Below are 57,416 nucleotides of genomic sequence, written 5' to 3'. Positions count from 1 at the left end.
CGGGGCGCCGCGCTCGCGCTTCGCGCGAGCCCTGGTGGTGCTCCAGGTCGCGCTGTCCATGGTGCTCGTGTCCGGCGCGGGACTGCTGCTGCGCAGCGTGAGGAACGTGGAAGGAGTGCAGCTGGGATTTGAGCGGGAGCAGGTGCTGCTCGCGAGCCTCTACCCGTCGCTGCTCGGCTATGAGCGAACGCGCGAGCTCGCTTTGTACACCCAGCTCGCGGAGAGGCTGGGAGCCCTGCCCGGCGTGAGGGCGGCCTCCGTGTCGAGAGCCCCCTACTTCGGCGGCTACTTCGAGCGACAACTCGAGGAGGGCGGGGAGAGAGGGAGCCCCGCCCGGGTGTCCATCAACGCGGTGACGCCTCGGTTCTTCGATACCATGGGGGTGGCACTGGTCGCGGGCCGCGACGTCGCCCCCTCCGACTCTGCCGGCGCGGCACGCGTCGCGGTGATCAGCGAGAGCCTTGCCCGTTATCTCTCCCCCGGGATGGGCGCGCTGGGGCACGTGGTCCGGCTCACTGGCGGCGGCGAGCCGTTGACGGTGGTGGGCATCGCCAAGGACATCCGCCCCTCCATCCGGGACGACGCAAGCCGCACTCGCTGGGCGGTCTATGTGCCACTCGCCCAGGCGTCCGAGGAGTTGCTGGGGCAGGCAACCATCGAGGTCCGGACCCAGGGCGCCCCGCTGTCGGTCGTTCTCGCGCTCCGCAAGGAGCTCGAAGCGCTGGCTCCCGGCGTCCCGCTGACCTACGTCAGGACCCAGGACGACGTCGTTCGCGCGGACTCCTCGACGGAGCGTTCACTCGCCCTGCTAGCGAGCACCTTGGGGGCATGCGCCTTGGTGCTTGCGGTAGTGGGGCTCAGCGGCGTGTTGCTCTACTCGGTCCGGCAGCGCACGCGCGAGCTGGCTGTGCGGAGAGCGCTGGGCGCGTCCGCGTGGTCGGTGGCGAGTCTGGTGCTGCGTGACGCGGTCCAACTGGCGGGCATCGGCCTGGTGCTCGGCATTCCCGCGGCGCTCGTCGCGGCGCACCTTGGCCGCAGCTTCCTCTTTGGCGTCGCTCCGGATGACGTCGTGACGCTGAGCGCGGCAACGGCGCTGCTCTTCGTCATCTGCGTCGTCGCGAGCCTCCTCCCGGTCCTCCGCGCCGCGCGCCTCCCCGTGTCGGAGGCACTGCGAGGCGACTGACCGCAGGAGGGCGAACCCCTGTACCGCACCGGATTGTTGAGACACCAGGTTGGTCGTAATCAGGCCGCCTGCTTCGACTGCATCAGCTCTCGCCGGGCCTGACTCGGTGAGAGGAAGTGGTGGCGTTCCAACAGCCAGTGCTCGTTGTCCCGGTGGGCCCAGTCCAGCAGGGCCCTCCGGAGTTCCTCCACGGTGGAGAGGGTGCGCACCCAGAGCAACTGCTCCTTGAGGGTGCGGATGAAGCGCTCGGCACAGCCGTTGCCCTCGGGGCTGCGGACGAAGGAGGGAATCCTGGGGCGGAGGAGATGAACCCTGAGCACGCGTCGGGAATCAAGTCGAGGTGACACCGAGAACTTCTCGTGTTCCAGGCTATGCGCATGAGCCGCTGCTACCGCGAGGGGGGCCTCGCGTGTCTGGCTCCGACCTGGGGAGCGTGCGAGAGTGCCCATCCCCTTTATGCTCCTGATGAACAAACGCTCCGTAGCCATTGCTGGAATGCTGCTGGTGCTGGCCGCTTGCAAGACGACGGGCCCTGCACCCGCCCGCGATATCCCCACGGCAATGAACCAAGCCGCGACGACCCTGCTGCAGTCACGACTGCTGCACGCAACGTCGATCGCAGTGGTCTATCGCGGCGAGGAGTTCATCCTGCATCGGGGTGAGCTGGAGACCGGCAAGGCCAATCCGCCCGATGATTCGACCCTCTATGAGATAGGGTCGGTCAGCAAGACCTTCGTCGGCCTGCTGTTGGCAAATGCCGTCGTCGAAGGCAAGGCGACCCTCGACGACCCGATACAAAAGTATCTGCCGTCCGCCTATCCGAACCTTCAGTCAGACGGCGGACCGATCCGTCTGCGCCATCTGGTCACACACACCAGCGGCATGCCGGGGATGCTGCCACTGCAAGTGAATGAGGTGTTGAGGGACTTCACTGCGCATGCCACCCCGGCAAAGCTCAATGCCGCCTATGCGGACTACGGGCAGCCGCAGTTCTGGCAGGACCTGCACACCGTCAGCATCAAGGGCCCGCTCGGCAAGGACTATGCTTACTCGAGCGCCGGCTCCGAATTGGTCGCGCATACCCTCGAGAAGATCCACGGGGCTCCCTACGAGTCGTTGCTCGCGGAATTCCTGGCGCGGGAAGCCGGTATGCACGACACGTGGCTGCGCCTGCGTGCCCAGGACGCCAACCGCTTGGCTCCTGGTTACCACAGCGACAACCCGGTTGGCACCACGCCGATGCCACTCCTGCCCTGGGGCGCGGCGGGAGCCTTGAAGGCGACGATGCCGGAGATGGTGAAGTACTTGCGCTTGCAGTTGAGCAACCATCCCGCGGTGACAGAGTCACACAAGCCGCTGGTGCGCTTCGCGGAGGACTTCAGCATTGGCTATTTCTGGAACATCGGACAGAGCAGCCAGTTGGGCACCCACTACGTGCATCACGGCGGCGTGCCTCGCGCGCAATGCTATCTCTACCTCGTGCCGAAGTATCAGTTGGGGGTGTTCATCATCACCAACCAAAGCGGCGATGCGACCGCCAACGCCATGGAACGCGCGCTGGCGCCCCTCTTTGACAGGGTCGAATCCATGGAGGGTCGCTAGCACGGCGAACAACAGGGAGTGAGTACGCGTCGAGCCCCGCAGACTTCTCTCAGCTCGACAAGTCGTCGGAGAGCATGTGGAGCAGGGAGGCCGCGCGGTCGAAGGCAGAGTGCAGCCGGTTGGTCCATCCCCCCAGGGGTGGGTTCCTGGCGGCCGGTAGCTCCTCGACGCCCATGGAGGGCTCGCTACTGTCCCCACGGTGAGCGGCAGCTCCTGCAGGCCGCCTGGGGAAGGCCCATGTCCGTAGCCGACCAACGGCCGGCGTCCTGAGCTGGGGTGGATTCGTCGGTTCACTCCAGCATGCGACGACCCAATCCGAGGGTGAAGTCTCCGAGCCCTCCGTCGAGACCCTTCGGCAAGGACTGACGCCTTGCATGTCGACCTATGATGCCGCATGTGGCGTTGGCAATATCCCCTGTCGCAATGCCTGCCGCGACAACTGCGGCTATTGCGAATATGACGTATGCCAGAGCGCCTGCGTCTCGGACTCCCTGCAATGCACCCATCGCGTGAATTCGTGCATGGGGTGGTGACGCGGGGCCCGCGGAGGCAGGGCGGCCAGGAGGAGCCCGCCCTGCCTCCAGTACGGCACGGAAAGCGAGGCACTCCCGCGTCACCGCTCGAATCACATCAACGGCGAGAGCGCGGCGACCGGGGAGACGACCCGTCGCGTGTACTCCGTCGGCGTGAGCACCTTCACCGTCCCGGAGTACGTGTACAACCGGCCCCGGAAGTCCAGATACGACAGCTGGAGCGGATAGGCCCCCGCCAGCAGGGACATCGACAGGGTGCTCGTGGTGCTGACGTTGACGCTCGACAGCGTCCAGAGGAAGAAGGGCGCGGAGAAGCTGACGTCCGCGCCGCGCGCGCCCCACCCCGACGTGAGGAACAGCGGCTCCGTGGTCCGGATGACCGTCCGTCCCCATAGCTCCGCGACGGGCGTCGGCTCCGGGTAGAGGATGTGCAGCCCCAGCCGGTCCAGCTCGGACAGCCCCGAGTGACCATAGTTGCCGTCGATGCCGCACGTGAGGAACTGGTAGTTCATCACCGAGTAGCGGTCATACACCGTCAGGTGCCCGCTGCCGTTGCCGCCGCCGAAGTCCGGGGCGCTGCACGCCACCGCGGCGTCCGCGTCGTCGCGCCGGTGCTCGTGGGTCAGGCCCATCGCATGGCCGAACTCGTGGAGGGTGTGGTTCTTCCAGGGGACTCCCTGGGCGTCGGCGTCATCCCCCAGCTTCATGTTGTAGCGGCAGCCCCGATTCTCCTCGAGCGAGTTCGGGCCGTTCGACCAGCTCGTCCCGGAGTTGTTCTCCCCCGTGTACTGCCCGTTTTCGTCGAGGAACATCGGGCACCCCACCCCGGGCACCCTGCCGAGGAAGGGCACGCCGGTGCCCCTCAGGAGCACCCGGATGTCGCCGTCGTGCCACTCCGTCCCGTTGGGGAGGACGATGGGCGCGGGGCACGTCCCCAGGTACGTGAAGCGGATGTTGGCCGCGCGCTCGTAGTCCTGGATGTAGCCGAGCACCTGCTGCACGCGGTCGGGACGCGAGGTGAGCGCGTCCCCCACGAAGCAGACGGTGGGTGTGCCATCGCGGATGCCCTCGTTCCAGGTGGCCGCCCGAGCGGAGAGCGCCGCCAGCGCGGAGGCCAGCAGCACCAGCCCTTGTCGTGTCTTCATGTGTGACCTCCGACCCGACGCTGTCAGAACAGCATCGTGTAGTTGATGAGCCGGCAGTCGCTCGACAGGCAGCCGATGGCCGTCCCCGCCGTGGAGGACGGATTGTAGTCGATGGTCATCGAGCGCCCACCCACCAGCGCAGAGGTGAGCAGCGACAGCATCCGGTTGGCGTGCGCCGCGTCGGCCGTGGACAGCGCGAAGTACCAGATGCCTCCGGCCACCGAGGCCGTGCACCGGACATGGATGCGGTTGGACAGCACCGCCACGTGCGACGGCGTACACGTCGCGGTGTCCGCGAGCGCGCTTCCGCTGGAGAGGCACAGCGCCAGGGCAAGGGAGGGCAACAGGCGGGAGAGCTTCATCGAGGGCTCCTGGAGAAAGACGCGGCATGCGTCGACGCACGGGCCAGCACGGCCCATGCCAGTCCCCTGTCCCGCGGAGGCCCGTGTCACATGGGAGGGAGCGCCGGGCCCGACAGCAACGCTTGCATTCCCTCCGTGCAAGCATTGCCGTCCCTCTTTGCAAAGATTGCCCTCGCGGCGAGGCCCTGCACCTTCGCGAGGCCCGTCCAGCGACCATGCCCCTGCGTCAGGGTGCGCCGCGCCCCATCGCCGCTCACTTCCGCGGCCGCTCAGTACGGACGAGAAGCCCTCCTTGCCCAGCAGTGAGAGCTGGGAAACGCGGCATGAAGCCGAGAGGTGGGCAGGCCAACCTGGCGCGGCCGGCCCTAAACCGACCGAGGCCACCTGCCCGCGGAAGCCGCGGAGGCTGGCCGGACCAGCCGCGATGGGCCACGGGGGCCACCTGGACAGGGCCTCGCACATCGTCGAGCAGCAACGCTTCCGTCAGTCCCGCGCCGCCAGCACCCGGCCCTGCAGTCAGCGCCGCAGCACCACCAGGTCCATCGCGTAGGCGCGCACGGAGCCCGGAGGCAGCCCGCGCAGAGCCAGCGGCGCAGGAAGGCGTTGGCCTCGGCCACGTCAGTGCCGTCCCCTACCAGCCGGAAGCCGCGCTCCTCGCCCATGGGGCGCGCTCAAACGTCTGCGCTCACGCCCGGGCTCGCCGAAGCCCCGCCGCCGGCACTCCGCGTCCCGGTGATCCGCTCGCCCCTCCTCGGAACGCCACAGTCGCCTGCGCGCGCGGCGCATCGCTCGGACGCGCCCTCATGGCGGCACTGAGACTGGCAGTATCCCTGCCGGGGGAAGCAGCGCCGGTGGACGTCGAAGGGCGGCCCGCACTCCCGCCATTCGAGGGCGAGGACTGCTTCAGCTGCGGCAGAGGAGTGGGTTGAGGGAATGGCGATATGCGCGCATGGCCTCATGTCCGCATGCCGGCCAGAATCCCCGCTGGATGTCCGCCTCTTGAGCCGGGCCCTCAAGGCCGCCGGCCTCGCCGAGGCGCGCCGCGACAGCAGATGGGTCTATTAATGGAAGCGTGACCCGGGACTTCAGCTCAAGGGGTCAGCGCGAAGTGGATGCTGGTCAGACCCTGGTTGATCTCGGCGCACAGGGGCCGGCCCGCCTCGACCCGAAGTGGCATCTCGAACCCCTGGACCGCCTGCATCCAATGACTTGAGAGGTTCTCGGGTGCGTTGGAGAGGAGGATGCCCCCACCGAGATCCAGCTCGAACCAGAAGAGCACGCCGTGGACGACGCCACTGCGCGAGGGCGTGACGGAGACGCGCACCGTCTGGGGCTCCAGCGCATCGTGCCGGAAGTCGAACGAAAGGGCCTCGACCGGTGGGCTCAGCAGGGCATGGTCCCAGGTCGAGATGCGGACCGGGAAGTACTCCTGGGTAGAGAAGCGGTTGAACAGGCTGACGTCGAACCCGGCGGCCTCCTTCGCGAAGTTGATGCGGTGGATGACGCTGCTCTCCAGTAAGGAGAAGAAGACCTTGGCCCTGGCGGGGATGATCCGCGCGTCCTCCTTGAGGAGCTCCGCCCGCGCGTGGCGGATGATGGGCAGGAGGCCTTCGCCCACCAGGCCGCAGTCGACCGTCTCCGTGACGAGCAGGTCGGCCCGGGCCGGCAGGTCCTGACCGAGCGTGAGCAGGGACGACCGCTTCGGCACGATGGAGATTCGGTCGGCGAGGCCATTGGCCTCGATGATCCGCCGGGCGATATGGGTCACGGGCTCGACCACCTCGCAGGAGACCACGGCACGGGCGCCTGCCCTCACGGCCATCATCGCCAACAACCCCGAGCCCGCCCCCACGTCCAGGACGAGATCGCCGGATCGCGTCAATGCCTGCAACGCCGAGGAGAACGCCTGGTTGCGCGCCACGTCGTTGAGCATGGCGAAGTGCCAGCGGGGAATCATCTTCCGGTAGATGCGATTGAGCGAATTGCCAGAGAGCCCCTCTGGGACGTGGCGCGCCAGGTTCGCCTCGAACGATTCAATGGACTCATGAAGCGGCCAGGCGTTCGCGAGGCGAACAGCATCATCAAGAATGTCGGTCATCGTGACTGGCTCCATCCGTGGACTGGGAGTGAGTTGGGGAACCGCGGGTCGGCATGGGGACGCGGAGGGAGGGGCTCCGCCCGCTGCCCTCGCGCGGAGGCCAGCTGTCCTGGAGGACCTTGCGAACCTTGCGCTGAATGGCCGTCCGTTGAAGCGAGTCCAGGAGCTGGAGGTCCGACCGTGGACCCTCGATCAGCTCGATGATCCGGGGAAGGACCGCGGTGAGCCTTGGATGCGGACCGGCGAACTTCGCGCCCGGGAAGCGCGCCATCAGCCTCTCCATCAGCTCCGACGGCGTGTCCCCGAACTCGATCATGCACGTCCCCCGCTCCGTCAACGCGACGAGGAGATGACTGTCCGGAGACTCGACGGTCGCGTGATAGATGTGCAGGCCGCTCCCACCGGACTTGAACTTGGCCGGGGTCATTCCCAGCTCCTTGTCTGTCTTCTCATAGATGCGACTCGTGGAGCTGAAGCCCGAATCGTAGATGGCATCGATGATGGACGTGCCGCGCTCAAGCAGCGCCTCCAACCGCTTGAACTGGCACGACGCCGAATACTCCTTGGGCGTAACCCCCACGTATCGCTTGAACAGTCGATGGAAATAGAAGCGGCTGAGCCCCACCCTGCGGGCGATGAACTCGAGCGACACAGGCCCCTCCGTCTGCTCCAGGAGCTGGCAGGCCTGCTGGATCAGCAACTGATGCTGTCGCAGGAGCGACTCCGCGTCTGGCTTGCACCGGCGGCAGGCGCGGTAGCCCGCCGCCACCGCCTCCTCGCGCGTCGAGAAGAACCGGATCTGCCTCCGGACCGGACGACGGGCCGTGCAGGTCGGACGGCAGAAGATGCGGCTCGAAGACATGACATAGACAAACGCGTCCTCCGCACGAACATCCCGCGCAACCACTGCTATCCAACGCTCATTTTCCGTGGAGAATGGAAGAGGGACGGGAGAAGACACGAACGGCTCCAGGGAGCGAATCGTTCACAAGCCTCGTTCAACGGCTCGCGGACGCTCTATCCGGTTATTGCCGTCATCCCTTGATTCGCCCCGATCGGATCAACGCTGAACGGTCGCCCCCCGGGCACGCAGCTCAGCGCAAGAACCGGATAGAGCGTGCACGGACGGCCTGGATACAAGCGGGTTCATGGGGAACCCCGAATGAGACACACGCCCAGCAAGACGACGCCCGCAGCCGTTGATCTCGGAGACTACTCCCACTTCAAGAATTGCCTCATCCAGTATGGAGAGAGCGAATTGTTCGTGGATACGGAGGAGTGGCGGGTCCATGGAAACCCCTACCGACGAACCCTCCGCCCTCATGTCTTCAAGCACCTGGACTTCGCCAAGCCCCTCAGCCAGGACGAAATCCTCACCTACAGCAGCCTGGCCGCGCAGCGGACGCTCTTGACGCTCTATGAGCAGGACTTCGTCCTGCTCCCCGAGCGTGACTTCGAGGCGAAGCGAGCGGACTTCGAGGAGTTCTATTCGCCTCGCTCGCTGGCGCTGGGTGCGGTGGTGCGCCCCTGGCTCGAGCGTTACTCGTTCGACTTCCTCCAGAAGGAGGTTTCGATCAGCGGTCGCTGGACGGCCGCGACACTGGAGTCGTACTTCCAGGACTACGCCAAATCACTCCATCGCTCCGACGAAAACAAGGCGATGTCGGCCATCCTGGGCTCATCGAACCGGGAGCATGCGGCGCGCACGTTCCTGACCCAGCTCGCCGGAGACTTCCTGCTGGAGGCCTCCGCCATGGGCCGGAACGTCCTGGGCCACTTCGGCCGGCTCCAGTCCGCGCTCTTCAAGATCGTCATCGATGAGTACGGGTACGGGGTCCATGAGACGAAGCACAGCACGCTCTTCGAGAAGATGATGAGCGCTCACGGCCTGGATCCGCGGCCGCATGCCTACTGGCAGTTCTATCTGACCTCGTCGTTGCTGCTGAACAACTACTACAACTGGATCTCCCGGGATCACACCAAGGTCTTCCGCTATCTCGGGGCCATCTACCAGGCAGAGACGGCCTTCATCTCCTCCTGCGCGCAGATGGCGGACATGCTCCGCGCCGTCTTCGGACCGGACGCGGAGGCCCAGTACTTCCTGGAGCACGTCCACATCGACAACCATCACAGTCAGATGGTGCTGGATGAGTTGGTGAAGCCCGCGGTCGCGGCCTACGGCGAGGGCATCATCCCCGAGATCGTCCGAGGCTTCGAGGAGGCCCGGCTGCTGGGGCGGATCGGCGAGCAGGACTTCTGCGACCAGGTGGCCTGGGCGGACGACGGCCCGAAGTACAAGGCGTTGCACCCGGCCGTCTACGCGAAGATCCAGAGCGGTGAGCTCAAGCCCAAGCGGCAGCAGTTCATCGAGCCCCGTGGCGAGCTCTCCGTGACCCACGTCCACGACGGGGATGAGCTTTGTCACATCGACTCGGGGGTGATGCACTTCGTCACCGGTGATGAGCGTCACACGGTGTTGAACGCGGGCGAGGGCACGGTCATCCAACACAATCGCTTGCATGGCGCGATCATCGATTCGGAGCGATGCGTCTACACCATCTACTCCATCGAGGACTACCGCAAGTGCCTGTCCTAAGGTTCGACCCCCGGCGGGTGAATCTCCTGGAAGTGGGCGGGCGGCGCTTCTTCCTCTTGCGCTCCTCCGATGAGCTTCTCCTCGTCGCGTCCGCCTGCCCGCACCGTGGAGGTCCGTTGCATCTGGGGACCTGGGACTCCCAGGCCGGGGCCATCCAATGTCCCTGGCACTCACGACGCATCACGCTCAAGCACCTGCGCAAAGGAGCCATTCCGCTGGTCTCCCTGAGAGATGAAGTCGTGGCCGTATTCCCAGACGAGCCGGGTGCGCTCGTGCGCTTGCGGTGGCGGGGCATCCTCGCCAATGAACCCGCTCCAACCGGGGCCTGTCCGTCCCCATGCGATCCCCACAGGAAGCCGAGCCATGCCCCAACCGTTCAAGGTTGACACGACATCTCCCCGCACCGTCCTGCTCGTCTCCAGCGGATACCACCTGTACCGTGAGTACCTGCTCCGCATGATTTCAAACCATGCGAGGGTCTGGCTGTTCATCGACCGGGAGTCGCAATGGGAGCGGCCCTATGTCATTGGCAGCACGAAGGTCGACACCCTGGACGTCGAAGCCATGCTCACGGCGGCGCGTGACCTGCGCGCCGAGGTCGCGTTCGACGGCGTCATCTGCTGGGATGAAATCCGCATCGTCCATGCCGCCCGGCTGGCGGAGACCCTGGGACTTCCCTCGGGGCCCTCCCAGGCCATCTCGAACTGCCGGGACAAGCACCGCACCCGCGGCGCCCTCGCCGCCGCCGGAGTACCCCAGGCCCGCTCCATCGCCGTGTCGACGGCCGCCGAGGCCGACGCCGCCGCCCAGGCCATCGGATACCCGGTCATCGTCAAGCCACGCGCCCTGGGCGCGAGCTTCGGTGTGAGCCTCGTGGACGGCCCGCGTGAGCTGGCGACCGCCTACGCCCATGCCCGCGATGCGCGAGAAGACGGGGTCCCCTCCTTCGACGCCGGGGTGCTCATCGAGGAGTACATGGACGGCCCGGAGATCAGCGTCGATGCCGCCTTCGCCGACGGCGAAATGCAGCCCCTGTATCTGGCACGCAAGGTGACGGGCTTCTACCCCCACTTCGAGGAGACGGGCCACGTCGTCGACGCGGCGGACCCCCTCCTCGAGGACCCCGCGCTGCGCCAGGTGCTCGCCGGGGCGCACCAGGCCGTCGGGCTCCAGACGGGCATCACCCACACCGAGCTGCGCCTCACCCGCTCCGGGCCGAAGATCGTGGAGATCAACGCGCGCCTGGGCGGCGACATGATTCCGTACGTCGGCTGGCTCGCGTCGGGAATTGATCCGGGCCGGGTCGCGGTCGAGGTCGCGTGCGGCCAGCTCCCCGTGGTCGAGCACGCACGGCGAGACGTCGCGGCGATCCGGTTCCTCTACCCGGAGCGCGATGTGGTCGTCGCGGACGTGCGCGTCGACGAGACACGGCTTCCGCCGGCGGTCGACCTGGCGCGCGTCCTCGCGTCTCCCGGCCAGCGGCTGGTCCTGCCTCCGAACGATCACGTGTCATGCCGCTATGGCTACGTGGTCGTGCGGGGTGAGAGCGCCGAGGCGTGCAACGCGGCGGCGAAGGAAGCGGAGCGAGCCTTCACGCTCTCGGGCTCCGCCGACGAGGCCAGGAGCCTGGGCGTGAGCTGACACCCGGAGCCTCGACGCAGTCCGTTTCCCCGCCCCGAGACCTGCACCGCGCGGCAGCGGCCCTTCCCCTGTCGCACTCCTGAGCCCTCGTCATGACCTCCCCTCCCCCTTCAGCCGACCTGCCCTCTCGCCGAGGTGACTTCCGCCTGCTGTGGGCGGGGCAATCCCTGAGCCTCATGGGAGACCAGTTCGCGGTCGTCGCCCTGCCGCTCGTGGCGCTTGAGATGGTGGGCACCCCGGCGGCGCAGGCGGCGCTCCTGCCCTTCGCCCTGTCCGCTCCGTTCCTCGTGCTCGGCCTTCCCGCCGGCGCCATCGTGGACCGCCTGCCGCGGCGCTTGACGATGCTGGTGTGTGACGCGGTGCAGGCGGTGGCCTTCGCCATCATCGCGGCACTCGCCCTGTTGCATGCGTTGTCGTTCCCCGTGCTCATGGCGCTGGTCGCCATCAGTGGCTGCGCCGTGGTGTTCTTCCAGGTCGCCTACACCTCGTATCTGCCGGAGCTCCTGACGCGGAAGGAGGAGCTCCACGTCGGCAACTCGAGGCTGTTCTTCTCCGAGTCGATTTCACGGACCATCGGCCCGATGGCCGCCGGGCCGGTGATCGCCGCGTTCGGCGCGTTCGTGGCCCTCTGGGCGAACGCCCTCACCTTCATGGCCTCGCTGGTGACGTTGCTGGCCATCCGCCCGACCACCGTCCGCTCCGTCCCCAAGCCGCGCGAGCGGGGCTGGCTGGTCCGCGACATCCGCGAGGGGACGACCTTCGTCTTCCTCCACAGCCGCGTGGAGCCGGTCATCTCGTGCGGCGTGGTCTACGTGTTGTTCCTGGGCATGATCGAAGCCAGCCTGATTCTCTACTGCAAGAGCGTGCTGGGATTGAGCGCGACCGGCATCGGCCTCGTCGTGGGCGCGGTCGGTATCGGATTCCCTCTCGGGAATCTCCTGTCGGCCCGGCTCACCGCGCGCTTCGGCGTGGCACGCAGCCTGGTGGTGAGCGCGTCGGTGGCGGTGCTCGGCCTCGTGCTGACCGCCGCCGCCTGCTCCCTCGGGTCGCTCGTGGGCCTGGTCGCCAGTGGGGTGATTCATGGCGTGGGCGAAGGGGTATTCGGTCCCACCTCCCTGACCCTGCGGCAGCTCGAGACCCCCGACGCGATGCTCAGCCGGGTCAACTCGGTCCAGCGCTTCTTCCTCTGGGGTGCCGGGTCGATTGGCAGCCTCCTGGCGGCCGGGTGCATTCATCTGTGGGGGCTGCCCGTCGCGCTGTGGGCGGGAGGGCTCGGCACCGTCTTGTGTCTGCCCATGTTGCTGCGCCGAGGCATCCTGCAAGCCATCCGGCAACCGCACGTGGCGAGCCTCCCCGTGGCGCAGGTCGAGTCCCCCCAACCTGATACCGGAGCATGACATGGCAGACTACGCACCTGGCATCCAGGAGTTCATCGACCGCTGCAACGCGGCCATGCCTCCCGACTTCTACAAGCTCCCGAACGAGCAGCAGCGTGCCCTCTACCAGGGGCTGACCATTGAGTTCCCCTACGACGTGCCTCCTGGCGTGACCACGCAGGACGTGCGCATCCCGCACGGCGGGCGCCACGTGTCGGCGCGCGTCTACCGGCCCGAGAGACAGGTCGATGATGGGCTGCTCATCTACATCCGCGGTGGCGGGTTCGTGGTCGGCTCCCTCGAGACCCACCACACGGTCCTCGCCGAGCTCTGCATGCAGACGGGCCTCGTCACGGTCGCCCCTGATTTCAGCCTGGCGCCCGAGCACCCGTTCCCCGCGGCGCTCGAGGACTGCCACGACGTCGTGTGCGGTCTCATCAGTGCTCCTGGCCTGCTCGGGATCGACCCCGCGAAGGTCGTCATCTGCGGAGACAGCTCGGGGGGGAACATGGCGGTCGTGGTCGCGATGATGGCTCGCGACCGGGGCGGTCCGTCGCTGCGCGGACAGGCGTTGATCAGCCCGGTGCTCGACTTCACCCGCTGGCGCTCCGGAGGAGCGGACGCGCCACTCCTGACGAGCGGAGAGATGGAGTACTACACCGCCTGCTACGCGCCGCTCCCCGGACAGGTCGCCCATCCATACGTGTCACCGCTGGTGAGCGGACGCTTCGATCGCCTGCCTCCGGCCTACATCATGGGCGCGGAGATGGACTCGCTGCTCGTGGACTCGCAGGCCTACGCGCAGCGCCTGAGGGAGAACGGCACCCAGGTCGAGCTCGTCGTCGAGCCGGGCCTCGTCCACTCCGCGGTGCGCGCGCGCGGCTTGAGCCCCCAGGTGGCGGACGCGTGGCGGCGGTACTGCGCCGCCGCGGCCCGGCTCGCTCGCACGGGGAAGGTCTGAACCATGAGTGCGTATGCCCCGGCGGGTCCCGCGGTGATCGTAGACCCGTACTCGTCAGGCGCGCTCTACGCGCCTGCGTTCCGCGAGGCTGGGGTGCCCTCGGTCGCCCTGGTGACCGCGCCCGCCCCGCCCGACGTCTATGCGGCGTCCTACCGCCCGGAGGACTTCAGCGAGGTCATCGTCGCGTCCGACGGACTGAGCACGGCCATCGCGCGCCTGCGCGCCCTGCGTCCCCGCTGCGTGTTGGCCGGGTGCGAGTCGGGAGTCGAGCTCGCGGACCTGGTCGCGCCCCAGGTGGTTCCCGAAGTCGCCAACGCGCCCGAGACCGCCAGCGCGCGCCGACACAAGGGCGACATGGCCCGGGCCGTGGCGCAAGCGGGGCTTCCCATCATCGAGCAGATCTGCACCGACGACCCCGACGAGGTCGAGGCGTGGATTGAACGCTCCGGCCTGCGGGGCCGGGACCTGGTCATCAAGCCCCCCAAGAGCGCCAGCACCGACGGGGTGACCCGCGTCGCCCGGGGCGAAGGCTGGCACGACGTCTTCACGTCGATGCTGGGCCAGCGAAATCGCCTCGGGTTGCTCAACGACCGCCTCGTCGTCCAGGAGTACTGCGAGGGCACCGAGTACGTGGTCGACACGGCCAGCCACGCGGGCGTCCATTCGGTGAGCGACATCTGCCGCTACCACAAGGTCGACAACGGCGGTCACATGGCCGTCTACGAGTCCATGTCGTGGATGTCGCCGCTGTTCCCGGCCTACGCGGACTTGGTGGGTTACGCGTTCGGAGTGCTCGACGCGGTGGGCATGCGCTTCGGCGCGGCCCACATCGAGCTCATGCTCACCCAGCGGGGCCCCCGGCTCATCGAGATTGGCGCCCGTCCCCATGGCGGGGGACACCCCCACTTCTGTCGGGTGGCGACGGGGGAGAGCCAGCTTGACCGCGTGGTGCGCCGATTCGTGAGTGACGAGCCGATGCCCGCCAGCTACCAGCTGCGCCAGCACGTGCGCGTGCTGTTCCTGATGGCCCGCCGCGCGGGACGGGTACGGAACGCCTCGGTCCTCGATGAGGTGAAGAACCTCCCGAGCCATCACTTCTCCCGGATCGCCATCCGCGACGGCGATCGGCTGGCTATCACCAAGGACCTGTTCGGCAGCCTCGATCTCGGGTTCGTCGTGTTGGCCCACCCGGAGCTGGCCCGCGTCGATGCGGACGCGCAACGGATGCGTGAGCTGGAGCAGCAGGTCGTGCTGGTCCCCGAAGCATCACCCCGGCGGAGCTGATTGACGATGCGCGCACGCAGCCGCGTCAGGCGCGCCGCGCGCGGGGCGGTGCTGCTCGCCATCGCCTCCGCCCTGCTCGCCCCCCATCTGGCGATGGCCGACACGGTCTCCACCTCCCAACCGCCAGCGCGGCCGAGTCTCCAGGCCATCCGCACCCACGACAGCCCCCGACTGGATGGCGTGCTCGACGACCCGGTGTGGAGCGTGGCCGCCGCGACCGATGCCTTCACCCAGAAGTTCCCCAACGAAGGGCAGAGCCCCAGCGAGCACACCCTCCTGCGGCTCGTCTACGACGATGACGCGCTCTACGTTGCATTCGAATGCGAGCAGCTCAAGACGCCGCGAATCTCGCGGCTGGTGCGAAGAGACCGCAAGGTCGGTGATGATCGCGTCGAAGTCACCATCAGCGACGGCACCCGCACCTTCGAGTTCTGGGTGAGCGCGGCCGGAGTGATGGGAGACGGCATCCGCTTCAACGACACCGACTACTCGGCCGACTGGGACGGCGTCTGGGACGCGCGGGTCCATCAGCACGCGACGGGCTGGTCGGCCGAGCTGCGAATCCCCCTGCTCATCTTCCAGCTGGACCCGGAGAGGGTCGGGGACTGGGGACTGCAGGCGCGCCGCTACCTGTCCTCGGTCCAGGAGACCCAGGAATGGGCCTACATCCCACGCACCGTGGCCGGTGAGACGTCGCGGTACGGCCGGCTCAGCAGGATGGAGGGGCTGCATCGCGGCAATCCGTTCGAGCTGCGTCCCTTCGCCCTGCTCCGCGCGGCACGGGGCGTGGACGGGAGGACCGGCTACGGCGCCACCGGCGGGCTCGACGCCCGCGTGCACCTGACCCCGAATGTCGGGCTCGACCTCACGGTGAACCCCGACTTCGCCCAGGTCGAGGCGGATGAGCAGGTCCTGAACCTCACCACCATCGAGACGTTCTTCCCGGAGAAGCGGCCCTTCTTCCTGGACGGCATGGACATGTTCCAGGTGCCGCGGATGACCTACTTCCCGACGTCCCGGCGGACCTTCTACACGCGCCGCATCGGCGCCGTGCCGACGAAGCCAGGCGTCCTCACCCAGGCCCCCGAGTCCGAACGCGTCACGTCGATTCCAGTGCCCACCACCATCTACGGAGCGGCGAAGCTGCGCGGGACGCTCGGCACGCATCTGAACTGGGGCCTGCTTTCGGCGCTCACGGGACAGAACGATGTCCAGGTCGAGCGAGCGGACCTCTCCCTGCGCGACGCGCTGGCCGCGCCTCGCAGCGCGTTCACGGTGGGCCGGATGCGCGCGGTCCTGAGCGAGCGGGCCCAGCTGGGCCTGCTGGCCACCGCGACCCAGCGGCTCGAGCCGACCGGGGAATATCCACTGCTGGCGTCCGCGGACAGCACAACGTCACGGCAGCTGTGCCCCGGGGGTGAGCGGGTCGCCGCGAGCGCGCGCTGCTTCCACGACAGCTACGTGTTGTCGGCGGATGGCTCCTGGCGCTCTCTTTCGGGGGACTACGTGGTGAGCGGGCAGGCCCTGATGAGCGCCATCCAGAACGGCCCACCGCGCACCCTGCCGGACGGCACGGTCATCGCGTCGGGAGATGTCGACGCGGGAGCCTTGATGTTCGCGGCCAAGGAGGGTGGCAACTGGCTGGGCTCCGTCGAGGCGGAGGCGTCAGGGCGACGGCTCGACTTCAACGACCTGGGCTTCATGGTGCGGCAGAACCACCTGCGCCTGCTGCCCACCGTCGAGTACCGGGCGGTCGATCCGTTCGCCGCGGTCGCCGAGGTGAGAGTGCGACTCTCGACCTCCTTCCGGAACACCGTCGACGGCTTGAATGTCTTTCGCGGCTACTACGCCTTCACCGAATGGCAATTCAAGAACGCGTGGAAGGCCAACACCATGGTGTATTACTTCGGCAACCGCTACGAGGACCGCGAGGTCGGGGATGGCACCGCCATCGAGCGCACGGGCAGCGTCGGTTGGGACCTGACCCTCACGAGCGCTCCGGGGCGGCGGCTGTCGGGCTCCCTCACGAGCGTGAGCATGTTCCGGGATGACGGCTACAGCCTCACCTACAGCGCGCAGCTGGGCTTCCATCTGCTGCCGCAACTCGAGCTGCAGGTGTTGCCCCAGGTCACCCTCGCGGCCGGCGAGGCGCGCTACCTGGGGGCCACGCCTCGACCGGGCGAGTACCTGTTCGGCCGACTCGACGCGCGCAGCATCGGCGCCACGCTGCGCGCCAACTACACCCTGACGACCCGGCTCACGCTCCAGCTCTATGCGCAGACACTGCTGGTCGCCAGGCACTATCGCGACTTCGGTTCATTCACGCCAGACCATGCGCGGGCGAACATCCGGCTGGACGACCTGACAGCGGCGGAGGCCCCCACGAAGAACCCCGACAGCCAGCTCGCGACCCTGGATGTCAATGCCGTCCTCCGCTGGGAGTTCCGGCCCGGCTCCACGATGTTCCTTGTCTATACACGCTCGCAGGCACCCGCGCGCGTGCTCGCGTCCGGCGAACGGGCCGAGCTCGACCTCGGCGCGCTTCGCGACATCCGGGCCGCGGATGCACTATGGATGAAGGCTTCCTACTGGTGGAACTGACCGGGCGAAGCCCCTGACTCGAGGAGAGGCAATCCATGGCGACGACAACGACAAACCCTGGCATCACCTTCACCCATCCCCCGGGCGACTACGTCACGGTCCGCGGCAAGCGTTTGTGGGTCGAGCGACACGGCAGCGGTACACCCGTGGTCATGCTGGCGGGCCTGGGGCCCGCCGGCTCGCACGTCATCTTCCACCCCCACTTCGACCCGCTCGCGGCCGACCACTGCGTCATCTACATCGACCTCTTCGGGCGAGGCCGGTCCGACGTCCCCAAGGACCTGCGCGACATCACCTTCGCGGAGGACGTCGCCGACGTCGCGGCCGTGCTGCAACAGCTCGACCTCGGCCCGGTGCACCTCTATGGATTCTCCTACGGGGGGCTGCTCTCCCAAGCGCTGGCGCTCGAACACACCGCGCGGGTCCGGAGCGTGGTGCTCGCCAACAGCCTGTTCAGCCCGGAGATGTGGCGCCTCAACCACATCAATCTCAACCGGGAGATCGCCAATCAGTGCCCGGAGGTCTGGGAGGAGATCCAGCGCCTGCACAAGGAAGGCGTGCGGTCGACCGACCCGCGGATGGCGTCGCTCTTCGCCAGCGCGGCGCGCCTGGTGCGGTTCTTCAATCCAGACAATGCCCCGCGGGTCGCGACCGAGCCGGGCGCCCGCAACGTCGCGCTCTACCCGGTGTTCTGCGGCGAGGACATCGACTTCGAAATCGGCGGACAGCTTCCAGCCATCCCCGACTTCAGGCGGCGCTTGAGCGAGCTCGCGGTGCCGCTGCTCGTGCTGGCGGGCCGCTTCGACCGGGCGCTGTATCCCGCGCTGCAGCGCGAGTCACTCGCCCATGCCAGGAGCGCCGAGCTCCATGTGCTGGAGCGCAGCGGCTCGTTCTCGCACGTCGAGGAGCCCGATGAGGTGCTCCGGCTCGTGCGCGCCTTCTGGGCCCGCATCACCTGAGCGTTCCAGTTCCTGTCTTTCAGTGGAGGAGTTGCGTACATGAATGAGGCATCGCAGGCGTCGGGTTCAGCCTCCCACGAGGCCCCCATCGCCCCGGTTGGCAGAACCGAACGGGTGGTCCTGGTGGATGCGCTGCGTGGCTTCGCGCTCTGCGGCGTCTTCATCTCCAACAGCTTCGCCTGGTTCAGCGGACGCAACTTCCTGCCCCGCGAGCAGGCGCGCGCCCTGGCGGCGCCTCCGCTCGAGGCCGCCACGCAGATGGCGTATGACTATCTGATCAGCCAGAAGTTCTTCACCCTCTTCGCCTTCCTCTTCGGGCTGGGCTTCTCCATCCAGTTGACGCGCGCCGAGGCCCGGGGCCAGCCCATCACCCCGCTCTACACGCGACGGCTGCTGGCGCTGCTGGCCATCGGCCTGGTCCATATCTTCGGTGTCTGGGTCGGCGACGCGCTGTCTGTCTATGCGACTGCGGGCTTCGCACTGCTGCTCTTCCGGCAGAGGTCGGACCGGACGGTGTTCACCTGGGCGCTGGTGCTGCTCGTGGTGGTGCCGATGGCGGTGGCCGCCCTGCGGCACTACATCCCCATCCTGATGGATGGCGCGGAGGCGGCGGCCGAGGCGGCGAAGGCCCAGGCGGCACAGACCGCGCAGCTGCGGGCCCGTTTCCTGGAGGGACTCTCCAGCAACTCCTTCTGGACCTCGCAGAAGGAGAATGCGCGCTTCTTCCTCCTGGCGATGCTTCCGCGGGTCAACCGCCTCTTGTGGATGGTGGAGAGCCTGGGCCGCTTCCTCCTGGGGCTCCTCGCGGGGCGGCACCTGCTGCTCCAGGATGTGGAGAAGAACCGCCCCTGGCATCGAAAGCTGCTCGGCTGGGGGCTGCTCCTCGGAGTGCTGGGCCACGGCGCGGAGCCCGCGTTGCAGGCGCTGAACACCGCCGGCCTCGTGGACGCCAGCCGGGGCCTCTGGACGGTCGTGATGCCGGCCGTCCAGGAGGTGGGCTACCTGGGACTGGCCGCGGTGTACGTGTCCGCCTTCGCCCTGCTCTTCGTGCGCGGCCGGGGACAGGGAGGGATGCAGTTCCTGGCCCCCGTGGGTCGCATGGCGCTCACCAACTACCTGATGCAGTCGGTGGTGAGCATCTGCTTCTACGACGGGTGGGGGCTGGGCCTCATTGGCAAACTGCCGCCGTCGCGCTGCGTGACGCTCACGCTGGCCGCCTTCGCGCTCCAGGTCCTCTTCAGCCACCTGTGGCTGGCGCGCTTCCGCTTCGGTCCCGCCGAGTGGCTGTGGCGCTCGCTCACCTACGGCCGCCTGCAACCCATGCGTCCGCCCCCCACGTCCGTCGTGGTGCCATCGGCGCCTTGAATCGTGCGCGACAGGCGCCAGGCCTCCGCTTGAAGGAGCCGCTCGACCCACGCCGTCTCGCGCAATCCAAGGCTGAGCACTCGTGATGAAGGGAGCGCCAGACCGGCCCTCCCGACCGCCAGCCCATCGAGGACAACCGCGTGCCCAGGTGACCAGCGCCGCGGTGCTCTCGGCCAGGGCTCACGGGAAGGCCCGGATACGAGAGTTCATTGCCTCCGACCCTGGGGGCTCGAGGTCCCGTCCGACCCATCGTCCCACGTAGCGCCCCACCTCGTCTCCTCCTGGAGGCGGGTGGGCGCCCTCCTCGAACCGAAGCGCATTTCCTGCCGCTCCTCCATGCAGCCCTGTTTTAAGATGCCCCCATTTCGAGGTGAGCTGAATAGAGACCATGGTCGAACAAACACCGGACCCGATGCTGCCACAGACCTTTGCAGTTGAAGCCAGGCATTTTCGTGCGTTGGCTCATCGACGGATCGTGCTCGCCTTGGTCTGCTTGCCGCTTCTTCTCGGGATCGGCGCCCTGACGGTGTCGATATCTCTGTCACTGGCGCTGCTCACCGTGACGAGCATGTTTTTCGCCTATGCATGCATCACCATTGTCACCCGGCAGCGGCGAGCGGCAATGGAAGCCTCCAAGCAAGACCTCGTCCTTGAAGGGGATCGCGTAACCTTTGCCTCCGAGGGGCCACGTCGCGTCCTCCGCGCCATCGACCGCCCTGGCTATCTTCGCCTCCTCAGCACCGAGAACCTCGTGGCTGCATTCTGGTTTGACGCACGGAGGGATCCGACCGCCTTCTTCGACGTTCCTCTTCCGAAATCGGAACGCGTCGTCCTGACCGAGGCATTGAAAGCCGCTGGCATTCCAATCCGACAGGAAGGCTCCATTGCACGGGTGCTGTCGCTGGCCGGAGTGTTGGCACTCAGTCTTGGCGCGCTCACAGTCGCGCGAGTCGCCTTCACATCAGCAGCCACAGTCCTCGCCGCCGCCCTGTCATTGGGAGGGCTCTTGGCTGCAACATTGGTGACCACGCTCATCGCGGCCATCTGGTGGGCCACGCGCGACACCTGACGACGTCACTTCGAAGCGCGGACCCAATGCGTGCGAAGTTCCTTCTCACCTCAGCGAAATGCGAATCACGATCGTCGGTCTAGCAGCCCGCCGGGAGCGTCGCGACCACGCGAGCCTCGCGGCGAACCAGCAACAAGACCAGGATGAGGCCCGCTCCAGCCATCGCCGCCCCGGCCAGGGCCACGGCTGGATAGCCGAGGTTGAGGCCGATGACCGCCCCACCGAGGGCCGCACCGAGGGCGTTGCCCAGGTTGAAGGCACCGATATTCATGGCCGAAGCCAGATTCGGCGCGTCGCTGGCGGCGGTCATCACCCGCATCTGTAGCGGCGGCACCAGGGCGAAGCTCGCCACGCCCCAGAGGAAAATCACCACGGCGGAGGGTGCCTGCCACGGCATGACCCCAGCGAATGCGACCAGCAGTGTGGCGAGGCCTGCCAGGGTGGCGATCAAGGTACGGTCCACCGACCTGTCGGCGAAGCGGCCCCCCAGCCAGTTGCCGAGCGTCAGCCCCAGTCCGTAGGTCACCAACATGGCGGTGACGAAGCCGGTCGAGGCCAACGTCTGCTCCTTCAGAATCGGAGCGATATAGGTGAAGACGGTGAACATGGCGCTCGAGCCGATCACGGTCAGGGCGAGGGCGGCCAGGACAGGGCCGCGCCCCAGCACCGCCAGTTCGGCCTTCATGGCGCCGCTGTCGACAGAGGGCTCGACCCGGCCGTGCGGCAGGGTCCAGCGAAGCGCGACCATCGCCAGGGCGCCCAGACCCGCGATGCCCCAGAAGGAGGCGCGCCAGCCCAGGCTCTCGCCCGCCCAGGAGGCCAGGGGAACGCCGGTGATGTTGGCGACAGTCAGGCCCATGAACATGGCCGCGACAGCGCCCGCCCGCCTGTTCGGCGCGACCACGCCGGCTGCGACGATGGCGCCCACGCCGAAGAAGGCGCCGTGGTTGAACGACGTCACCACCCGGGCCGCCATCAAGGTCCAGTAGTCCGGCGCGAGCGCCGACAGCAGATTGCCCAGGGTGAAAATACCCATCAGGCCAACCAGCAGGGTCCGGCGCGGCACGCGGCCGGTCATCAAGGTCATCACTGGCGCGCCGACCAGCACCCCAAAGGCGTAGGCGCTGACCAGCAGACCCGCCGCCGGGATGGAGACACCGAGGTCGCCGGCGATGACTGGCAGCATGCCCATCGGTGCGAACTCCGTTACGCCGATGCCGAAGGCGCCGACCGCCAGGGCGAGAAGTGGAGGGTTGGGCTTCATCAGCAGGAACCTTTCTCTGCCCCCGCAGCGACTGTTCGCGACGGGTGCGTTGTTCTGAGCGCGCAAAGATGGCTGGGCCGTTGCCGACGCGTTAGAGCCCTTCAAAGCCAAGGACTCTTGAGATGAACGCAAAGATGCAGCCAGGCGGCGCGGATCGGGCTCGTGAGATGGCCGTCTTCTCGGCCGTGGCGGCGACCGGCAGCTTCTCGGCGGCCGGGCGTGAACTGCACCTGAGCCCATCAGCCGTCAGCCGGACCATCGACCGCATCGAGGCGCGTCTGGGGGTACGACTGATGCTGCGCACGACCCGGGCCCTGAGCATGACGCCCGAGGGGCAAGCCTATCTAGGCGCGGCGCGACGCATCCTGACGGAGCTGGACGACGCGGAGCAGGCCATCGCGGACAGGGGCGCGCCGCGCGGGCGGTTGAGGGTGAGCGCCTCCCTCTCGCATGGGCGCCTGTGCGTGGTCCCGCTGCTGGGCGACTTCGCGGCGCGGTACCCGCACATCCTGGTGGACATCAACCTGACGGACAGGGTGGTCGACATCCCAGCGGGAGAGGCGGACGTCGGCATTCGCTTCGGCCCGCTTGCGGACAGCGGCTTGACCGCGCGCAAGCTCGGCGAAAATCGGCGCGTGATCGTGGCATCACCCGACTATCTGCTCCGGCGCGGGACACCGAGAGTCCCAGAGGACCTGCACCACCACAACTGCCTCAACTTCAATTTTCACCGGGCCGAAGCGGTCTGGCCCTTCGTGCGCGACGGACACGAATACAGTCTGTCCGTGAAGGGCTGCATCGAAGCCAATAACGGAGAGACGCTGGGCCAGTTGGCTGCGTCCGGAGTGGGGGTGACGCGGGTCGGCGCCTTCAGCGTCGCGGAGGAGCTCCGCACGAACCGCCTGGTTCCCCTGCTGGAGCACTACAACCCGGGCGACGTCGAGAACGTCCACGCCGTCTTTGTCGGCGGCGCCAACTTGCCTGCGCGGGTCCGGGTGTTCGTCGACTATCTGGCCGTCGCCTTGCGGTGACGCGAATGCGGCGCAGGATGATGCAGGCCCAGCACCGTGCAAGCCCCCCCGCTCGCGTCCAGGCCACCGAAGTGACGGGGCGGTGCAACGACGCATGCAGCCTCCTCGTCCTGCTCGATGCGAGTCAGCGGGGTTGTCTCGGTGGAAGTGGTGCTGGAGGAGCGCAAGTCCGTCGTGGAGGTCGCGCGAGACATGGACCTCACCGAGATGGCCTTCCGCAGGGGGCAGGCCAAGACCGACAAGGGCATTCGCCAAGCCATGAGCAGGACGGCGAGGGCGTCCGGGCAGCGCTGGGCTCTGACGACGATGTCCGCGAAGCAGCTGCCGCAGGCCTTGACTTTAAATCTACATAGGTAGATTTATGGAGCCATGTCACGAACCCGCGCATTGTCGAATCACGCCCGCTCCGTTCTTGCCGCTCTGCTCAAGGCCGGCGCGGGCTGGTCGCACGGGTATGAGCTGTGTCGTCTCGCAGAGGTGAAGTCAGGCACGCTCTATCCGCTGCTGATCCGCCTCGAAGCCCAGGGTTATCTCGAAGCCGAGTGGCAACAGCCGGCGGAGGGCGGGCGACCGCCAAGGCACGCCTATCGCCTGACCAAGGCCGGAGTCCAGCTCGCGCACGCCAATCCGCCGGACCGCAAGGTGGCGGCTCGCCCCGGCCTTCGCGAGGCAACGACATGAGCGTCCGGTTCCAACGACGCGTGGCGAACCTGCTGTGCCGCGCGCTGGAGTCCATCCTGCCACCGCGGCTGCGCGACTGGGGGCTGGCCATCCGCTATGAGGTCGCGGAAATCCCGGAGGACACCAGGGCCCTGTTGTTCGCGCTTGAGAGCCTCTGCGGACTGGCACCGCGTGCCATCGGCATCCTCCTGATGCAGCCCTTCATCTCGCTGTTTGGAGCCGCCGTCCACGCGTCGCGAGCAGGAGCGAACAGCGGCTTCGGCGCGTTGCACAGCCCGCGTACCGTCGGTGCGCTCTGCGCGGTCGGCGCGGTCGCGATGGGGCTCGTCTACATGACGCTTGCCGGCGCGCCTGTTGGCTACCTCGGCATCAATGCTGGCGCACTCGTCATCGGTCTTGTCCTGCGGGCCCTCGTCAGCCGCATCCCGGGGGCGGTCGGGCGCGTGTCCGGAGCTCTGATATTCAGCCTCTCCCTCCTGCTGCTCGCCACCGCGCTCTTGGGCCTCCGCATCGAAGGGACAGCTCGCTGGATCGGGTTCGGCGGCGTGTTCGTGCAACCGAGCTTTGTCCTCCTGCCCCTCATGCTCGTCGGATTCTCCCGGACGCGCACCCCGCTCGCGACGATCGGGATGGTTGTTGCCGCTTTGGCCATGACGCTACAGCCCGATCGTGCGATGGCGGCCATGATGACAACGGCGCTGGCTGCCGTTACGGCGACCCGCGCGGACCGGCCGACGTCCATGGCCTTCACTGCCAGCCTCTTGGCGTTCGTGGTGACATTGCTGCGCCCCGATGCGGTTCCAGCCGCTCCCTTCGTCGACCAGCTCCTCTTTTCGTCCTTCGCGGTCCATGCCCTTGCCGGGCTGGCCGTCGTGGCCGGTCTGGCCATGCTGCTCGTCCCCGCGATTATCGGGTGGTCTTGTGACAAGGACAGCCGCGCAACCTACTTCGCCTTCGGGTCCGCCTGGCTCGCGGCGACGATTGCCGCCGCGTTCGGCAATTACCCGACACCGGTCGTAGGCTACGGGGGCAGCGCGATCCTCGGCTATGTCCTGAGCCTTTCGGCCCTGCCGAGGCCGGTGCGTTCGCGGGTCGGCTCAGAAACCGTCCCGCCCGATGATCCGCAGGCGTCGCGCGACATCCATTCGAAAATCGCTCTCGCCTAGCCGACCTTCGCAAGGCCGTCCTCATCGGCAGGAATGGCCCCCCTGAACGGATACCCAGCCATGACAATGCCTCGCCCTGGGCGGCGGGTTCGATACCTGCTGCCCGTCGTACTGCTTGCAATCGTGCTCTGGTTCATCTGGACGGAGATCTCGCGCCGCCGCGGCGACCAAAGGGCTTCGTTCAAGCCCGCGAGTCAGCGGTGCGACGCGCAAGGCCCCCTGCGTTACTGCATCAACGAGGCCGCTGGGGGCACCAACGGTGATATCGTCTATCATCACCACGGGCGCAACCTCGACGAAACGAGCTGGAACGACGACACATACTTCACCGGCATGCTTCAGGAACAATGGCACGCCTCCGGAGCCTTGCCGCCCACGGTCATCACCATCTCCTACGGCTCGACGTGGCTCCTGACTCCGAAGGGCAAGCAGGAGGACAGCGGCCTGCTCGATGATTTCATGGCACGTCTGCCCGCGATTGAGGCCAAGGTGGGACGCCCTCGGCGGCGAATGCTGCTGGGGGAATCGATGGGCGGGCTCAATGTCCTTGTCGCGGGCCTTACCCATCCGGCGCAGTTCGCGAAGGTCGCGGCGCTTTGTCCGGGCGTCTACGCCGACACCCCGTTCTCCTCCTTTGACACAATCAGGGCCTGGATGGAGCGCACCGGGGCCGACCCCAAGATCGTGTTCGGAGTCTGGCTGATGGCGCGCAAGTACGTGGCCGACGAAGCCGAATGGCGCCGGATCTCGCCTCTGCATCTGGCCGCACAGGCGGGGCCTGACTATCCGGAGCTCTATCTCTCCTGCGGCCTCTACGATGCCTACGGAAACTACGAAGGCACCGAGCGCCTCGCCCACATTGCCCGTCAGCGTGGCGTCAGGACCGAGTGGCACCCGCTCTATGGCGGCCACTGCGCATCAGACGTGGCTTCGCTGGCCGACTTCCTCGTGAACTGACCGGCAAGCCCTGTTCGCGCGAAGAGGTTCAACGAGCAAGAGGGAGTAGCCCGGTGGTCTCAAGCGGTGAACGCACCCCTTGGCGCCGCGGGCCGCCAGGAGGCCCGCGGCCTTGTCTGGCTCGCGCAATCGTGGGCGGGGGTGGCTCAGGCCCGCGCCTGCACCACGCGCCACTGGCCAGGAGAGACCCCTTCCCAATGGTGGAAGGCCCGGAAGAAGGAGTTCGCGTCCTCGTAGCCCAGGAGGTACGAAATCTCACTGAGCTCCAGGGGGGTCGGGGCTCGCTGGCGCGAGAGGCATGTAGGCGATGTCCTCGCCGCGGTGCTCGGCGGTGCGCCGCGTGGAGCCGGCGTCGCGAAGCCCCAGAGCCTGCGCGGGGGACGTGGTGCCGGCCCAGCCCAGGCGAACCGACGCGCCGATGTTGACCGCGCTCACCCCGCCCACGGCCTTCAGCCGCGAGTCCATCATGGCCGCGTTGATGGCGTACCCCCCACCCGCGCAGATGCCGAGGACGCCCAGATGCTCGGATTGGACGAAGGGCAACGTCGTCAAATGGTCCACGGCGGCGAGGATGTCCTCGACACGCGCGGACGGGTCCTCGATGTAGCGGGGCTCGCCGCTGCTCTCACCCTGGAAGGACGCGTCGTAGGTGAGGGCGACGAAGCCCTCCAGCGCCAGCTTGCTGGCGTAGAGTCTCGCGACCTGCTCCTTGACGCCGCCTGCCGGGTGGACGGCGACAATCGCCGGGTATTTGCGGCTCTCGGTGAAGTTGCCAGGGAGATGAAGGTCGCCGGCCAGGGTGTAGGGACCACTTCGGAACGTGATGGATTGCATGCCGTGACTCCGTGTTTGTATTCCACGAAGAGTTACGGCGGTGGCCGCCTCGAGGCACTCGCAGGCCGCGCCAATGTACTTGCACTTCGCGCCAGCGGGCGTCGCGAGCGGACGGGCGGGCCTACTCCTACGGTTGCAGTTTGAACCGCGCCTTTCGGGCCCGGGAGTGGCACTGCATGGCCACGGCCTGCTGGTGGCGTCGCCAACAACTCCACGCAAGGACATGAGGAAGTGAGGCCGCCATGCGCCGCAGCAGCGCGACCAGAGGCACTCGCACTTCCTGGACAGAGTACTGAGGGGTCTTCCGAACTACAGCTGTAGGAGTAGGGCCTCTCATCGGGCGGCGCACACGCGCCGCCGCGGGGCGTGCGTTTCAGTGGCGAGGTGGCTTTTTGACAGCCGGACGCGGTGGAGCCTCAGCTCAATCCCCGCCCTCGCTGGCGCCGGCGCTGCAATCACAGACGGCCTCCCATGTCCCACTGTGCGAGGCGTCGCTCAAGTACGAGTAGCCGCACCCCTCGTCGCAGGTCTCCACGAGGTGGTAGCGCAGGAGGAAGGACGCCTCACAGTCGCTGGACGGCGTGGAAAAGAAGATGTCCCGGCTCCCCGGCTGGCAGCCCGAGACGCCCAGGTACTGCTCCTGGTAGCGGAACTCCAAGGGCTCGCTGTCGCCCACCCTCTCCAGGGAGACCTCGCGCCGGGTGTTGTCGCAGACGTCTTCAGGCATCCCCTGCGTCCAGCGGGCGGGGCCCCTGGCGGGTACGGGCAGGCCTCGCATCGGCAGGAAGAGCCCCGGCTGTTCGCCGAACTCGGGGACGCTCACGAAGTAGTCGCCGTTGTCCCGCCGGGAGAGCCCCACGGTGTGCACCTCGGGCCCCGAGCGCTGCGGCGTGCACGTGTCCGACTCCTTGACGAGCTCCAAGCGGTAGATGCCGACCTCACGCTCCTGGCCGCCGCAGGCGACAAGGAGCAGGAGGCCAAGGGCGAAGCCTGAGGGAAAGCGCTGGGGCATGCGAGGGACCTTCCGGAAAAAGGGGGAAGCGTCCCCTCGACGCGCGGTGCGCCCGGAAATTCACGGAGCGCGACTACGGGATGAAGCTGCTCGGGTCGTTCGGGTCCTCGAAGGCGAGCGCCGCGCACCGTCGGGTGCAGGGGCAGCGTCGTGTCCAGCCTCACCGCCAGTTCGTCCGTGGTGCGGTGGCCGATGCGCTTCTCATACGCGCCGGGGTGCGGATCGTGCGCCACGCCCATTCAGACGTGACGCGGGGTGGCTTCCAAGGTGCTCGCGGCAGTCGAGGCAGTGGCACACGCCGACGCGGCACGGCCGTCCCGGACGCCACCGCACAGGCAGCCGCCGGTGCTGCGCTCGGGTCCGTCCACGCTCATCCCGCTTTGCGACGGAAGTGGAGCGCCTGCACGCCGGACTTGAACCGCTGCGTCGAGAGGAGTTCGAGATGCCGCGCACTCGACAGGCCATGAAACAACGTCGGCCCGCGGCCACTGATGATGGGATGGACAACGATGCGGTACTCGTCGATGAGCCCCAACTCCTCGAGCGCAACCGAGAGCTTGGGCGCTCCGACGAGGACACCCCGCTCGGTCTTCGCTTTCAGCGCTGAGATCGCCTCGCGAAGGTCACCCTCCACCTTGATCCTGATCGTGTTCTGCCACGGAAAGTCGCTCCGCGAGCCCGACACGACGTACTTCGCCTTCGCCTCGAGCTGCTGTGCCCACTCGCGCATCGCGCGCGGCGCCTTTTCGTCGCGTGCCACCGCGGGCCAGGCTCCCTCCATCAGCTCGTAGGTGTTACGCCCGAAGAGCATCGCCCCGTTCTGCTCCATGAGCTGCCTCCAATAGTCGTGCAGCTCGTCGTCCGCGATCCCCTGGGTGTGATCGATGCACCCGTCCAACGTCACATTGAGACCGAAAGTAAGGAGGCCCATGGCGTGGGATTCTACGAAAAACGCGCCCAGCGCGCAGCAACCCGAGCCATCGACGCAATGCCCCATCCCCGGTGGGTATCGGCGCGCAGAAACTCGACACCATCCAATCCATCACCCGGATCTGCTGCGCACTGCGCGCAGAAACCAGACCTGCCCCTCGCCCCACTCCAAGCCCCGTCCTCCGGTGGCAGTGGAAGCGATAGTGGCGGATGGAGCCAAGCCGCCCGGCAGGCCCAACGGCCACCCGCGGTGGCCGTGGACGCGAGCCAGACCGTCCGCCATGGGCCACGAAGCCGCCTGGGCAGAGCTTCGTCCCTTCACCTGCGCGCGCGTCGAAGCATGCAACCGGCCCCACCTTTACCCACCCCAAATTCGGTCGCTGCGTCATGAGTGCATCAAAGCTGCGTCAAAACGCGCGTCATGGCGTGAGCGATGCGCATGATGATTCGCTGGCACACTCTTCTCGCCGGCCCCGAGTATCCGGTAACCACAGGCGCCGACGCCGAGCGACGAGCGACCTGTCCCGCTCGGGACTTCAGGGGACAGGCCGCTCGGAAACGACTACAGCTCTGTCTTGAACTGCACGTACGACTTGCAGGGGTGCGTGCCCAGGGCCACGTCCTCGAAGTCGACCATGTTGCCGCCCGGGTCCTTCGGGTAGCCGGTGCCACCCCACGGAGCGCCCGAGTTGAACCGGGTGACTCCGCCCGTCGTGGTGTACAACGGGTAGCCGGCTGCGGCGGCGGGCGTGGAGGAGATGTCCAGGTTCTTCGCGCAGCCCGTGGGAGCGCCGGCCGGGAACGTGATTCCCACCTCCTGCAAGGCGTTCGCGCGGATGTTGTAGAGCACGATGTAGGGCGACGCCAGGGACATCGTATCGGTGCGCGGCATGAGCGTGCCCGCCGCGTTGGGCAGCTTCAGGTTGAACTGGACGGCGCCCGCCGTGCCGAAGCAGGTCTCCGGGAAACCCACGAGCTCGATGATGGTGCAGGCGGGCTCGAGCTTCTCGATGTCCGCGTTCCACATGCCCAGCCCGCCCACGCTGATGGGGACGGCGCCGGAGATGCTGCTCGTGCCCTGCATGGTGAAGGTGGTGCCCGTGGGGCCGACCTGCATGCTGGCGGACTTCTCCTCCCACTTGCCCGTCGTCTCGTTGAACTTCCACATCGCGAGTCGACAGGTGCCGGCGGAGACACACGGCGGCATGCTGCCCACCTGCGTGGGCACGGGGATGAAGCCCGTCGCGGTGGCACCCGTCGCCAGGTTGAGGGCCGCGCCGCTGGCATCCGTGGCGCCCACGAAGACGGCGCCCACGGACTCGAGCGCGACCTGCTGCCCGCTGGAGTTCACCGCCGTGAAGTCGCCCGGCATGCGCATCGGATCATAGCTCGCGACGGTGATGCTGACCGGGCCCGTGGCCGGCACGCCGCTGGCGTTGACGAGCGTGTTCGCCTTCAGGTTCACCTTCACGCCGCTGGGCGTGGTCACCGTGCTGTCCACCGTCGGGCTGACGGTCTGCACGAAGCCCGTCTCCAGGGTGTGATTGAGGTTCGTCTTGCCCGCCGAATAGAACTCGGCCGCCGAGGCCAGTCCGTTCTTCCGGAGGGTGAGGACGTAGCCGTTGGCCGACGCCACGACGGACATGAAGTACCGGCCGGTGGTATCCGTGGTCCGGGAGATTCCGTTGATGACCACCGTGACGCCCGCCTGCACGGCGCCCGCCGAGTTGCGCACCGTGCCAGAGAAGACGGCCGACGTGGCGAGGTCCGCGTGAGCCTCCCGCGTCTCATCGCCCACGGCCTTCGAGTCCTCCAGCGCTCCACAGCCAGTCGCAAGCATCGCGGGCACGACCAAGATGCTGCACAGACGTCTCAGATTCATGGCAAGCCTCCCTGCTGGGTATGAACAGACACGAATCCACCGCGCCCCCGTCTTCTCCGGAGGCGCCCCGCCCTGGCTGACCGCGACTACTGGATGTTGAGCGTGAAGCTTCCGCACCGCGTCCGGTAGCCATCCACGACGATGCGAAGCCGCTGTCCCGCCGTGAGCGTCACGGTGACGGACGACTGGAACGTGCTGGCGTTCGCGTCGTCGTTGCACCCGAGCGCCGCGCCGCTGTTCGCGTCGAAGAGGGACAGCACGGTGTCGAAGGAGGAGCCCATCGTCGACACGGTGAAGGTGCCGGACGAGGGCGCCGTCCAGGTGAAGCTCCGGTCCGGCGCGGCGCTGCCGGCGCTGCACGCGGGAGTGGAATCGTTGGTGGCGGAGCACGTGTCCGCCTGGACCAGCCCCAAGCCAAGGCCGCTCCCCAGATCGCTCCCCACGTCGGGCGAATACAGGTCGGCCGTCGCGAGATGGCCGCTGCCACTGGTTCCGCCCGTCACCAGGACCTTTCCATTGGTGAGCAGGGTCGCGGTGTGCTCACCGCGGATGCTGCTCATCACGCCGGCGCTCGTCCAGGTGTTGGTCGCCGGTGCGTAGAGTTCGGCGCTGTCCCGGCCATAGGCCCCCGCCGCCAGGACCTGACCGTTCGCGAGCACGGTCGCGGTGTGCACGTAGCGACCGATTCCCATGGGCGCCACCGGGGCCCAGGTGTTCGTCGTAGGGTCGAATGCGTCCACACTGGGCGGCAGGCCATCTCCGCTGTTTCCCCCCACCGCCAGCACCTTCCCGCTGGGGAGGACCACCAGGGGGAACAGCACTCGGGCCGTGCTCATGGAGCCCACGAGCGACCAGGAGTTCGTCGCCGGGTTGTACACCTCGGCACTGGACCAGAAGGGGGTCGTGCTGCTGTAGCCCCCCGCCACCAGCACCCTTCCATCCCCCAGCACGGCCGCGCCGTGCTGCTTGCGGGCGATGCTCATGGAAGGCACGGCCGTCCAGGTGTTGGTCGCCGGGTCGTACAGCTCGGCCGCGTTCGTCGCCGAATTGACGGGAGCGCCCCCCGCCACCAGCACCTTCCCGTTCTGCAGCCGGACCGCCGTATGGAAGGCGCGCGGGCTGATCATGGAGGCCACTTCCGTCCACGAGTTGGTCGCCGGGTTGTACATCTCAGCCTGGGCCAGGGTGCTGGTGGTGCCCTCTCCTCCCGTGACGAGCACCCTCCCGTCCTGCAACAGGGTGGCGGCATGGGCCCGGCGGCCACGAAGCAGGGTGCCGGCCGATGTCCACGTGTTGGTCGAGGGGTTGTACTGCTCGGCGGCGGTCGGGTAGTTCCAGCCCGTCGTGATGTAGAAGCCGCCCGCCACCAGCACATTGCCATTCGCCAGCCGGGTCGCGCTGTGCAGCGACCGGGGACCCGACATCGGCGCCGCAGGCGACCAACCCGCCGCCCAGGCCTCACTCCACGCCACGCTGACGATGAGCAGGGAAACGATGAAGGCAATGCGACTGGAAAGGTTTTTATTCACTGACATGTGCACCCCGCTCACGGATGGTGCACTAATTACCACTTAATGCCGAATTGCAGCCAGTCAATTCCTATCGTGGATTCCACTTACGGCAGCGCTGCAAGTCGTTGCGGGGATGTCACACCAACCTTGCGTGGGCGGGACGATGGCGCCAAGCCCACGCCGCCCTTCCTGCGAAGGAAAGGAGGCGCCAACTCATTGGGGTTCCTTGGAGCGAATCAACACCACCGCAGTGCTCATCACGCCGGTGAAACCGCACCTACGTCAGTGGGCATCCGCGTCGGGAACAGGGTTTGGCGGAGGGGCGGAGAACGAGGGCACATCGACGAATACGCGCGAGGCCGCGGCCGGGTCCACCAGCACCTTGAGCCACGCCCCAGGCTGGACACGGGATGCAGCAACCTGCGGAATGCGCGCCTCGGAGGTCGCTTCGTATGGCGTCCCCCCCTTTGGGTACACGCGCAGGGTCAGCGTCGGACACAGGTCCCCGGCATCTGGGAACCAGGAACACTTGCTGCCCGTGAGGTGCGTCACCGTGGCCACCGCCGGAATGGAGTTCGAGGGTGCCGATTTGCCACATGCGGTCAGAAGGAGAACCGCCAACGGCCACCCATGTCTTCGTAGCTCAGTCAGGCACACGTGTACTGACTGTAGGATTGACGAATGGTCGCGTCAACGCGAACAGCGTGACATCGGAACAGTATCGGTGGCTGTTGTGCTTCGGGCTGGAGCGGCGGTAGCCACGGCGCACGTCATCCGGGAACGCACTTGCTTCCGTCCAGGACGCAAGTCGCTCGCGGCCTGCACCGCGCGACTTCACTCCCGTGAGTTCAGCAGCACGCGCCACGGCCGACGCCTGTTGCGGCTCGGCATTTGCTAGTCAGCGGTTGCCACCCCAGGTGGCCCATCGTCCGCGTTGGACGGACCTCGGTCCGTGACGCCTCACTACGGAGCACGAAATGGAATGTGAATTCTGTGGAATGGTGCTTTCGGGAGGACCTGGGGACCGCCTGGATCATCTGCTGGAATGCGAGGGCCGCTGGGCCTTCGAAGAGGAGCAGCGCGCCCAGGAGTCCCTCGCCAGGGCGACAGTTCCTGTCACGCCTCGAGTCCATGGCTTGCTGGATGACGTGGCGATCATTTTCGAGAGCCTCTACCCGCTGGCCGACAACGTCTGCGCCGTGGGACTCCTCGCCGTGAACTGGCGCCCCACGCTCGTCGTCTCGTCGAATCACCGACTGACGGCCTGCGCCCTATCCATCCATCCTAGCGGGTCCATCCGATGGTCCGTGCGCTATAGCGACAATGACGGCAGCCTGGAAAACGAAGGGACGTGGAGCGCGAATTCCCCACGCAACTACACGGTGGCGCAGCACTTCAAGGTCTCCGACGCCAAGGAATACCACGCGCGGGTTGCTCAATCTCTCTGGCGTCTCTGGGAAGCCGTTACGGCGAAGGACCTTGGCACCATCTACGGGAGCTCCAACGTGGGGGAGGCGAGGCTGATTCGCGACGCACTCAAGGACGATGTCCAGCCCGTTGTCTGGGAGATTGACTGGGACTCGCACGCCGAGATCAAGCTCCTCGACTACACGGTGGAGAACGGATCGACTTGGTGCTCGCGCTATCTGGGAGTCTCCAAGCTGTGCTGCAAGATGTGCACGCTGTACCTGGATGCCTACAACACGACTCTGCCGCAGTCCGCGGTGTCGTTCCTGGGCAGCCATGGCTTCGTCTTCAAATACTGGAAGCTGGCTCCCGAACTCGCGGGGTTGCTCAACGTGAAGCTGGCATTTGAAAGGAGTTTCGCCCGAAATGGCGTGAGCGCGTTTTCCTCGACCGTGTCCACAAGCAAGGGCACCATCATCAACTACAACTGCAAGACGGTGAAGCCTCTCGAGAAGCAGACACGCCGCCGCTCCATCATCCTGTGAGCGGTGGACGCACGCGCGCTCATCCACGCCTACGGCTGTGCCTACCCAAAAACCGGTCGCTGCGTCACGGGTGCGTCAAGGCCACATTCGGCTGGCCAGAACCCGTAAGCCCCCATACTCCATGAGTGGAACTGGAAGACGAAGAAGGTATCGGTCTCGCGCTTCAGGGATTTGAAAACCCAGGTGCGCTCGTCACCGTCAGGGAAGAACTGAGGATTCAGGAGGATGCTCAGCCGTTCGGCTTCACTCTTCGGCATGGGCACCCTCCCCAGCACCAACGCCGTCTCGATGTACTCCAGGTCGATGGGCTCATGCAGGCACAGCGTCACCCGCATCCTGTTCACGAAGTCCAACGTCACCTTCCCTCCCGGTGGGAGCGTGACAGTCCGAGGCTCGACTTCGAATGGAGCCACCTTGGCACCCAAGGATTCGACTGAGACTTCATCGGTGGCAGCGTGAAGGTCCGAACGGGAGACATGCTCCCTCTCCAGGGAGATGCCATCCGCGAAGGGTTCCCTCTCGCGGGACAGGACCCTCCGCGGCAAGCAGGTGTGCACGCCGCCGCTCAGCGTGCCCTGCACCGTGGCCCCACACTCGGCAGGGTGCAGGTCCCGTCCACGGCGGTACCCACCCCACCCTCTGTCGCGGACGTGTCCACCCACTCCGTCCACCCCTCGGCGGTGTCGGGAACGTCATCCGCCTGCACCAGCGCGCCGGCGACGGCGGCCCCTGTCCCGCCGTGGGTGACTCGTCCTTTCCCCCCTCCCCGGACGGCGACCACCGCTGCGAGGTCCACGTCTTCCCCCTTGCCTGCCGTCACTTCGCGCGACACCGGCGCAAGCCTTGCCGCCTTGAACACGAGCGGGGACGTCCACGACGCATCCCTCGTTGAGAAGTAGAAGGCGCCTTCGAAGTCCTCGACCTCCACACTGTTCAGTGTGTAGCGGAGGGGCACCGTGCAACGGAGGAGGAGGCACCACGCACGACAAGGCCCACGCGCCAGGTCCCTGTCCCTGGAAGAGCGATTCGGCATCACCTCCGTCCGGGCCGCGCGCAGCCCAGCGGTTGGGCGTATCGGGTCCGAGGCTGTACGAGTGGCGCAAGGCGCATCGCGGAGCGGATGTACCGGGGTGGCGCGCTCTTCTTCTCCCTCATCGAGACCGCGCGCCTGCGCGGGGAGGCCCCGGGCCACGACCCGCACCTTGACACCCGATAATGGCCAAGCTCCAGTGCTCACATGCACCTGTTGCCACTGTCGCCCGCGCCGGAGCACCTGCCTCCCGGGGCGCCACCGCCATGGCCAGCACCCGCGCTGGTCAGGCCTCCGCCCGCCCCCAAGGGACACACGTTCCTGCTCATCTGCATCGCGTTGTCCGTTTTGGGCGGGCCCGGCTGCGTCGGCGCCGTGCTCTGGAAGACCGACCGGGGGGATTCCGCCACCAGTGCGGCGGTGGTGATTCTCTCGATGCTCGTGGTGGCGGGATTGGTGGCCTTTTATTGGAGGGAGCAACGTGAACTCTCAGCCAAACAGCGCGCTCACGACGCGCTCCTCAAGAACCTGGTGACATGCTGGGCACGGGTGCGACACTGCGCCATCATCGGATCCGAAGACTCCGCGGATGGGTTCCTCACGCACCATGTGCTCAAGCTTGAGCTCGAGCCGTGGTGCGACGAGCACACGCTCGCCGCGCGGCGCACTCCAAACGCATCAGAGTGCTGGCACGTGTGCTGGCGGGTCGCGGCGGAGCTGGCGACCCGCATCGTGCCTGATACGTGGATTGCCGTCGCCTACAACCGGCGGGAGCCCAACAGCAGCGACACGAAGTTCATGCAGCTATGGGTGGCTTTGTCGGGCGATGTGCATCCGCTGGTGTGACCGCGCCGCCTTTGAATGGCTGGCGAAGGTCCGCGAGAGCAAGGCGCCGCTGGTCGCTCGCCAGCCCCAGGCCCCCCTGCCTCCGGAGGACCGGCGCCGGCTCGACGCGATCCTCGCACTCGAGAAGGAGGGACGCGTGGAGGTCGCCGCCCAGCAGATGGAGCCCCTCGCGCGGCGCTACCCGGAGGACTTCCTCGTCCAGGGGCTGGCCTGCCACCTGGACACGCGTGTCGCCCCCAAGCTGCCGGCGACCCGGGAGAAGTGCGAGGCCGTCGCGGAGAAATTCCCCTCCGAGCCCGCCCCCTTGTTCCAGCTCGCGACCCTGGCCCTCCAACAGGGGCAGCACCTGGAGGCGCAAGGCCAGCTCATGCGGGCGCGCCAACGGATGGAAGCGAACCCTGGAACACCGCCGGAAGTCTGGGGAGACCTCGCGGCCTTCTTCCAGCAGACCTCCTCCGTCACGTGGGCGGAGCAGGCCACCCAGAAGGCGGGCAATGACTCTCGGACCGGGCCTCTGCGGACCTGGGCTCGGCAGGCTCGACGCTGGAAGGCGCTGCCGGTGGATGTCTCCGTGAGCGGTGTCGCGGTGGAGCGGGAGGGAGAGTTCATCCGCGCGGCGAAGGACATCGAGGATTCCCTCGATAAGGGGCCGTCGACGAAGGCGCAGGCACGACTCACCTGGCTGAGGCGGGAGTTCCCGCGCGCGGCGGTGCTGCACGTGTTGGACTGCGAAAGCCACATGCGCGCTGGCAGGCCGGGGCCCGCGAAGGCGGCGTGTCGGCAGGCCGTGGCCGCGCACGAGGAGGCGGTGCAGGCGCACTTCATCCTGGGATGGCTGACCTCCGCGTCGGGTCCCCGCGAGGAGGCGCGTACCCACCTGGAGCGTGTCGTAGCGCTGGAGCCCTTGCACAGGCAGGCGTGGCAACTCCTGGCGGAGCAGTACCGCGCCGTGGGGATGGCGGAGGCGCTGAAGACACTCCAGGGGCGCTATCGTGAGCAGTTCGCCCAGGAACCGCGCTGAGGCCCCTGCGCCAGCGTGCCACGCCCAACGTCCTCTTTGACGAGATGACCGAACAGCGCCACGCACCGCGCTCGGGGCTCGCCTGTTACCGCGTCCGGCCCCAAGCGGTGCTCAGCCTCCTCGGCTCTCCCTGGAACCCGACTCAATCAGCCGAGCCGTGAATGAGGATGGAACTCAGGCGATTTTCGTGAGCTCCGGTTCCGAGGACTGGTCCTCGGACCATTCATCGAGCGCACTCTTCCACTTGATGAACGCCTCCTTTGAAGGCTTGTACGGTCGGTGCGGCCACAGCTTGCTGTAATTGCTCAGCTTCGAGCGGTAGATACCTCCTGGCCCCAACCAGATGGCGGTCAGCGTGAAGTTCCCCCACGCCAGAGGCCCGTCGACCTGGATCTCGCCGGCGGTCCCCCAGCACACGGCCGGTCCATTCGTCGCGGAGGCTCGGATTGTCGCGACGACTCCCACGGGGACTTCCGTTGAAGAAGCCAGACTCGCGGTCCATTCGTCCAGGTTACCCAAGGCGATCATGGCTGCGCCCGTGAACTCCTCGAACGGATAGGCGGGCAGCCAGCGTGTTTCAGCCACATCCGGACCATTACAATTCGTCCAGTTCGGTTTCGGGTTCTGCCCGGCCGACACCAGACTTCCGCGCTTGAACAGATCATCCCAACCCCAATGCGTCGCGCAAATCCCTCTTGAGAAGGTGGCCCCACCCCGGTACCTCTCGTAGAACTCAAGGAAGCCATCCTCATCGACAGGCATGAGGAGCGCATCGGTATCGTCTACCCATACCTTTCGGCGGCGTCGCTCATCCAGGGTCCCGGTGCGCAGATGCTGGTCGTAGAAGTACAGCTGTTCGTTCTTCACCTTGACGAAGTCAGCGTTCCCCAGCTTCACCACCTCACACTCTTTGACACCCTGGTTCGGCCGTTGCGGAGCAGCTACTGCCAGCCACAATTTCCCCACGTTGCACCCTCTCCCTGGAGTCCCAGCCGCGAGTCGTTTGAAATTGGGAGTTGAACTTTCCGGCACGACTGTAAGGCGAGGGTTGGAGGGATAGAAGTATCCGTGCCGTCATGGATGCGCTGAATAGGCTTGAGACCTGATGGGTAGCGTGGCTTGCGAAGCGCGTAGACCCAGGAGTCCCCCGGGTCGCGCGCCCAGAGGCGCTCGCCGCTCAGGGAGCGCGCGGGACCTGGTGGGCCTTCGCGTCATTCAGCGTCCATGGACGCCAGAAGTCGTGACCCTCCGACCGTCTGGCCTGGAGGTCGGGCATGAAAAAGGCGCGGGCCCTCCCCCATGAGGGGAGCGCCCGCGCCCGGATTCAGCACTGCCCCAGGATCAGGGCAGCATCTGGCGAGTCAGCTTGGCCGGACGGGTGGAGCGCGTCTGGGTCTCGTTGCCCAGCCAGGCCACCGTCACCTCGCTCGCGTCCTTGAGCGACGTGGCGTCCGGCAGGAAGACGAAGAGGCGGTCGGGCGGCACCGCCCAGGTGTCTCCGACGCGCTCGCCGTCGAGGTAGATCTCCGGCGAGGACGAGCGCTCCAGCGAGCCCAGGGGCTCCTGGGTCTGCACCTCGATGGCGATCGGATCCACCGCGCGGGCGAGCAGGGCCGGCCCGGCCATCCGGGTCAGCTCCGCATCCCCTCGCACCTTGCGCGCGGACACCCGGAGCACCTCCACCGGACGGGCCGCGTCCGGCGAGGTGGGCTCCGCGCGGATGGGCGCGGGGGACTGGGCGGTCGGCGCTTCGGTGGGAGCCGTGGCGGGGGGCTCGGCGGCGCCCTTTCGCTCCTCCGCGCAGCCCGTCAGCGCCAGGCAGGCCGCCGCCACGAGGAAGAGACGGCTAGCGGGAGAATTCGACGTCGTCGACATAGATGTCTCCAGTGGAAGGGCTGTTGAAGCGCAGGCGCACGGTGTCGATGTTGGTCAGCGTCACCCCGTTGCCGTTCATGATGAAGGTATGCAGGGGGATGCGCACGGTGGTGAGCACCGTATGCAGGACGATGTTGCCCGGCCGGACGTATGGCTTGGGGATGACGTCGAACAGGGAGGAGGAGGTGGCCTTGACGGTCGCTCCAGTGGCCAGCTCCACCCGGAAGTCCTGGGTGCCGCTGGCGGGGTTGGACGCGGACGTCGTCTGGGCCACCCGGAAGGACAGCACCTCGTAACCGGTGGTGTCGCGCTGGGCCACCGGGACCGTGAACGTCGCGGTGGCGGTGTTGCCCGTCCAGGTGGCGCGCATGACGCTGGTGCTGTGTGGCGCGGGGTTGCTCGTGGTGGCCAGCGTGATGGGACCCGCCGGGGTGAAGCCGGTGGCGGAGCCGCTGTTGAGCCGCGTGTGTGAGTTCTCGTGGTGCGTCGCGTAGATCTTGAAGCCCGCGGTGGACGGGAACGTGAGCTGGCCGCGCATCATGTCCGCGTAGACCGTCTCGTTCTTCAGGTAGATGCGAGCGAACGCGGACAGGTAGGACTCACCAATGCGCTGCTGGTTGGGCGCGGTGATGTAGTCATTGCGCGTGCTGGGGGAGTCATCCCCGTCCGCCGCCCAGACCGTGTTGAAGAGGTTGTGGCTGGCGCCATACACGTCGATGGAGCTCTTGGTCCCCAGCGCCCGGTCGTAGATCTTCGCGCCGGAGAGCGTCGTCACATCGCCGTCCGCCGCGGGCAGGATGACGAAGTAGGGCACGCCCGCGGGCAGCGTGTAGAGCTGCCCGTCCACCGGCGCGATGGAGGACACGGAGACGATGTTGAACGCGGTGTTCTGCATGTACGCGGACACCGACGCTTCACCGCCGCGCGAGTGGCCCGACACGGAGATCTTCGACATGTCCACCTTGCCGTTGAAGCGCCCGGAGAAGAAGTTCGGGTAGCTGGGGTAGGTGGCGGCGTTGTTGAGGTGCGACCATTGCTCCAGGTGCTTCAGGATGAGCTGGCCGCGCTCGGGGATCCACTGAGGCACGGGACCGGACAGGTCATACGCGTCGATGGAGACCGCGATGATGCCGTTGCTCGCCAGCGTGTCGAGCAGCCGCATGTAGCCCTGATGATTGGGCACGCGGTTGGTGCAGGCGGCGTGGTTCTGTGAGTTGTAGCAGATGCGGTGGTTGCCGTGCTGGATGACGAAGAGCGGGAAGGTGCCCGCGGCGACGGCGGTGCCCACGCCCGGGGCGACGGCCGGGTAGCGCACGACGGCGCGCAGGTCGACGTTGGACGCGCCGCCCATGGTGGGGAAGTAGTCGTCGACGGAGTAGCTGTCCTGGCCGATGGGGTACGTGCCCAGGTCGTACGGATCCTTCGCCACCTGGAAGCCAACCTGGTTGGCGCCGTCCAGGAAGTCGACGGTGTCGTTGTAGTTGCCGTCGGTGGAGTAGGTGCCCGGCGAGGTGGCCACGGTGGAGCCGAAGTCCACGACGACGTCGTACTGCCCCTTCACGAGCGGCGGATGCCAGATGACGATGTCGGTGCCGTTCACGCACCCCGCCTTCACCTGCTGGATTTCAATGCCGCCAGAGACGTCCACGAGGTTGGTGTTCAGGGCCCAGCCCAGCACGCTGCGGTGGTTCACCACGTAGTACGCCGCCCAGGTGCCGCCGGGGTGGCCGGCGGGGATGTAGGTGGGATCCACCGCGCCCCACACCGGGTCGGAGGTGTCCGCGAACGAGTCGGCGAACTCGAAGTAGGGGAAGCTGTTCAGGGGACGGCCGGCGATGTCCATCGTGGGGCCGCCCACCGGGTAGAGGAGGTAGAGCACGACGCCCGTGTCGATGCCGTAGGACACGATGTCGCTGGCGCTCAGCTGGCCCACCGGCGGGTTGAACAGGGGACGGCGCGCGATGATGTCGTAGACGCCACGGCGCTGGAAGGCGGCGCTCCACGCGGGAACCGTGAAGCGACCGGAGGCGTCGGTGACGACCTTCTTGGGGGCGGAGGAGAAGCCGTCCCCCGACACGTCCGCGAAGGCGTCGCCCTCGCGCCAGGCGCGCTGGTTGGGGACGATGGAGACCTCCACGGTCTCGTTGCCCCGGAAGCCGGAGCCCGTCACGTACAGGTCACCCCGGCCCGTCTCATGGGCGTTGAGCAGACAGCCGTCGGCGGTGGATGGGTAGACGCGCGGGGCGGAGCCCACCTTGATGGGGAGGTTGAACGCGGCGACCGGCTCACCCACGGGAAGCTTCATGGGCGGAATCTCACCGCTCTTGTCCGCCGCCACGGCCTGCGCGGTGACGAGCAGCGTGCGGCCGTCGAGCGCCTCCCGGGCACGCTCGAAGCTGGTGAAGCGGTATGGCGACTCGGGCGGGGCCGCGCGCTCCGGGCAGCCCACGACACCGGACTGGAACCAGAGGATGTGCGGCGCGAGCACGCCCTTGGCGTCCGTCGTCGCGCGGGCGAAGCCGACGGCCTCCTTCAGCGTGGGGATGCGCTCCACGTCCAGCGCGAAGCGCAGCTCGTAGACGGTGTTGGGCTCCAGCCCCTGGGCGCCGACGGTGAGCGAGTCACCCACGGGCAGGATTTCGATGGGCTGCCCCCGGTCGTCCACGGGGGTGAAGACAGCTGCCCGGTTGGCGGATTGGATGAGATTGGGAGGACTGCCTTTCGGATTCGTGCTGCCCAAGGCCGCGGTCGAGAACGCGGTGAGCAGCACGAAGGGCCATGCGAGACATTTCACGGGACCTCCGATGCGGGGATGGAACCGGAGACGGATGTCCCCGGTCCCGGTCATGGAGTGGCAGCGCCTCTGCTGCACTCACGGTGCCACGCGAGGGCCGAGGGGCCGCTCAGAGGAGAGCTGGAAGAAAGGGACCCTCGGCCGACAAGGATTGTAACCGGCGAGGACACAATTCATAACATTTCCGGCCACAGCCGCATTCACGGAAATACTAGAATATTATTTTGAGCTGGATTCAGACCCCGGCGTGAGCCTGTTCGGGGTCGGGCGCTTGTCATTTTCCAGTGAAATTCTTCAGCCCGGTGACGACTGCGCGGGCTTCGAATACGGGCTCGGTCCGCACGTCTCCCGGCGATGGCCGCCGTGCTAGAAAAGACGCCCATGTTTCCCGACAAGCCCCAGCGCAGCCAGTCGCCGCTCCCGGAACCGCCGCGTACCTGGTGGCGGCGCGCCGTGGACTACCTGGAGCTGAACACCTGGGAAGGGCGAGGCGCCTTCTGGCTCGTGCTGGGCGTGCTCGTCGTCGGTTTCTGGCCGCTGGGGGTGCTGGCGGTCGCGGACGTGAGCGGCCCGGCCCGCCGGATGCTGGTCGCCGCCGGGCCCGTGTCCATCTGCCTGGGGTTCGCCGTCCTCATCCTGTGGTGTGGCCACCGGTACGGCGAGGGGCTTCAGTGGTCGCGCCGCCAGACGTGGGGGCTGGCGGTGATGTTCCTGGGCCTGGGCCTGCTGGGCGGCCTGGGGCTGTGGTTCAGCGAGAGCTGACCCACGGAGCGGGGCCGCCTCAGCCCTGCTCCGCGCCCTCGAAGGTGACCTTCGCCTTGTTCATGACGTGCTCCACGGCGAGCAGGTACCAGCCCAGCTCCGCCAGGCGGCGGGTCGTCTCGGGTGACTCGCGCAGGGCGGCGTGGGCGTCCTCCGCGGTCAACCCGAAGGGCTCCACGTAGTCGCGGATCAGCTGCTCCAGCTTCTCCGGCGTGAGCTGCAGCTTCTCCGCCTCGGTGACGGCCTTCAGCGCGATGCCGATGTGCAACCGGCGCTCGGTGTCCGCGCGCGTGGTGGGGTCCGTGAACCAGCCCTGGAGCGCTTCCTGCTGCTCGTCCACGTCGAAGTGGTAGGCGACCATGGCCTGCCCCTCGGCCTGGACCCAGCGGCGACGGAGCTCCTCCTCCACCAGCACCCGGGGAAGCTCCACCGGCGCGCGCCGGGCCACCTCGTCCAGGACCATGTCCTGGGCCCGGGCCCAGAGCTGCCCCGCGACCTCGTCCTCCAACTCCTCACGGATGTTGCCGAACACCTCTTCCAGCGTGCTGCCCATCTCCAGCTTCTGGAGGAACTCCGGGGAGCTGTCCGGAAGCATCGTCACCTGGTGGGCGCCGACGATGTCCACCAGGAAGCGGGCGGGCTTCCCCTGGAGGCCTTCGACCGGGTAGTCCGCCGGGAGCTCCAGGGCGATCTGCATGGACTCGCCCACCTTGCCGCCCTCCACCAGGGCCTCGCAGAAGCCGGGCAGCGCCTCGATGGGCGCCAGCTCCGTCGTCATGCCGAAGCGCGCGGAGAACGGGATGAGCTTGCCGTCGCAATAGCCCACGATGTTGAGCTGGACGTCGTCGCCCGGCTCCAGCGCTTCGCCCTTCTGGCGTTCGCGCGTGGTGGCCAGGGCGCGGCGCTTCTCGTGGAAGGCGCGCAGCAGGTCCTCTTCCGTGAGGTCGTCCGGGGTGGGGACGCGCACGGCGATGCCCTCCAGCGAGGGCGCCTGCACGCTGGGAAGCTTGAGGGCTTCGGCGGAGGCGCTGCTCACCACCGGGCTCATCTTCAGCAGCCGCTCGACGCCGCGGCCAGATCCTGCGGTCCCTTGAGGAGGGGTCACGAATGCTCCCGGGAGATAGACGACGTGTCCGCGTCCGCGCCAATGGGGAACAAAGCGACGGCTCGGCATGGACTGAGATCTAGTCCAGCCGAGCCGCTCTGACAAACCGCGAGGGTTTGAACGCTTACTTGAAGAAGGCGCCCACGATGCTGGACACCGTGGAGACGGCGGCGCCCACCTGGCTGACGATCGGGATGTTGGTGGCCGCGGCGATGGAGCCCACCGCGGTGATGACCGACGTCACCTTCTTGCCGACGCCCGCGTTCTTGTCCATCAGCGTCGCGCCCGCGTTGGCCACGTCCACCGCGGCGATGGCCACGTTGACGCCCGGAGCGAACCGGCCCAGCGCCTTGGCGGCGGTGCCCGCGGCGGCCTTCGCACCCTGCTTGAGGGCGGCCTCACCGGCCTCGCGGCCCACCGTGGCCAGCGCGGCCTTGGCGGCGGAGCGCGTCCCGCTGCCCAGGATGCCCTTGGCCAGCGTGCTGCCGGCCTTCGCGGCGTCGCCCGCGGCGGTGGTGACGGCGCGGCCCACGTTCTTCAGCGAGGCCCCCTCCATGATGCCCTTGGTGGCGGCGCCCTTGACGGCCTTGAGCACGTCTTCGCTGGCGTGGGGGAGCGCCTTCTTGAAGGTGTCGAACGCCGCCTTGCCGGCGTCCAGCTTGCCCTTGAAGATGCTGCCGCCCAGCACTCCGCCCATCACCTTGCTGCCGACGATGCCGCCCGTCGCGGCGGAGATGGTGGACTTGGCCGCGTCCAGGGAGGAGCGCGTGGCGGTGATGATGTCGTCCTTGCTGCCGGAGCGGATGGCCTGGCGGACGTCCTTGAAGGCCGTGGCGCCCGCGGCCACCGCGCCGGGGATGCCGGCGTAGCGCATGGCGGCGCCCATCTGCGCGCCGAACTTGGTCAGCCCCTTGAAGCCCTGGGAGAAGGTCGGGTTGCGGACGAAGTCCAGGTTCGTCTTCCCGAGGATGCCCTGGGCGCCGTCCTTGATGTTCTTGATCTGCTGGAAGGCGTCCTTGCTGAAGTTGATCGCCTTCGAGGCCTGGGTCGCAACCGCGATCCCACCCTTCACGAGCTGCTTGTTGGCCTCGAAGGTCTGCTGGACGTTGGTCCGGACGGCGTTGAAGGTGCGCTTGATGTCGGGGAAACCCATGGTGGGCCTCGTAGATTTGGAAGGGGCGGAACTTGGACTGATTATCGGACGCGGAGCGCGCGAGTTGCCTAGGACAGCTTTTCCAGGATTACACGCGCGAGGCAGCAGCATCGAAGCTCCAGAGGCCCGGAATCATTGCCCTTTCTTCAGGCCCCCTGCCCTGCCGGGCGTCCAGCTCGCATCCAGACAGCCCCGAGGGGCAGGTGGTTGCACGTCCAACGGTCGGCCCAGGCTCTCGCCCCGGCCCGCCTCGACGACTCGAAGCGGGCCGTGATTGGTCGAGCTGGAAAAAATACGTCGAGCCTGTGCGCGGAGACGGTCGGGCGCCCCGCCCGCGGCGTTACGCGCGGCGCCCGGCCACGTAATGGTTGTCCCTGACGTGGAGGATGTCGATGGTGACGGCCGCCGCCGGTACGTCCGAGCCGAAGTACTGTGCCGAGAGTTCCCTGAAGTCGTACGTGTCGACCCGGTGACCCTGGTGGTCGCGGATGCCCCGGTCCGAAGCGTCGACGTAGTGGATCCTCAGGTTCACCCGCGCGGAGAGCACGAGGCCGCGGAAGTCGAGGTCCCCAGCCCACTGTCGCCGACGGCGCTGGCCCGCCTCATAGGCATCGGCGATCACGCGGAGCGAATCGCTCAGCTCGACGTTCCGGCGGACGGCTTCCATGACGAAGGTCTCCGCGAGGGCGACATGCTCCGCGTAGCGGGGATCGGTATCCCTGAACGCGTAGTCGACCCGCAGCCCGCGTCGCAGCCGGACGCTCGCCCAGGCGTCGAGCCTGAGCCGATCCAGGGCCATGCTCGCGTTGTCGAGCCGACGCAGGACGTCCTGGGACGGCCGCATGTCCCGGAACATCACCGGGGAGACTCCCACGCCACGGCGGATGAGGTTCGCGGTCATCGCGGCGGCGCTCTCGCGATACAGCATCGCCTCCTCCAGCCGGTCGCCCTCGGGGAGCTGCACGACGGATTGCGGCGTGCGGCGCTTCACCCCATCCGAGAACGCGTAGTACAGGCAGTCGCCGCCGCCCGGGTTGTCGGTGATGACGAAGTTCTGCTGCACGTACGTGTCGAAGAGCGTTGACGCCCGCTGCCGCCGGGCCTCGGCCTCGGAGCGGATCCGGCTCTCCGCCTCCTTGGACCACTTCTCCATCTCCTTCAGCAGGGAGTCCTTCGTGCCGCCCTTGTCGAGACTCACGAGCGGTCGCGGACGTGAGCCCCGGCCCCTGCCGGAACCCGTCGAAGCGCCGGACCCCAGGAGCTTCTGCTGCCCGAAGAGCGGACGGTCCAGCGCGATCACCTCGGGGTCGAGCAGACCGAGCAGGTGATACATGGAGCGGATGCGGCCAATCTTGGTCTCCACGACTTCGCTGTAGGCGCGATCGTCGAGGTTGTTGTTCTTCACCAGGGCCAGCCCGTTGTTTCCGGAGAGCGTCTTTCGCGTCGACACCGTGATGGGATTGGCGTCGTCGAAGGCATCGAACCCCTGCTTGGGTGACAACACCGTCGACGGTTCGCTCTGGGTGGCGCGGGTGAACTCCGTCACCCAGTCTCCAGTCTCCACGCTCTTGTCCACCTGGCCTGTGTTGCGGCTCAGGCTTCGGAACCCCAGCTCCACGGCGGCGCACCAGGGACAGGTCTCCTTCGGCCGGTTGCGTTGCTTGCCGGTGTCCTGGAACCCCTCGTAGGGAAAGCACACCAGCACGTCGGCGCCGTCACAGAAGTAGGACGAAGCGGTCATGAGCGCCGCGGGTTCCGCGCAGTTGAGCGAATGCCAGCCGCAGATCCACAGGTCGACGCCGAGCGCGCGCCCCTGGAGGCCAGAGACCGGGTGCGCTTCGATCCGCAGCTTGTCGTGGGTCTTGTTCTGACGGAACGACACGTAGCTGAGCAGGGCCTGCCGCGCGGGCCTGCGCAACTGGAGCAGGTCCCGGGCGCGATACTCGAGCGCCGCGGTGTTCGTGCGGCCGAGCATCACGTCGTAGTTGGTCCAGAGCCCCTTCTTGAACTCCTCCTCCTCGTGCGCCTCCGCCTGGCGCCGCCGGGCGTAGAAATCCAGCAGCTCCAGCTCGACCTGACGCCGCTCGTGGGTGTCCAGCTGGGACTGCTGGTCCTCGTCGAGCTCGATCTTGCCCTTCCCCTTCCAGCGCTTCTTCAGGAAGTCGCTGGACTCCTCCTTCAGCTCCTTGCGGAGCTTCTCGATCTCCTCGGGGGACTTGTACTTGTCGGGATCCTTCTTGGGGACCTCCTGGTCCGCCTTCCAGGTGGGGAGCGCGAGGTGCCGGCAGTACTTGCCGAAGTACTTCTCATCCGGCTCCTCCTGGACGACGCCGGAGAGACCGAGGACGGGCACGTACACCGTCTTGCCCCCTTCCTGGTGCCGCGTCCACGACACGCACAGACACCCCACGGTGGACACGAAGGCCGAGCAGACCGTCCTCCAGTTCTTCTTGAACTCCTCGCTGAGGGGGTGATCCACCGGCGGCTTGAGCATGCGGGTGAGCGCGCTCGAATCGTCGCCGAGCAGTTGATAGCGCAGGACCAGCGCGTCGGTCCGATCCTTCACGCTTTCCCAGAACTGCGACTCCAGCGGGAGGTCGCGGACCCAGTCGCTCGCGGGGAACACCGCGCCAAGCGGGGTGCCGGCCGGAGAGACGACGAAGCCGAGGCTCATCAGCCGGATCCGCACGGGCTCGTAGTACTGGAACTTGGCCCGGCTCTTCCCCTGGTCCCGCTTCAGGTCTTCGGCGGTCACCGACTTGAGCGCTCGCTGGAGGCGACCGGAGGAGACCCTGCCGCTCTTGTCCCCTCGCGAGGTGTGCCAGTCGAGCTGCGCGTACAGCGAGGCACGGCACTCGTCGATGTAGCCCCACTCCTCGTCCAGCATCGAGTCGACCACCTGGGCGACGTCGTCCTGGAGCGCCTGGGCCTCCTTCGTCTTCGGGAAGGCCTTCACGCCCAACATCTGGCGCACCAGTTCGGGCGACACCTGCTGCGCATCCAGGCGCGCCTCGTAGGCGTCCAGGTTCTTCAGCGCGACCTTGATGCTCATGCGGACCTGGAGGAACCGCACGAGGTCCAGCTGGAACTGCCCGAACTCGTCCTGCCGGTAGATCCGGTCCTGCGTGGCCACGAAGAGCTCCAGGCCATCCTCGTCGACGAAGTCCGGCAACTGGCTGCCCGTGTCGCGGGACCACCTCAGCGCGACCTCGGACGTCAGTTCGACCAGACCCGTGTTCAATGCGAGCAGCATCGGCATTGCCCGAGTAGAACCGACGTCTCGGCCCACGCCAAGGACCTGACAGGCGCCCGCCCCTCCAGGTCCAAATTGAGAGGGTCCAACGCTTCTGTTACCGCGGCTGGGGATGGGGGCACGAAGCCCGCGCGTGATCGTTCGTCCCTGCCCCGGTTTCTTCCGGCTCCTGTTCGTCGTGCGAGGCACCTGCGTGCCGCAGGCGATAGCGTCACGCCTCTTGCCGTGCGCTCGCTCGTCAGCCCTCGGGGACGACGACCCGCGACCCCTGTCCTCCACGGTGCTCCCTGGGTCAGCCTGGTGCGCCCTCCAAGGCATCGCGCGGGTTGACTCCGGATCCTCGGGCATCAGGTTGCGGGTAGGGAGACTCGCGGCAGGAGGGACGCGGCGTGGCGACTCTGGCTCGAGCGTCGAAGGTGGACGTGGTGATCATCGGGAGCGGGCAAGCGGGAGTGCCCCTCGCGGTCCGGCTGGCAAACTCGGGGCGCGACGGCGTGCTCATCGCGCGCGCGTTCGAGACTGGCGAAACCGCCGGGCTCCTGAAGATCATCATCGACGCGGCTGACGAGCGCGTCCTCGGAGCCACGTTCGTCGGGGCCGATGCAGGAGAGTTGCTTCACATCCTCGTCCCCTTGATTCAATCAGGCTCGAGTGCGCGCGCCGGGGTCGACGCGGAGTTCGTGCATCCCACCTTCGCGGAGGGTGTGCAGACGCTCGTCATGCGCCTGGGGCCCTACGCGCTCGATGACCAGACACCGCCCGCGCCGGGAAACCACCATGACTGAACAGGCCCCCCAGGCGCCGAGCGCGGGGACCGTCAACATGTGGCTCGAAGCCGTGCTCGTCCTGGGCCGCATTCAGCGCCCCCGATGGCAACGGCTGGCTCCTGCAGGAAATCAAGACGCGGCTGCCCTGCCGCGTGTAGCGCCGTCACAACGAATGGAGGGTTCACACCCATGGCAACCACACAAGCACCGCAGGGAACCACCGAGTCGTGGGCGAGGCGTGCGCCGAGCTTGCTCGGGCAGACGGTCGTCGTCATCGGCGGGAGCGCCGGCATCGGGCTCGAGACGGGGCGATTGGCGAAGGCGGAGGGCGCCCAGGTCATCCTGACCGCTCGGAATCCCGAACGCCTGCAGCTCGCCGCGAAGGAGCTCGACGTCCAGCGGACCGCCGCGTTCGACGCCACGGACTCAGCGGCGCTGGAGCGCTTTTTTGGAGCACTCCCGGCGCCCATCGACCATGTGTTGGTGACCGCGGGCTCTCCCCACTACGGACGCCTCCTCGACATGGATTTGAAGGAGGCACAGCGCGACCTCGACGATCACCTCATGCTGGCGGTGCAGGTCGCGCGCAATGCCGCCCCCAAGATGAGGCCTGGCGGCGCCCTGCTGCTCATGGGCGGCACGGGCGCCCGACGTCCGGCGAAGGGGCTGGGAATCGTCTCGGCGACGATCGCCGCGCTGCCGGCGCTCGCGGCCACGATGGCGCTCGAGCTCGCGCCTGTCCGGGTGAACGTGATCGCGGCTGGCTTTGTCGACACGCCGCTGTCCGCGGCACTGCTCGGGGCGGACCTCGAGAAGCGTCGCCAGCAGCTCCGAGCCATCTTGCCCATCGGCCGCGTCGTCGGCCCCGCGGATGTCGCCGCGCTGGCCGTCCACCTCATGACGAACACCGCCATCACGGGCGCGATGTACGACATTGACGGAGGCCAGCAGTTCATCAGCTAGCGCGACTTCACGGAGGACTCGCTCTGCTCTCGAACAAGTCCTTGAATCGTGGGAACAGGCGCCGGCCGCTTCATCCCGAAGACCTGGGGACGACGACACGAAACGTCCAGCGCATCCTCCCCCGCTATCGCGGTGGACGGATTGAACGGGGTGAGGATTCAGTGGGCACCGGGCCTGCGGCGTCGAGCGGGCGAATGGGACGCATGACTCACAGGCGGACTTCCTCCGCCGCTGATGGCGCAGCCGTTGTCGCTGAAGGACGTGCGGCTCAAGGCCCTCGCAGGCCGCGGTCGAAGCCCAGGCTGCTTCCGCGCGCCCGCTTCCTTGACGAAGCGGGCGCGCGGTCCAGCGACTACTTCTCCTGCGTGATCTTGTTGTCCATGCCGGTGCGGCTGATCTTCGGCTTCGACTTGCCGTGGCCGCGCTTGTAGGTGACGGAGTTGGAGCTCCCCGTCACGGAGATGGCACGGGTGGCCTCCACCTTCACCTTGTTGCCAGTGCCGTTCACGGTGACGCTCTTGCACTCGCCGGTCAGCGTCACGGAGTTGGACGCGCCGGTGATCTCCACCGTGCTCTCCGGCGTACATTCATGGGTCGCGCGCTCGCCAGAGCCGGTGACATCGATGCTGGCCGAGCCCTCCGAGTCCTCTTGCGCGACGGCCGTCATCGGGCCGAAGGCGCATGCCATCATCATGAACACTGCCGCCCCGAACTTGCTGTTCATCCGTTGTGACCCCTGAGGAGAAGGTGCGGGACTGATGCCGCACGGCTCCCATCTACGTGACGGACGACGGAAGATTCAATCCGCGGGATTCCGCTCCGTCTTTCATCGCGCGGGCAACACTCCGCCGGAGTTGGCGCCCTGCCCGGGCCGTCTACTCCCGCGGCCTGGCCAGTCGCTGGATGGCCTCCAGCTCCAAGCGGAGCACCTCGCGCTCCGCCTCCGGGAGCGGAAGGGCACTGACGTCCCGCACCCGCGCCAGGGCGCCAGGCGTGTCCCCCAGGACCATGGCCAGCTCCGCCCGGGCCGCGAGAGCTCGCGCGCGCTCCAGCGTCGTCCCGGCGCCGCCCTTCTTCAGCGCGACGTCCAGGACCTTCGCGGCCGCGGCGTCATCTCCCTTGAAGTCGCGCAGGCGCCGGGCGGCCTTGAGGGCCTTGCCGAGGACGGTGGTCGAGGCATCCGCGTCGTCGCCGTAGCCGCTCGGCTCGTCCCTCCGGATGAACATCAGGGAGTTGCCGGAGGGGTCGACGAGCGTGAAGCGCGTCTGCCCCTTCTTCATGCGCGTCATCCGCGGGAGGCCCCGGATGGGAGTCCGGCCATACGCCGTCCGCAGCGCGGCCAGGAAGCGCGCGTGCAACTCCTCCACCTCGTCCACGATGATCAGACAGCTGCTGAAGGCCTTCAGCGGCTCCAACTCCTTCAGGCCAAAGAAGTGGACCTGGGCGCCACCCCGCCGCGTCGCCGCGTAGGGGTTCGGAGACCGCTGCTGGTACGTCACCTCGAACCCCAGCAGGGCGTAGAACTCGAGCGTCGGCGCGAGCTCCACGCAGGGGAGCAGAGGGATGGAAGCGTCATGCTTCATCGCGCCCCTCCTCGGCCAGGTCCTTCTCAAGCCGCAGGCGCGCTTCGCGGACAGCTTCAACCGCCGCGGCCAGGAGCGACGGGGCAAGGCTCGCGCCCATCCGGTCCGCCCATGTGGCATGCGCCTGCTCGACCTTGCGCAGGGCGCGGCGTCCGGCTGCGGTGAGCGAGACGCACTTCGCACGCTGGTGATGCGGGTTCTCGATGTACTCCACGAACCCGTCGCTCACGAGCGCATCCGCCGTCTGCTGCACGCTCTGCCGCGCGAGCCCCATCGTGCGCGCCACCGACGCCACCGTGGCGGGGCCGTGATCAATGACGCCCAACACCTGCCAGCGGGCGCTCGTCAATCCGGCCGGAGCGCTCAGCCGATCTCCGGCCTGGAGCAACAGCCCATTCAACTGGAACACCTCCAGCACCAGGGCGCTGAAGGTCTCTGCTCTCCGGGTCAGGGACGACATGGACAGGAACCTGTCAAGACGACAGGCTCCTGTCAACAAGCACTCCTGGTTCTTCTGGCGGAAGTCGCCCCCAATGGCAGCCCGGTGCGTCAAGGCGAGTGAGCGAGGCGCGCGCGAAGGGCGTCATCAGGTCGGCATGTCTGCCGAGGCGACAACTTTCCCTGACACAGGGGGGTGGAGCGAGGCCTTGCGCGTCCCGCCCCCGGGTCGGGCCTCGATGCGAGCCCATCAACCTTGACGCTGCTCGTCCGGTCCGCCACCCTGCGTCGGCCTCAAATCCTCTCTTGGATGGGCCCGGCAACGCGAGTCGGAGCGCTTCGAATCGGAGGGCCTGGCTGAGAGAGGTCCCTCGTGACCTGGAGCGTTCATGACCACCGCCCGTATCCTGGGCCTTGGCTTTCTGTCCGCGTGGCTGAGCCAAGGCTGTATGGAGTCCCCCGCTGTCCATTCCCCCGAACACACCGCGTCGACAAAGGCAGACATCTCCGTCGCCTCGCTGGACTCGACCCCCGCCATCCTCACGACGGAGCTCACCCAGGCCACGGAAGGCGTGACGTACCGTCGTGCCCCCGGTGTCGCGGAGGCGATCCTCGCGACGGGTGGTACCGCGCCGCTCCAGGTGAGCGCCACCGGACTCCCGTCGGGTCTCTCCATCGATGAGGACACCGGCATCCTCTCGGGGATTCCCACGCCCGGCATGGCGGGAAGCCACGCGGTGGACGTCGTCGTCACGGACGCGAACGGGCAGACGGCCCAGGCCACGCTGTCGCTGGAGGTGGTGGCTCCGCGGGCGCTCGGGTCCAGTGGCACGGTGGGCGTGGAGCCGGAGGGCAGCCCCATCACGGACGCGCTGACCGTCTTCGTGATTGGAGAGGATGGGCGCGCACACGAGGGCGTGGGCGTACGGGTGCGAAAGAATGGCGTGGAGTACGTGCCCGCGCGCGAGGCCCTCACGGATGCGGCGGGGCGCGCCTATTTCACCGGCCTGGGGCTGGATGGCGTATCGGATACCGTGGACGTGACCGCCAACGGCGCGGGGCTCTCCAACGCCACGATGGCGCGGGTGAATGCCTCGCGGGTGACGCTGCTCGTCCCCAGCTACCCGGTGCCCCTGCCGCGCGGCAGCGCGAGCGCCACCTGGGATGCGCAGGCGGGGGGCCTCATCATGACCGGCGGACAGGGCTCGGGTGCGAACCAGCCCAAGGGGTGTCTCAATGACACGGTGGCGCTCACCTCCGTCGCGACCGGGACCTGGGAGGAGTGGAGCGTCCCGGGACTCTCGACGCCCGCGGCGCCCCCGGCGCGGGTCGGTGGCGCCTTCCAGTATCGCGGGAGCGGCATCAGCGTGCTCTTCGGTGGAGAGAGCTGCACGGGGTCGAAGCTGTCGGACACGTGGCAGTTCAACTCGGCCACTCGGACCTGGCAGCAGGTGGGGGCGCCGGGGCCCTCCGTGCGCTCAGGCGCGGCGGTGACGGCCTCCCCGGTCTCCGGCAGCATCTTGCTCTTCGGAGGCACCTCCGGGACAAGCTCGCAGGGCGGCCAGATCGTCAACAACGAGCTTTGGAGCTATGCCCAGGGGTGGGGCAAGTTGTCTCCCACCGGGACGTTGCCGACCGCCCGCGCCTTCGCCGCCGCCGCGCTCGACACGAGCTCCGGGCTCATGTGGCTCTGCGGCGGAGCGAGCAGCGCGCCCATCGGCGCCGACCTGGCGACGTGCTCCACGTACAACCGCTCGACCAATGCCTGGGCGAGCGCGACCTCGCTGCCAGCGGCCCGGCGTGGTGGATTGATGGCTTATCGGCCCGGCGCGGGGATGTACCTCTTCGGAGGATCGACCAACGGTGCCGCGCGCAATGATCTGCTCCGGTTCAGCGCGGGGGCGTGGACCACGGTCACCGCGCAGGGCGCGGCGGGGAGTCCTCCGAGCAGCGGTGGGGTGAAGCTCGAGACGGACCCCTCGACAGGCGACCTCGTCCTCGTCATGGGGACCGGGACGGTGTGGACCTTCAACGGGACGGCGTGGCAGCAGCGGGCCACTCCGTCGTCCGCGGCGGAGACCGTCACGCTGTCGGGGACGATTTCGGGCGGAGTGACGAGCGGTTTCAGTGGCGCCACCCTCTGGGTGGTCGCCCCCACCGGCTTCAGCGCGACCACGTTCTACGTCGCGCTGACGGGTGGGGTCGCAAGCTACAAGCTCGCGGGGGTGCCGGCGGGCGTTCCGCTCTCCGTCTATGCCTACTACGAGTCGGGTGGCCTCTATTCTCACAAGGACGTGGGGGCGGTGGGGCCCCTGGTCGCGGACACGACCTTGAACATCGCGCTGGAGCCAGGGCCCCTGGCGACGACCACGACGACAGGCACCCTCGTAACTCCCGCGGATTGGCCCGCCTCCATCAACGCTCGCTATGCGCGAGGGGTTCGCTTCCAGTCAGGACTTCCCGCACAGCCCAATGGCCCCGCGGAGAGCACGGCCGGGACGTCGAGGACGTTCTCCGCGACCTACATCCCAGCGTCCGCACCCGCCACGCAGGCCGTCTCGCTCGAGGCGATGGTCGTGGGGGCAGCGCTCTGCGAGACGCTGACGACCTGGGTCTACAATCCTCCCGCGGGTGCTGTCGGCGCGGTGGCGCTACCGGATGGCATCCGGGGCGTGGCGCCGGGGCTGAGTGAATGCGGCACCGGGACGGTGCCAACGGCCGCGGAGGGGGCGTATCAGCTCACCGCGCCCGCGGGCACGGAGCTGATCTCCGTGCGTCGAGGCGCGCGAGGGATGTCGTGGGACTGGGTGTATCTCTCGCAGGCACAGGCAGGCGCGCGGTCCTTCGACTTCCCTCAGCCCAGCACGCTGGCGCCGAGCAGGCCCGCCCCCAGCGGTCAGGGCACGGCCTGGGAGGTGACCGCCAATGTCTTCGAGCCGGGCTCTGGCTTCCGCTACGAGCAGTTCGAGTCCGCGAATCTGCGGCCCACGAGCACCGCGCGCAGCCACCCGCGCGGCTTCGTGCGTCAGTAGCCGGCGCGTCTGAACGACCGTTCTCGATTCTCGACCGGTCTCATGCTGCGCGTCGAGCGGGACCGACGCGCAGCAGCAGGCTCGCCGCCTGCTGCGCGTCGCGAGCGTCCAGGCGGGCGGCCACCACGACCATGAGCGCCGACATCTTCTTGCGCCGATGGTCGCGGGTGACATTCGCGTGCATGTCCCACGAGATCCGCTCAATCATGCAGGTGCCTGGCATTGGGAGAGGTCTCGCTCACCACGCGCACCAGCTCGTCCGTGCTTCAGACCCGCGCTCCGGCAGCACAGCATCCACTCGGGCCCGCCTTGGGGTTGAGGACCGCGATGCGGTCCGGGCCGCGCTGACGTCTCCCGGGAGTAGCGCCAGACCGAGGGCCAGATGACAAAGCTCAAGCCCCTCGAGCTTCAGCGACAGGACCCCACCCGCATCGATCTTCCACGTCGCGGCGTGCTGCTCGCCGCTTGAGTCGACGGTCCACGAGAAGCGCGGGAGAGCCACGAAACCGCGCAGCCCCAGGCTCACCTGTCAACAAGCGCGTTTGTTTTCACAGCCCAAAGGGAGAGTCGAAATCGAAGCGCTGCCGGAAATGTCAGACCGATCCAGTATGAATCTCCCTGCGCGGCGCCATTCTGCGCGTCGCCGAAAGGGTTGCCTCCACAATGAAACTGTCTTTGATTTCCCTCGGGCTCTTGGTCGGCGTGACAGGGGGCGGCTGCGCGGGGCTCGATGAGGCCGAGGCGGTGGACTCCTCCGTGTCAGCGGACGGGGCCTCCCAGGTCACCCAAGGCCTGGTCACCCAGGTCACCGGTACCAGCCCGGTCACCTTCGTCGCCACGTCGGGCAACGAGACGAAGCCATACGACCAGTCCGCCACGTCGGTGGTGGCATACATGCGCGACTCAACCACCGGGGCGTTCACGGCCTACCCAGGCACGGGCTCCGCGGACGGCACCATCTCCGTGCCGAACGTCCCTTCTGGCCGCATCTACCTGAAGCTGGGCTCGCGCTATCTGGTGAGCACCGGCCGCGCGTTCGACCTGGGTTCCACGGAGTGGGGGCGCGATGGCACCTTCGCCTCGCTGCCCACTCCCGTGACGGTGTCCGCCACCGGCCTGTCTCCCTGGCAGTCGGGGGACTTCCTGGACATGTATTCGTTGAACCCAGGCGCGTTCGGCTACGTGGACAGCATCGCCACGGGGCGCCCCCTGGTGGGCGCCACGTCACTCTCCGGGCTGAGCTTCAATTACGCCAACATGCTCAACCCGGTGCTGCTCGACAGCGGCCGCGGGGACGTATTCTCGCTGGCGCAGATGCGGTGGCAGACGAGCGCGAATGGAGTGCCCTACCGCGCGATGCACAAGGTGCTCGACACGAGCGTGACCCAGGTGGAAGGCCAGCCCGTCACTGTCAGCGGAACCTTCACCCAGCCCGTCGCGACAGGCACCTTCTCGGTGGACTGGAGACGCTCGGCCTTCGACGCCATGCGCACCCAGGTGAATCCCGACGCGGTCAGCACATACAACGAGATCTGGATGTCCGCCCGGCCGGCCGCGCTGGGCGCCGCGCTCGCGTCCATCAGCGGGCCGCCACTGCTCGTGAAGCTCAATCCTGACACGCTGCGGACCGACATCGTCACGGGGAGCATGACCTACAACAACCCGCTCCCGGCGACGTGGCAGAAGGTGGCGCTCGTCGCCGCCGGCTTCACGAAGAGCTACGCGCTGGGCACCGCGACGCCCTACACCATGGGCGTGGACATCCGCGTGGATCAGGAGGCGAGCGCGTTCACCGCCGCGCCCGTGCAGCCCCTCGTCGGGCCGGTGCAGGCGCCCCAGGTGAACACGCGCGGCGCGTTCCAGAACCTCACGGGCGTGGGGACCGACGCCTCGCTGCGCTGGTCGAAGCCGCTCGTCGGCACGGCCACGAACTACGTGGTGAACATCTACCGGCTCGGCGTGAGCAACGGCTCCACCACCGTGACGCGCGTGGCGGTGCTGCACACGGATCTCCAGAGCGTGTACCTGCCCCCGGACGTGCTCCAGGCAGGCCAGACCTACTTCGCGGAGATCCAGAGCTGGTACCAGCCCGGCTCGGACCTCGCGGCGAGCCCGTTCAAGCGCTCGCTGCCTCGAGGCCGCGCCAGCGTGCTCACCGGCATGTTCAGCCCGTAGACGCTAAAGGCCTGAGAAAAAAGGAGGCACCGGACCGTTGGATCTCCACCGACCTCCGCGCCGGTGGGGAAAAGACTCCGGGCGGTCCTCCGCGATGACATTGGAGACATCGAGAACGGGTTCGCCGAGGGCTTGGTTCGGCGAGCCCCCTGAAAGGCCCTGCCGACCGGCAGGGCCTTTTGGTTCAACACAGGCCCCGCGATGAATATCGCGGGGCCTTCGTGCACAAGCGTGCCGGGGTGACACGTACGCGGGCTACCTGTCTCCCAAAGAGGACGTCGGCTGTCCTCAGGATTTTATCACTCTGCGTACGGATTTCACTGACACGCGGGTTTCCTGTGGCTAATCTCCGCGACGGCCAGCACCGGCTTCGAATGACTGCGCCACAGCGACGAGGTGGGCGCGAAAGCGCTGGCTCGCTGTCCCTGGCCCTTTGCAATCCCAACCATCAGGAGTCCCTCCTTGTCGACCCAGTCGCGTGAGCGATCCAACTTCCGTCCCTCATCCGAGGCGCGCAGCGCCAGCCGAAGCTCACACGCCGCCCTTCTTCTTGCTGCCGTCATGCATCTGGCGACGGCCAGCACGGCGTTCGCCGCGCCTTCGGTCGCGAACAAGAGCCCCGCC

Annotated in this window: 47 protein-coding genes and 1 pseudogene (2 of these 48 only partly in view); 26 read left to right on the top strand and 22 right to left on the bottom strand. The window is 67.6% G+C overall.

Annotated features, from left to right (window positions below; all coding sequences use genetic code 11):
• Positions 1–1,183 carry the 3' portion of an ADOP family duplicated permease gene (locus tag GTY96_RS05895; RefSeq protein WP_161664097.1) on the top strand. 1,268 nt of this gene lie to the left of the window's left edge, so 1,183 of the gene's 2,451 nt are visible here — the last part of the coding sequence; its start codon lies beyond the left edge, outside the window; it ends in the stop codon at positions 1,181–1,183.
• A 59-nt stretch (positions 1,184–1,242) separates the two neighbouring features.
• Here the strand turns inward: GTY96_RS05895 and GTY96_RS05890 are convergent.
• A pseudogene (locus GTY96_RS05890) lies at positions 1,243–1,470 on the bottom strand (hypothetical protein); the annotation flags it as partial.
• A gap of 154 nt (positions 1,471–1,624) precedes the next feature.
• Between GTY96_RS05890 and GTY96_RS05885 the strand changes: the two are divergent.
• Positions 1,625–2,785: a serine hydrolase domain-containing protein gene (locus GTY96_RS05885; protein ID WP_328700773.1), complete on the top strand. Its 1,161-nt coding sequence runs from the start codon at positions 1,625–1,627 to the stop codon at positions 2,783–2,785.
• A 625-nt stretch (positions 2,786–3,410) separates the two neighbouring features.
• On the opposite strand, the gene GTY96_RS05880 is transcribed toward GTY96_RS05885, so the two are convergent.
• From GTY96_RS05880 to GTY96_RS05865, 4 genes are all read right to left on the bottom strand, one after another.
• Entirely contained in the window at positions 3,411–4,463 is a 1,053-nt protein-coding gene (locus GTY96_RS05880) for a zinc metalloprotease (RefSeq protein WP_161664095.1), read from the bottom strand.
• Positions 4,464–4,486: 23 nt separating this feature from the next.
• Entirely contained in the window at positions 4,487–4,825 is a 339-nt protein-coding gene (locus GTY96_RS05875; protein WP_143899005.1) for a hypothetical protein, read from the bottom strand.
• Between the two features lie 1,090 nt (positions 4,826–5,915).
• On the bottom strand, positions 5,916–6,923 hold the full coding sequence (locus tag GTY96_RS05870; RefSeq protein ID WP_143899128.1) for a 50S ribosomal protein L11 methyltransferase: 1,008 nt from the start codon (positions 6,921–6,923) through the stop codon (positions 5,916–5,918).
• On the bottom strand, positions 6,907–7,884 hold the full coding sequence (locus tag GTY96_RS05865) for a bifunctional transcriptional activator/DNA repair enzyme AdaA (RefSeq protein WP_328700772.1): 978 nt from the start codon (positions 7,882–7,884) through the stop codon (positions 6,907–6,909). Before GTY96_RS05865 ends, GTY96_RS05870 begins: the two co-directional genes overlap by 17 nt.
• A gap of 303 nt (positions 7,885–8,187) precedes the next feature.
• On the opposite strand from GTY96_RS05865, the gene GTY96_RS05860 reads away from it, so the two are divergent.
• From GTY96_RS05860 to GTY96_RS05815, 10 genes are all read left to right on the top strand, one after another.
• Positions 8,188–9,519 (top strand): iron-containing redox enzyme family protein, encoded by a 1,332-nt coding sequence (locus tag GTY96_RS05860; RefSeq protein ID WP_255441934.1) that lies wholly within the window; start codon positions 8,188–8,190, stop codon positions 9,517–9,519.
• The gene (locus GTY96_RS38690; protein ID WP_143899002.1) at positions 9,468–9,905 is read left to right on the top strand and encodes a Rieske 2Fe-2S domain-containing protein; all 438 of its coding nucleotides are present in this window, start codon (positions 9,468–9,470) and stop codon (positions 9,903–9,905) included. Before GTY96_RS05860 ends, GTY96_RS38690 begins: the two co-directional genes overlap by 52 nt.
• Complete coding sequence (locus GTY96_RS05850) at positions 9,883–11,160, top strand: ATP-grasp domain-containing protein (RefSeq protein ID WP_161664092.1); 1,278 nt, start codon at positions 9,883–9,885, stop codon at positions 11,158–11,160. Before GTY96_RS38690 ends, GTY96_RS05850 begins: the two co-directional genes overlap by 23 nt.
• Before the next feature lie 92 nt (positions 11,161–11,252).
• The gene (locus GTY96_RS05845) at positions 11,253–12,557 is read left to right on the top strand and encodes an MFS transporter (protein WP_161664091.1); all 1,305 of its coding nucleotides are present in this window, start codon (positions 11,253–11,255) and stop codon (positions 12,555–12,557) included.
• 1 nt (position 12,558) lies between these two features.
• Positions 12,559–13,497 (top strand): alpha/beta hydrolase, encoded by a 939-nt coding sequence (locus GTY96_RS05840; protein ID WP_143898999.1) that lies wholly within the window; start codon positions 12,559–12,561, stop codon positions 13,495–13,497.
• Between the two features lie 3 nt (positions 13,498–13,500).
• On the top strand, positions 13,501–14,781 hold the full coding sequence (locus GTY96_RS05835; RefSeq protein ID WP_161664090.1) for an ATP-grasp domain-containing protein: 1,281 nt from the start codon (positions 13,501–13,503) through the stop codon (positions 14,779–14,781).
• 6 nt (positions 14,782–14,787) lie between these two features.
• Positions 14,788–17,382 carry a carbohydrate binding family 9 domain-containing protein gene (locus GTY96_RS05830; RefSeq protein ID WP_161664089.1) on the top strand — a complete coding sequence of 865 codons (2,595 nt, stop codon included), beginning with the start codon at positions 14,788–14,790 and terminating at the stop codon, positions 17,380–17,382.
• Between the two features lie 35 nt (positions 17,383–17,417).
• Complete coding sequence (locus GTY96_RS05825) at positions 17,418–18,341, top strand: alpha/beta fold hydrolase (protein WP_201755791.1); 924 nt, start codon at positions 17,418–17,420, stop codon at positions 18,339–18,341.
• Positions 18,342–18,380: 39 nt separating this feature from the next.
• Positions 18,381–19,706 carry a DUF418 domain-containing protein gene (locus GTY96_RS05820; protein ID WP_143898996.1) on the top strand — a complete coding sequence of 442 codons (1,326 nt, stop codon included), beginning with the start codon at positions 18,381–18,383 and terminating at the stop codon, positions 19,704–19,706.
• 388 nt (positions 19,707–20,094) lie between these two features.
• On the top strand, positions 20,095–20,775 hold the full coding sequence (locus GTY96_RS05815; protein WP_143898995.1) for a hypothetical protein: 681 nt from the start codon (positions 20,095–20,097) through the stop codon (positions 20,773–20,775).
• Between the two features lie 79 nt (positions 20,776–20,854).
• Here GTY96_RS05815 and GTY96_RS05810 read toward each other — a convergent pair whose 3' ends face one another.
• Positions 20,855–22,039 carry an MFS transporter gene (locus GTY96_RS05810; protein ID WP_143898994.1) on the bottom strand — a complete coding sequence of 395 codons (1,185 nt, stop codon included), beginning with the start codon at positions 22,037–22,039 and terminating at the stop codon, positions 20,855–20,857.
• A 122-nt stretch (positions 22,040–22,161) separates the two neighbouring features.
• Between GTY96_RS05810 and GTY96_RS05805 the strand changes: the two genes are divergently transcribed.
• The 5 genes from GTY96_RS05805 (at position 22,162) to GTY96_RS05785 (ending at position 25,874) form a co-directional block, all read left to right on the top strand.
• Entirely contained in the window at positions 22,162–23,070 is a 909-nt protein-coding gene (locus GTY96_RS05805) for a LysR family transcriptional regulator (protein WP_143898993.1), read from the top strand.
• Between the two features lie 141 nt (positions 23,071–23,211).
• Positions 23,212–23,427: a hypothetical protein gene (locus tag GTY96_RS05800; protein ID WP_161664088.1), complete on the top strand. Its 216-nt coding sequence runs from the start codon at positions 23,212–23,214 to the stop codon at positions 23,425–23,427.
• Between the two features lie 12 nt (positions 23,428–23,439).
• A complete protein-coding gene (locus tag GTY96_RS05795) occupies positions 23,440–23,751 on the top strand; it encodes a PadR family transcriptional regulator (protein ID WP_161664087.1) in 312 nt (103 codons plus the stop codon).
• Positions 23,748–24,917: a hypothetical protein gene (locus tag GTY96_RS05790; protein ID WP_201755790.1), complete on the top strand. Its 1,170-nt coding sequence runs from the start codon at positions 23,748–23,750 to the stop codon at positions 24,915–24,917. The genes GTY96_RS05795 and GTY96_RS05790 overlap by 4 nt, the downstream gene beginning before the upstream one ends.
• 123 nt (positions 24,918–25,040) lie before the next feature.
• The gene (locus GTY96_RS05785; RefSeq protein WP_201755789.1) at positions 25,041–25,874 is read left to right on the top strand and encodes an alpha/beta hydrolase-fold protein; all 834 of its coding nucleotides are present in this window, start codon (positions 25,041–25,043) and stop codon (positions 25,872–25,874) included.
• A gap of 255 nt (positions 25,875–26,129) precedes the next feature.
• Here GTY96_RS05785 and GTY96_RS05780 read toward each other — a convergent pair whose 3' ends face one another.
• From GTY96_RS05780 to GTY96_RS05760, 5 genes are all read right to left on the bottom strand, one after another.
• Positions 26,130–26,708, bottom strand: coding sequence for an alpha/beta hydrolase (locus tag GTY96_RS05780; protein ID WP_161664085.1), 579 nt, complete (start codon positions 26,706–26,708; stop codon positions 26,130–26,132).
• Between the two features lie 421 nt (positions 26,709–27,129).
• Positions 27,130–27,720, bottom strand: coding sequence for a hypothetical protein (locus GTY96_RS05775; protein ID WP_143898989.1), 591 nt, complete (start codon positions 27,718–27,720; stop codon positions 27,130–27,132).
• Positions 27,721–28,090: 370 nt separating this feature from the next.
• Positions 28,091–28,651 carry a dihydrofolate reductase family protein gene (locus GTY96_RS05770; protein WP_161664084.1) on the bottom strand — a complete coding sequence of 187 codons (561 nt, stop codon included), beginning with the start codon at positions 28,649–28,651 and terminating at the stop codon, positions 28,091–28,093.
• A gap of 561 nt (positions 28,652–29,212) precedes the next feature.
• Complete coding sequence (locus GTY96_RS05765; RefSeq protein ID WP_161664083.1) at positions 29,213–30,532, bottom strand: carboxypeptidase-like regulatory domain-containing protein; 1,320 nt, start codon at positions 30,530–30,532, stop codon at positions 29,213–29,215.
• A gap of 86 nt (positions 30,533–30,618) precedes the next feature.
• Positions 30,619–31,956 (bottom strand): Kelch repeat-containing protein, encoded by a 1,338-nt coding sequence (locus tag GTY96_RS05760; protein ID WP_161664082.1) that lies wholly within the window; start codon positions 31,954–31,956, stop codon positions 30,619–30,621.
• A gap of 1,085 nt (positions 31,957–33,041) precedes the next feature.
• Here GTY96_RS05760 and GTY96_RS05755 point away from each other — a divergent pair.
• Positions 33,042–33,995 (top strand): nucleic acid/nucleotide deaminase domain-containing protein, encoded by a 954-nt coding sequence (locus GTY96_RS05755; RefSeq protein WP_161664081.1) that lies wholly within the window; start codon positions 33,042–33,044, stop codon positions 33,993–33,995.
• 41 nt (positions 33,996–34,036) lie between these two features.
• Here the strand turns inward: GTY96_RS05755 and GTY96_RS05750 are convergent, their stop codons facing one another.
• Complete coding sequence (locus GTY96_RS05750) at positions 34,037–34,576, bottom strand: hypothetical protein (RefSeq protein ID WP_161664080.1); 540 nt, start codon at positions 34,574–34,576, stop codon at positions 34,037–34,039.
• 656 nt (positions 34,577–35,232) lie between these two features.
• On the opposite strand from GTY96_RS05750, the gene GTY96_RS05745 reads away from it, so the two are divergent.
• Both GTY96_RS05745 and GTY96_RS05740 read left to right on the top strand, forming a co-directional pair.
• Complete coding sequence (locus GTY96_RS05745) at positions 35,233–35,871, top strand: hypothetical protein (protein WP_161664079.1); 639 nt, start codon at positions 35,233–35,235, stop codon at positions 35,869–35,871.
• Entirely contained in the window at positions 35,852–36,892 is a 1,041-nt protein-coding gene (locus tag GTY96_RS05740; protein ID WP_161664078.1) for a tetratricopeptide repeat protein, read from the top strand. The genes GTY96_RS05745 and GTY96_RS05740 overlap by 20 nt, the downstream gene beginning before the upstream one ends.
• A gap of 174 nt (positions 36,893–37,066) precedes the next feature.
• On the opposite strand, the gene GTY96_RS05735 is transcribed toward GTY96_RS05740, so the two are convergent.
• The 3 genes from GTY96_RS05735 to GTY96_RS05725 all read right to left on the bottom strand — a co-directional run bounded on the left by GTY96_RS05735 (position 37,067) and on the right by GTY96_RS05725 (position 41,561).
• On the bottom strand, positions 37,067–37,789 hold the full coding sequence (locus GTY96_RS05735; protein ID WP_143898980.1) for a hypothetical protein: 723 nt from the start codon (positions 37,787–37,789) through the stop codon (positions 37,067–37,069).
• 444 nt (positions 37,790–38,233) lie between these two features.
• Positions 38,234–38,767 (bottom strand): hypothetical protein, encoded by a 534-nt coding sequence (locus GTY96_RS05730; RefSeq protein ID WP_143898979.1) that lies wholly within the window; start codon positions 38,765–38,767, stop codon positions 38,234–38,236.
• Positions 38,739–41,561 carry an alpha/beta hydrolase gene (locus GTY96_RS05725; RefSeq protein ID WP_161664077.1) on the bottom strand — a complete coding sequence of 941 codons (2,823 nt, stop codon included), beginning with the start codon at positions 41,559–41,561 and terminating at the stop codon, positions 38,739–38,741. The genes GTY96_RS05730 and GTY96_RS05725 overlap by 29 nt, the downstream gene beginning before the upstream one ends.
• Before the next feature lie 381 nt (positions 41,562–41,942).
• Between GTY96_RS05725 and GTY96_RS05720 the strand changes: the two genes are divergently transcribed.
• Entirely contained in the window at positions 41,943–42,323 is a 381-nt protein-coding gene (locus GTY96_RS05720) for a hypothetical protein (protein ID WP_235685349.1), read from the top strand.
• Positions 42,324–42,342: 19 nt separating this feature from the next.
• Here GTY96_RS05720 and GTY96_RS05715 read toward each other — a convergent pair whose 3' ends face one another.
• The 3 genes from GTY96_RS05715 to GTY96_RS05705 all read right to left on the bottom strand — a co-directional run bounded on the left by GTY96_RS05715 (position 42,343) and on the right by GTY96_RS05705 (position 47,834).
• Positions 42,343–43,359 carry a trigger factor gene (locus tag GTY96_RS05715; RefSeq protein ID WP_328700771.1) on the bottom strand — a complete coding sequence of 339 codons (1,017 nt, stop codon included), beginning with the start codon at positions 43,357–43,359 and terminating at the stop codon, positions 42,343–42,345.
• A gap of 193 nt (positions 43,360–43,552) precedes the next feature.
• Positions 43,553–44,581 (bottom strand): hypothetical protein, encoded by a 1,029-nt coding sequence (locus tag GTY96_RS05710; protein WP_161664076.1) that lies wholly within the window; start codon positions 44,579–44,581, stop codon positions 43,553–43,555.
• 340 nt (positions 44,582–44,921) lie between these two features.
• Positions 44,922–47,834, bottom strand: a complete 2,913-nt coding sequence (locus GTY96_RS05705; protein ID WP_143898975.1) for a hypothetical protein — start codon at positions 47,832–47,834, stop codon at positions 44,922–44,924.
• 416 nt (positions 47,835–48,250) lie between these two features.
• Between GTY96_RS05705 and GTY96_RS37485 the strand changes: the two genes are divergently transcribed.
• On the top strand, positions 48,251–48,619 hold the full coding sequence (locus tag GTY96_RS37485; RefSeq protein WP_328700770.1) for a hypothetical protein: 369 nt from the start codon (positions 48,251–48,253) through the stop codon (positions 48,617–48,619).
• A 171-nt stretch (positions 48,620–48,790) separates the two neighbouring features.
• The gene (locus GTY96_RS05695) at positions 48,791–49,564 is read left to right on the top strand and encodes an SDR family oxidoreductase (protein WP_161664074.1); all 774 of its coding nucleotides are present in this window, start codon (positions 48,791–48,793) and stop codon (positions 49,562–49,564) included.
• A 352-nt stretch (positions 49,565–49,916) separates the two neighbouring features.
• Here GTY96_RS05695 and GTY96_RS05690 read toward each other — a convergent pair whose 3' ends face one another.
• The 3 genes from GTY96_RS05690 to GTY96_RS05680 form a co-directional block, all read right to left on the bottom strand.
• Entirely contained in the window at positions 49,917–50,288 is a 372-nt protein-coding gene (locus GTY96_RS05690; protein ID WP_161664073.1) for a DUF3060 domain-containing protein, read from the bottom strand.
• 151 nt (positions 50,289–50,439) lie between these two features.
• Positions 50,440–51,147 (bottom strand): VOC family protein, encoded by a 708-nt coding sequence (locus tag GTY96_RS05685; protein ID WP_161664072.1) that lies wholly within the window; start codon positions 51,145–51,147, stop codon positions 50,440–50,442.
• Positions 51,137–51,607, bottom strand: coding sequence for a MarR family winged helix-turn-helix transcriptional regulator (locus GTY96_RS05680; RefSeq protein WP_161664071.1), 471 nt, complete (start codon positions 51,605–51,607; stop codon positions 51,137–51,139). The genes GTY96_RS05685 and GTY96_RS05680 overlap by 11 nt, the downstream gene beginning before the upstream one ends.
• 367 nt (positions 51,608–51,974) lie before the next feature.
• Here GTY96_RS05680 and GTY96_RS05675 point away from each other — a divergent pair, with 367 nt between their 5' ends.
• Positions 51,975–54,617: a Kelch repeat-containing protein gene (locus GTY96_RS05675; RefSeq protein ID WP_161664070.1), complete on the top strand. Its 2,643-nt coding sequence runs from the start codon at positions 51,975–51,977 to the stop codon at positions 54,615–54,617.
• Between the two features lie 40 nt (positions 54,618–54,657).
• Here GTY96_RS05675 and GTY96_RS05670 read toward each other — a convergent pair whose 3' ends face one another.
• A complete protein-coding gene (locus GTY96_RS05670) occupies positions 54,658–54,825 on the bottom strand; it encodes a hypothetical protein (protein ID WP_161664069.1) in 168 nt (55 codons plus the stop codon).
• 455 nt (positions 54,826–55,280) lie between these two features.
• Here GTY96_RS05670 and GTY96_RS05665 point away from each other — a divergent pair, with 455 nt between their 5' ends.
• A complete protein-coding gene (locus tag GTY96_RS05665; RefSeq protein WP_143898968.1) occupies positions 55,281–56,792 on the top strand; it encodes an ABC transporter substrate-binding protein in 1,512 nt (503 codons plus the stop codon).
• Between the two features lie 462 nt (positions 56,793–57,254).
• Positions 57,255–57,416, top strand: partial view of a hypothetical protein gene (locus tag GTY96_RS05660; protein ID WP_235685348.1) — the 5' portion only. 1,113 nt of this gene lie beyond the right edge of the window; 162 of the gene's 1,275 nt are visible here — the first part of the coding sequence; the start codon lies at positions 57,255–57,257; its stop codon lies off the right edge, out of view.

Origin of the sequence: Corallococcus silvisoli (assembly GCF_009909145.1) — a bacterium.
Taxonomy (GTDB): Bacteria; Myxococcota; Myxococcia; order Myxococcales; family Myxococcaceae; genus Corallococcus; species Corallococcus silvisoli.
The sequence above is the reverse complement of the archived record's forward strand: the minus strand, read 5'-3'. Positions and strand labels throughout refer to the sequence as shown.

Excerpts from the sequence above, each read along its gene's own strand:
- GTY96_RS05780 (WP_161664085.1), bottom strand. The coding sequence starts at position 26,708 with ATGCAATCCATCACGTTCCGAAGTGGTCCCTACACCCTGGCCGGCGAC.
- GTY96_RS05685 (WP_161664072.1), bottom strand. The coding sequence starts at position 51,147 with ATGAAGCATGACGCTTCCATCCCTCTGCTCCCCTGCGTGGAGCTCGCG.
- GTY96_RS05850 (WP_161664092.1), top strand. The coding sequence starts at position 9,883 with ATGCCCCAACCGTTCAAGGTTGACACGACATCTCCCCGCACCGTCCTG.
- GTY96_RS05825 (WP_201755791.1), top strand. The coding sequence starts at position 17,418 with ATGGCGACGACAACGACAAACCCTGGCATCACCTTCACCCATCCCCCG.
- GTY96_RS05665 (WP_143898968.1), top strand. The coding sequence starts at position 55,281 with ATGAAACTGTCTTTGATTTCCCTCGGGCTCTTGGTCGGCGTGACAGGG.
- GTY96_RS05675 (WP_161664070.1), top strand. The coding sequence starts at position 51,975 with ATGACCACCGCCCGTATCCTGGGCCTTGGCTTTCTGTCCGCGTGGCTG.
- GTY96_RS05745 (WP_161664079.1), top strand. The coding sequence starts at position 35,233 with ATGCACCTGTTGCCACTGTCGCCCGCGCCGGAGCACCTGCCTCCCGGG.
- GTY96_RS05690 (WP_161664073.1), bottom strand. The coding sequence starts at position 50,288 with ATGAACAGCAAGTTCGGGGCGGCAGTGTTCATGATGATGGCATGCGCC.
- GTY96_RS05740 (WP_161664078.1), top strand. The coding sequence starts at position 35,852 with ATGTGCATCCGCTGGTGTGACCGCGCCGCCTTTGAATGGCTGGCGAAG.
- GTY96_RS05730 (WP_143898979.1), bottom strand. The coding sequence starts at position 38,767 with ATGTCGACGACGTCGAATTCTCCCGCTAGCCGTCTCTTCCTCGTGGCG.
- GTY96_RS05795 (WP_161664087.1), top strand. The coding sequence starts at position 23,440 with ATGTCACGAACCCGCGCATTGTCGAATCACGCCCGCTCCGTTCTTGCC.
- GTY96_RS05670 (WP_161664069.1), bottom strand. The coding sequence starts at position 54,825 with ATGATTGAGCGGATCTCGTGGGACATGCACGCGAATGTCACCCGCGAC.
- GTY96_RS05720 (WP_235685349.1), top strand. The coding sequence starts at position 41,943 with ATGTTTCCCGACAAGCCCCAGCGCAGCCAGTCGCCGCTCCCGGAACCG.
- GTY96_RS05815 (WP_143898995.1), top strand. The coding sequence starts at position 20,095 with ATGGTCGAACAAACACCGGACCCGATGCTGCCACAGACCTTTGCAGTT.
- GTY96_RS05830 (WP_161664089.1), top strand. The coding sequence starts at position 14,788 with ATGCGCGCACGCAGCCGCGTCAGGCGCGCCGCGCGCGGGGCGGTGCTG.
- GTY96_RS05845 (WP_161664091.1), top strand. The coding sequence starts at position 11,253 with ATGACCTCCCCTCCCCCTTCAGCCGACCTGCCCTCTCGCCGAGGTGAC.
- GTY96_RS05705 (WP_143898975.1), bottom strand. The coding sequence starts at position 47,834 with ATGCTGCTCGCATTGAACACGGGTCTGGTCGAACTGACGTCCGAGGTC.
- GTY96_RS05680 (WP_161664071.1), bottom strand. The coding sequence starts at position 51,607 with ATGTCGTCCCTGACCCGGAGAGCAGAGACCTTCAGCGCCCTGGTGCTG.
- GTY96_RS05775 (WP_143898989.1), bottom strand. The coding sequence starts at position 27,720 with ATGCCCCAGCGCTTTCCCTCAGGCTTCGCCCTTGGCCTCCTGCTCCTT.
- GTY96_RS05835 (WP_161664090.1), top strand. The coding sequence starts at position 13,501 with ATGAGTGCGTATGCCCCGGCGGGTCCCGCGGTGATCGTAGACCCGTAC.
- GTY96_RS05710 (WP_161664076.1), bottom strand. The coding sequence starts at position 44,581 with ATGGGTTTCCCCGACATCAAGCGCACCTTCAACGCCGTCCGGACCAAC.
- GTY96_RS05875 (WP_143899005.1), bottom strand. The coding sequence starts at position 4,825 with ATGAAGCTCTCCCGCCTGTTGCCCTCCCTTGCCCTGGCGCTGTGCCTC.
- GTY96_RS05770 (WP_161664084.1), bottom strand. The coding sequence starts at position 28,651 with ATGGGCCTCCTTACTTTCGGTCTCAATGTGACGTTGGACGGGTGCATC.
- GTY96_RS05765 (WP_161664083.1), bottom strand. The coding sequence starts at position 30,532 with ATGAATCTGAGACGTCTGTGCAGCATCTTGGTCGTGCCCGCGATGCTT.
- GTY96_RS05840 (WP_143898999.1), top strand. The coding sequence starts at position 12,559 with ATGGCAGACTACGCACCTGGCATCCAGGAGTTCATCGACCGCTGCAAC.
- GTY96_RS05810 (WP_143898994.1), bottom strand. The coding sequence starts at position 22,039 with ATGAAGCCCAACCCTCCACTTCTCGCCCTGGCGGTCGGCGCCTTCGGC.
- GTY96_RS05805 (WP_143898993.1), top strand. The coding sequence starts at position 22,162 with ATGAACGCAAAGATGCAGCCAGGCGGCGCGGATCGGGCTCGTGAGATG.
- GTY96_RS05880 (WP_161664095.1), bottom strand. The coding sequence starts at position 4,463 with ATGAAGACACGACAAGGGCTGGTGCTGCTGGCCTCCGCGCTGGCGGCG.
- GTY96_RS05870 (WP_143899128.1), bottom strand. The coding sequence starts at position 6,923 with ATGACCGACATTCTTGATGATGCTGTTCGCCTCGCGAACGCCTGGCCG.
- GTY96_RS05820 (WP_143898996.1), top strand. The coding sequence starts at position 18,381 with ATGAATGAGGCATCGCAGGCGTCGGGTTCAGCCTCCCACGAGGCCCCC.
- GTY96_RS05790 (WP_201755790.1), top strand. The coding sequence starts at position 23,748 with ATGAGCGTCCGGTTCCAACGACGCGTGGCGAACCTGCTGTGCCGCGCG.
- GTY96_RS05760 (WP_161664082.1), bottom strand. The coding sequence starts at position 31,956 with ATGTCGGGTCCCCGGTCGCTGCACAGCGCGACCCGGCTGGCGAATGGC.
- GTY96_RS05695 (WP_161664074.1), top strand. The coding sequence starts at position 48,791 with ATGGCAACCACACAAGCACCGCAGGGAACCACCGAGTCGTGGGCGAGG.
- GTY96_RS05755 (WP_161664081.1), top strand. The coding sequence starts at position 33,042 with ATGGTGCTTTCGGGAGGACCTGGGGACCGCCTGGATCATCTGCTGGAA.
- GTY96_RS38690 (WP_143899002.1), top strand. The coding sequence starts at position 9,468 with ATGCGTCTACACCATCTACTCCATCGAGGACTACCGCAAGTGCCTGTC.